The organism is Streptomyces sp. NPDC037054 (assembly GCF_055606745.1).
In genome coordinates this window covers 165,853-222,831 of record NZ_JBVJSJ010000014.1, presented here as the reverse complement: position 1 = coordinate 222,831, position 56,979 = coordinate 165,853, and the positions used below count along the sequence as shown (strand labels likewise).

Genomic DNA, 56,979 nt, shown 5'->3' with positions numbered 1-56,979 from the left:
GCCGAATGCGTCCGCGCGGCCGGCATCGACGGGCCCGCCTTCGCCGCCAACGACGTCAACCTCGCCGCGCTCGCCGAGCACCGGCACGGCGCCGGACGCGGCGCCCGCGACCTGCTGTGCGTGGCCACCGGACACCGCGGCGTCGGCGGCGCCCTCGTCCTCGACGGGCGCCTGCACAGCGGCAGTTCGGGCCTGGCCCTGGAGGTCGGCCACCTCACCGTCAACCCCGAGGGCGGGCGGCCCTGCCACTGCGGCGGGCGCGGCTGCCTCGACGTGGAGGCCGACCCGCTCGCCCTGCTCACCGCGGCCGGCCGGGAGCCCGGCCCCGAGGTGTCCCTGCTCAAGCAGGCCCAGGACCTGATCCGCGGCCACTACGACGACCCGGCCGTCCGCACCGCCACCGAGACCCTGATCGACCGCCTCGGCCTCGGCCTCGCGGGCCTGGTGAACATCCTCAACCCCGACCGGATCATCCTCGGAGGCCTGCACCGCACCCTCCTCGACGCCGACCCGGAGCGGCTGCGCGCCGTCGTCGCCGACCGCAGCCTGTGGGGCCGCAGCGGCGGCGTCCCGATCCTGCCCTGCACCCTCGACCACAACAGCCTCGTCGGCGCCGCCGAGCTGGCCTGGCAGCCCGTCCTGGACGACCCGCTGGGCGCGCTGACGCGTCCGGCGTAATCCCGGAGCAGTACGAAAAGGCGACGGCGGGCACCCGGACCGCAGGAACCCCGAGCGACCCGCAGCCCACAACGGAACAGGAAGCGACGTCATGACCGACAAGCTCACCGTGAGCGTCCTGGGCACCGGCATCATGGGCGCCGCGATGGCCCGCAACATCGCCCGCGCCGGACACACCGTCCGCGTCTGGAACCGCACCCGCGCCAAGGCCGAACCCCTCACCGCCGACGGAGCCCACGTCACCGGCACCCCCGCCGAGGCGGTCCAGGGCGCCGACGTCGTCCTCACCATGCTCCACGACGGCCCCGCCGCCCTGGAGGTGATGCGCGAGGCCGCCCCCGCCCTGCGCCCCGGCACCGCCTGGATCCAGTCCACCACCGCGGGACTCGACGGCGTCACCACCCTGGCCGGCTTCGCCGCCGACCACGAACTCGTCTTCTACGACGCCCCGGTGCTCGGCACCCGGCAGCCGGCCGAGGCCGGACAGCTCACCATCCTCGCGGCCGGCCCCGCCGCACACCGGGGGAGGGTCACGCCCGTCTTCGGCGCCGTCGGCGCACGCACCGTGTGGACCGGCGAGGACGGCGCGGAGGGCAGCGCGACCCGCCTCAAGCTGGTCGCCAACAGCTGGGTCCTCGCCGCCACCGCCGCCACCGGCGAGGTCCTCGCCCTGGCCAAGGCGCTCGACGTGACGCCGGACAGCTTCTTCGCGCTCATCGACGGCGGCCCGCTCGACATGGGCTACCTGCGCGCCAAGGCCGCGCTCGTCCTGGAGGACCGGCTGTCCCCGGCCCAGTTCGCGGTGCACACGGCGGCCAAGGACGCCCGGCTGATCGTCCGGGCCGGCGCCGACCACGGCGTCCGCCTCGACGTCGCCGCCGCGAGCGCCGAACGCCTGGAACGCGCCGCCGCCCGGGGCCACGCCGACGAGGACATGGTCGCCGCGTACTTCGCCAGCTTCGGCGAGAAGCCGCCCGCCTGACCCACCCGGCCGCAGCCGGGAAGCCCACACCGCCGCCCGCCGACCCGGGAAGCCCTCCGCCGCCCGCGGGAAGCAGCCCCGCGCGCGCCGCCTACTCCCCGCGGGGTACGCACACTGCCGCCGGCCGTACGACGACCCGAACCCCCCTCCGGGACGAACCTCGAAAGCGACGACGCAACGACGACATCGCTCGACGAGGAGCTGACCGGCCATGCACACCCTGGCGCACTTCACCGACGGCGGGCCCGGCCCGTGGATCCTGCTGTTCCCTCTCATCTGGGCCGCCGTCATCGGCGGCGGCATCGTGCTGCTGCGCCGCACCGTGTGGCGCGGCCGCCGCGCCCCCTGGCAGCCCACCGGCGGCGACAACTCGCCGCTCGCCGTCCTCGGCCGCCGCTTCGCCTCCGGCGAGATCGACGAGGACGAGTACTGGCGCCGGCTGTCCGTCCTGGAGGAGCACTTCGGACGCAAGGGCGGTGCGGCATGACCACCACCACGACCACCACCCGCACCGCGGCCCGCGTCGTGGACGCCGCGAAGGTGTACGGCGGCGGCGACACCGCCGTGCGCGCCCTGGACGGCGTCACCGTTTCCTTCCCGGCCGGCCGCTTCACCGCGATCATGGGCCCCTCGGGGTCCGGGAAGTCCACGCTGATGCACTGCGCGGCCGGCCTGGACACCCTCACCTCGGGCAGCGCCTTCATCGGCGACACCGAACTCGCCGGCCTCGACGACCGTCGGCTCACCCTGCTGCGCCGCGACCGCGTCGGCTTCGTGTTCCAGGCGTACAACCTGGTGCCGACGCTCACCGTCGCCGAGAACATCACCCTGCCCCTGGACCTCGCGGGCGGCACCGGCGACCCGGAGTGGATCGACGCGCTGATCGACGTCGTCGGACTGCGCGGCCGGCTCCACCACCGGCCCGCCGAACTCTCCGGCGGACAGCAGCAACGCGTCGCCGTGGCACGGGCGTTCGCGAACCGCCCCGAGGTCGTGTTCGCCGACGAACCGACCGGCAACCTCGACTCCCGCTCCGGCGAGGAGGTGCTCGGGCTGCTCGGCCGCACGGTGCGCACCACCGGCCGCACCGTCGTCATGGTCACCCACGACCCGGTCGCCGCCGCCCACGCCGACGAGGTCGTCTTCCTGGCCGACGGACGGCTCGTCGACCGCATGGCGGACCCGACCGCCGACCGGGTCCTGGACCGCATGAAAGCCTTCGAGGTGCCGTCATGAACGCCTCCCTGCGCCTGAGCGCCTCCTCGCTGCGCGCCCACAAGCGCCGCTTCGCCGGCACGTTCCTCGCCGTGTTCCTCGGCGTCGCCTTCCTCGCCGGCACGCTCGTCATGGGCGACACGCTGCGGGCGAGCTTCGACTCCATGTTCTCGAGCGCGAGCAGTGGCACCGACGCCGTCGTGCGCAGCGCCGACGCCATCACCACGCCGGGGGAGAGCCAGGGCGTGCGGCAGCCCGTCGACACCGCTCTCGCCGAGCGCGTCGAGGACGTCCCGGGCGTCGCCGCCGCCGTCCCCGACATCCAGGGCGCGGGCCAGCTCGTCGGCTCGGACGGCGAGCCCGTGGGCGGACAGGGCCCGCCGACTCTCGCGGGCAACTGGATCGCCGACCCGGAGCTCAACTCCTACCGGCTCGCCGAGGGCCGTGCCCCGCAGCGGTCCGGCGAGGTCGTCGTCAACCGCGGCACCGCCGAGCGGGGCGGCCTGGAGATCGGCGACACCACGACGCTGCGCACCCCCGACCCGGTGCGGGTCACGATCGTCGGCCTGGCGACCTTCGGCGGCGAGGACGGCATGGCGCAGGTCACCTACACCGGCATGACGCGGTCCGACGCCGAGCGGTACCTCACGGCCCGGCCCGGGCAGGCCGCGAGCATCCTTGTGCGGGCCGAACCGGGCGTGGGCCAGGCCGAGTTGACGGACCGGCTGGCGGCCTCGCTGCCCGCGGGCGTGGAGGCGATCACCGGCGAGGAGTCGGCCGCGGAGAACACCGACATGATCTCCAGCCAGTTCCTCGGCATCTTCACCACCTTCCTGCTGGTGTTCTCCGGCGTCGCCCTGCTGGTCGCGACGTTCTCCATCCACAACACCTTCGCGATCGTGGTCACCCAACGCACCCGTGAGAACGCCCTGTTGAGAGCCCTCGGCGCCTCGCGCCGGCAGGTCACCGCGGCCACCCTCGTGGAGGCGAGCGCCGTCGCGCTGACCGCCTCGGCCGCGGGCCTCGCGGGCGGCATCGCCATCGCCGCCGGACTCCAGGCGCTGTTCCCGGCGATCGGCTTCCCCTTCCCGGACGGCGACCTGGTCGTCAGGGGCCTGTCCCTGGCCCTGCCCCTCGTGGTCGGCGTCGTGGTCTGCCTCGGCTCCGCCCTGATGCCCGCCGTGCGGGCCGGGCGCACCGCACCCCTCGCCGCGCTGCGCGAGACGGCCGTCGACACCTCCGGCGCCTCCCGGGCGCGCGCCGTCACCGGAGCGGGCCTGGCCGCCCTCGCCCTCGCCGTCACCCTCACCGGCGTCCTCGTGGAGCCGTCGGTCTGGATGGCCGGCAGCGGCGCCGTCCTGGCCCTGGTCGCCTTCGTGGTCCTCGGCCCGGTCGCCTCCGGCACCGCCGTGCGCGTCCTCGGCAGCCCGCTGCCCCGGCTGCGCGGTGTCACCGGGTCCCTCGCCCGGCGCAACGCCCTGCGCAGCCCGAAGCGTACGGCCGCGACGGCCGGCGCGCTGATGATCGGCGTCGCCGTGGTCTCGCTGTTCACCGTGTTCGGCGCCTCCCTGAAGGCCACCATGGACCAGACCGTGTCCCGGTCCTTCGCCGGCGACGTCGCCGTGAGCGCACCGTCGTTCGGCGCGGGCGGCAGCGGGCTGAGCCCCCGGCTGGCCGGCGCCGTCCAGGAACTCCCCGAGGTGGACACCGCCGTCGGCCTCGGCCGGGGCGTCGCCGAAGTCGACGGCAGAGGAAGGGCGTTGACCGTCACCGACCCGGTCGCCCTGGAACGCGCCTTCGACCTCGGCGAGGTGCGGGGCTCGCTGAGCGGCCTCGGCGCCGACGGCATCGCCCTCACCGCGCAGGAGGCCGACCGGCTGGGCCTCACCACCGGCGACACGACCCGCCTGACGTTCACCGACGGCGAGCGGGAGACCTTCACCGTCCGCGCGGTCTACGACCGTTCCGAACTCGCCGGCGACTACGTCATCACCCGCGAGGCGTGGGCGCCGCACCGCGCCCAGGACTCCGACACCCTCGTCGCCGTCACCTTCGAGGACGGCGTGAGCGCGGCCGACGGCAGGGCGGCGGTCGAGAAGGCGACGGCCCCGTACGGCAATCCGGAGGTGCAGACCCGCGAGGAGTACGCGGAGTCCTCGGCGGGCGGCATCGACATGATGCTCACGCTCGTCTACGCGCTGCTCGCCCTCGCGGTCCTCATCGCCCTGCTCGGCATCGCCAACACGCTCACACTGGCGGTCCACGAGCGCACCCGCGAACTCGGCCTGCTCAGGGCAGTCGGCCAGACCCGCGCCCAGCTGCGGGCCATGGTCCGCTGGGAGTCGGTCCTGGTGGCGGCGTTCGGCACGGTGGGCGGACTCGCCCTCGGCGCCTTCCTCGGCTGGGTCCTGGTCGAGGCGTCCGACGGCGCGAGCGACAGCGCGTTCGCCTTCGCGGTGCCGCCCGTGCAGCTGGCGCTGGTCGCCCTGGTGGGGCTGGCCGCCGGAGCCCTCGCCGGCCTGCGCCCGGCGCGCCGCGCGGCCCGCCTGGACGTGCTGCGGGCGATCGCCACGGAGTGAGACCGCCCCGGTGCGAGGAGGGGAACCGGGGGTGCCGGCCGCGCGCCGGCACCCCCGGACGGGGTCACCGCCCGGTCAGCCGGCAACGGCCGACCGGGCGGGAGCACGTCGCGGTCCGCGGGCGTCGAGGGCGGCTTCCAGGGCCGGCTCGGCGGTCTTGACGTCGAGGACCGGTTCGAGGACCGGTTCGAGGACCGGCTCGACGGTCTGGACGTCGCGGACCGGTGGGGCGGTCGTGACCTCGGCGAGCACACGTCCCGCCCGGTCCCCGGCGTACAGCGAGGAAGCGGAGGCACCGGTCCCGGGCGTGGGCAGGGTGAACCACACGACCTTGCCGGACTCGCCGTCCGGCCGCACGCCCCAGCTCTCGCTGACCGCGGCCACCATGGCGAGCCCGCGTCCGCAGGTCGCGAGCGGCTGCGCGTCGCCCACCTCGGGCAGCCTCGGGTCGTGGTCGTGCACCGAGACCGTCAACCGGTCGAGCAGCAGCTCGATCTCCACGGTGCACGTCTTGTCGGGCCGGGCATGCCGGTGGACGTTGGACAACAGCTCCGTCACGCCGAGCATCGCCCGGTCGATCAGGGAATCCATGTGCCAGTAGCGCAACTGCGCAGATACGATTCTGCGGACCTGGCCGATCCGCGACGGCAGAGCTTGCAGCTCCACCGTGCACTGTCTGCTTGGGTGACTGATCACGGCTGCGACTCCCCGATGTCAGGTCCGGAACGAGCTCCGGAAGAACACGGAGTACGGATCCAGCAGGGCGCCTGCGTGACACTGCCGCCTGCTGTCGTGGCCGGCGGGCTGGTTCGCAGCGTTATCGCCGGTAAACCCAGAGTGACGTGAGACCAGCGTGACCCAGGGCATGAGGTACCGCAACTCGCGGGCACGTCAGCGGCCGCGTCCCGCCGCCCGGCGCACCGCCTCGACGAACCTGCGGGCGGCCGGCGGCCCCGACTCGCCCGGCGCCGGGTCGCTCTCGCCCAGAGTCAGCAGGTACCGCTTGCCGTTGAGGTCGGCGAGCGCCCGGTCCTCCGGCACGAACCACGGCTTGGACGCGCGCACCGCCTGCACCGGTGCGCTGTCGATCTCACTGCCGTAGCTGGTGAGCAACTCCAGCCTGCCGTCGTTGATCCGGACCTGTCCGGCCCGGGTGAGCGAGCGCAGTCCGTTGCCGATCCGCACGCCCCTGGCCGTGAACTCCGGCTCCGCCATGCCGTTCCGCCCCCTCGCGCGTCTCCCGGCCGCCCGGGCCCCGCTCCCGCCCGGGCCCGTCCGGCTGTCGTCGTCCAGTGTGCTCCGGTGCGGGTTCTCGGCCCGCCCGGGTGCAGTGTGCCCCCGCCGCGCGCCGAGCACCAGTGCGCGCGACCCCTTCGCCCCGAGTGCCCGGAGCATTGCCGCCAATGCGCCCCCGCCCCGGCGCGCACACCGTGCCCCAGGGGACCCTTTGACCGGCTCAAAGAAGCGTTTATGCAGGTGGGAAGCCGGACGAACGGTGCTTATGATCGGTGTGTCGGCCGCGCGACCCGCCGTCGGCGCGCACCCCAAGGAGCACCGCCGTGAGCACCCCACAGCAGATCAGACCCGGCGCAACCCTCGACATCGACCGCACGGACCCCGCCTACCGTGCCTGGCTGAAAGAAGCCGTCCGCAGGGTCCAGGCCGACGCGAACCGCTCGGCCGACACCCACCTGCTCCGCTTCCCGCTGCCGGAGCACTGGAACATCGACCTCTACCTGAAGGACGAGTCGACCCACCCCACCGGCAGCCTCAAGCACCGCCTCGCCCGCTCGCTGTTCCTCTACGGCCTGTGCAACGGCTGGATCCGCCCCGGACGCCCGGTGATCGAGGCCTCCAGCGGCTCGACGGCCGTCTCCGAGGCCTACTTCGCGAAGCTGATCGGCGTGCCCTTCATCGCCGTCGTGCCGCGCACCACGAGCCGCGAGAAGTGCCGCCTCATCGAGTTCCACGGCGGCCAGTGCCACTTCGTGGACGACCCCCGCACGATGTACGAGGCGTCGGCCGCCCTCGCGGCGGAGACCGGCGGCCACTACATGGACCAGTTCACCTACGCCGAGCGCGCCACGGACTGGCGCGGCAACAACAACATCGCCGAGTCGGTCTTCCGCCAACTCCGCCTGGAGCGCTACCCGGAGCCGTCCTGGATCGTCGCCACGGCCGGCACCGGCGGCACCTCGGCGACCATCGCGCGCTACGTCCACTACATGCAGCACGACACCCGCATCTGCGTGGCCGACCCGGAGAACTCCTGCTTCTTCGAGGGCTGGACGACGGGCGACCCGGACGTCACGTGCGACTGCGGCTCCCGCATCGAGGGCATCGGCAGGCCCCGTATGGAACCGAGCTTCGTGCCCGGTGCCGTCGACCGCATGATGAAGGTGCCGGACGCCGCGAGCGTCGCCGCCGTCCGCGCACTGGAGTCGGCCATCGGCCGCAAGGCGGGCGGCTCGACCGGCACCGGGCTGTGGAGCGCGCTGAAGATCGTCGCCGAGATGGTGTCCGAGGGACGGCAGGGCAGCGTGGTGACGCTGCTGTGCGACCACGGGGACCGGTACCTCGACAAGTACTACTCGGACGCCTGGCTCGCCGAACAGGGCCTGGACATCGCGCCGTACACCCACGCGATCGCGACCCTGCTGAAGACGGGCGTCTGGCCGGACTGACCCGGCTACGACGTCAGGCGCCGGTCCAGAGCCGTCACCGAGTCGCGGAACGACCGGTCCAGGCCGGCCCGGGCCAGGTTGAGCGCGACGCGGAACGCCGTCGTGCCGTCGGCGGCCAGGGTCCACTGCACGCGCGTGCCCGTCCCGATCGGCACGAGCCGCCACTCCTCGGCCAGGGCGCGGGCGCCCGGCACGTTGGTCACGTCCACGCGATGGGCGTACACCTCGGGCGCCTCCGCCACGAGGACGGTCTCCAGGAACCGGCCCCCGCCCCTGAGCCGGATGTCGCGCCCCGCGCCGTCGCGCACCGGCCGCGCCACCGTCACCGCCGAGAACCACTCCGCCCAGCCCACCACGTCGTCGGCCAGCGCGCGGAACACGGCCGCGGGCGGCGCGGTGATGCCCCGCGCGAACACCAGCCGGACCGGCGCGGTCCGGACGAAGTCGTGCTCGACGGGGCGCAGTCGGTGAGCCATGGGATCAACTCCCTCGCACGGGGCCGGGGTTCGGTCGGGGGACTGGAACGGTATTCGGCGGCGCCGGGCGGCGCCCGGGGTCAGTCGTCGGTGCCGTCGTCCTCGGGTTCGCCCGCGACGACGAGCCGGCGCAGGTGCTCCGACACCTCGGCACGCGCGTCGCCCGGCAGACCCGCGTCCGTCACCAGCGTGTCCACCTGCTCCAGCGTCGCGAACGAACTCAGTCCCACCACACCCCACTTGGTGTGGTCGGCGACCACCACGACCCGCCGCGCCGACTGCACGAGCCGCCGGTTGGTCTCGGCCTCCGCCAGGTTCGGCGTCGACAGGCCGGCCTCCACCGATATGCCGTGCACACCGAGGAACAGCAGGTCGAAATGGAGCGCCGCGATGGCCTGGTCGGCGACCGGACCCACCAGCGAGTCCGACGGGGTGCGCACACCACCGGTCAGCACGACCGTCGCCGCGCCCTGCCGCGGCCCCGAGGTCCGCTGCGCGGCGTGGAACACGTCGGCGACCCGCACCGAGTTGGTGACCACCGTCAGATCCGGCACGTCCAGCAGCTGGTGCGCCAGCGCGAACGTCGTCGTACCGCCCGACAGCGCGATCGCCGCGCCCGGCGCGACCAGCCCGGCCGCCGCCCGCGCGATGTCCTCCTTGGCCGTCAGCTCCAGGCTCGACTTGGCCTCGAAACCCGGCTCGTGCGTGCTCGCCTCGGCCACCGGCACCGCGCCGCCGTGCACCTTCTCCAGCACACCCTGCCGGGCCAGCGCGTCCAGGTCGCGGCGGACCGTCATGTCCGACACACCGAGCTTCCGCGTCAGCTCGTTGACCCGCACGCCGCCACGGCGCCGGACCTCGTCCAGGATCAGGGCGCGGCGCTGCTCCGCGAGGAGGTTCTGATTCTCACTCACGTACGCTCCGGTCCTTTCGCCTCAAGCCGCCGTCCGACCCGCTCGGCACCCGCTCCGACAAGGACATTCTTACCGGTCCCGGTGCGCGGACGTCCCATCCTCGCACGCCCCCGCACACGCCGCGTCACCGACGGGTGCGATGTGCGCATGTCACGTTGGCATCGGAAGGGTCACACCTGCCGCACGGATCGGGGAGATTCGGTGTCGAGGGGTGCGCACCCGCCCGGAACGGGAGATCCTGATCCCGCACACAGACAGCCGACGGCGCGTCACGGGGGAAGTGCCAACAGTGGAACGTGCGCAGGAACGCGCGACGACGGGCGACACCGAAAGCCCGGCACAGCGGCCCGCGGGAGCCGCTCTGGAACTCCTCGTCCACGGAGTGGGCGGGACGACACCCGGCGAGATGCTCAACGATCCGCGCACCGTGCGGATCACCGGCGACGACACCGCCGCCGTCTTCCGGCGCGCCGACGACGTCGACGCCGAGAACGACCCCGCCACCGACACCCGCCGCGACGGCCCGGTGCCCGAGGCCTACGTCTGGTGCAACCTCACCTCCGGCAACGGCTCCCGCGCCCTGTGGCTGCTGCTGCTGCCGTTCATGGTGGCGAACCTCGCCCACTGGATGCGCCCGAACACCCGCGGCCGCGGCCGCACCGTGCGCCTGTACGGACTGCTGGTGCGGCTCGCCGGACTGTCCCTCACCGTGCTGCTCGTGGCCGCCGCCTGCGAGGTCGCCCTCGACCTGACGGCCTGGCAGTGCGCGGGCACCACCGCCTGCGCCGAACGGCACTCCTGGCTCGGCTTCCTGTCGCCCGAGGCCTCCGACGGCGGCTGGTGGAGCATGCCCGGACGCCGCCTCGCGCTCGCCGCCCTCGTGCCCACCGCCCTCACCGGCCTGCTCTGGTACCTGTCCCGGCGCACCTGGAGCGAGTACGAGTCCCAGCAGCCGATGGCCCGCGCCGCCGACTCCGAGGAGGACCTCGCCGACTCCGTGCCCACCGCGCTCGGCCGGCCCGGATTCTGGTACGGCCGCCGCCTGGTCGCCCGGCTGCGCGCCGCCCACACCGCCGCCGCCCTGCTCACCGTCGCCGCCGCCGTCGGCACCTCCGCCGCCCGCTTCGACCGCGAGTCCGGCGGCTCCGCGCTCCTCGACACGGCCGGACGACTGCTGGAGGCGGCACTCGTCGCCGGCGGCGCGGTCGTGCTGTGGGTGGTGTGCCGCCGGGGCCGCAGCGAACGGCGCCTGGACTCCGGCCTCGACCGGAACGTCGTACGGGGCCTCCCGCTCGGCGCCCTCGCCCTGCTCCTGCTCGCCCTGGTCTACGCCGCCTGGGAGCGCCCCGGCTGGGAGTCCTCCGGCCGGCTGCCCGGCGACGCGACCTTCGGCGGCATCGCTCTCGGCCAGGGCCTGCTGGTGATCGCCCTCGCGGTCGTCGCCCACCTGCTGCACCGCACCCGGCCCGACCCGCGCGCCGCGATGCGCGGCCTCGGCGGGCCCGCCGTCGCCATGCTGGCCTGCGCCCTCGGCGGCGTCATGTCCGGCGGCGTGGCCCAGCGCGTCGCCGACTGGCTGGACGGCACCGGCGCCTCCATCCCCGGCCCGCCCGTCATGCTGACCTGGCAGGCCTCCGCGATCCCGCCGCTGCTCGTACTGCTGCTGGTGCTGTGCGCCGAACTCGCCCGGCGCACCTGGCTGCGCGCCCGCGCCGAACGCGCCGCCGTGGAACGCGACCACCCGCACGAGGTCCGCGACCCGGCCCGCACCCGCCGCATCGCCACCGTGCGCGCCATGGCCCGGCTCACCGACCGCGCACCCCTCATCGTCGCCGTCACCTCGGCGGCGACCCTGCTGCTCGGCGCGGGCGCCCTCGTCGGCGCCCTCACCACCGACCGGACACCCGGCGAGGCGGCGAGCGGCTCGTACGCGTTCGTGCACGGCGCCGCCCAGACCGCCGAGGCACTGGGCTCCTGGCTCATCGGCTTCGGCTTCATACTGTTCGTCACCTGGGGCCGACGCGCCTACAAGGACCCCTCCGCGCGGCGCACCATCGGCATCCTGTGGGACGTCGGCACCTTCTGGCCGCGCGCCGCCCACCCCTTCGCGCCGCCCTGCTACGCCGAGCGCGCCGTGCCCGACCTGACCTGGCGGATCGCGACCTGGACCCGCGTCACCGGCGGCCGCCTCGTCATCTCCGGCCACTCGCAGGGCAGCGTCCTCGCCGCCGCGGCCGCCTGGCAGCTCGCTCCGTCCGCCCGCAGGCGCGTCGCGCTGCTGACCTACGGCTCACCGCTGGAGCGGCTGTACGGCAGGTGGTTCCCCGCCCACTTCGGCCCTGAGGCGCTCCGGTCGCTGCACCGGGAGGTGGACTGCTGGCGCAACCTGTACCGGGTCACCGACCCCATCGGCGGCCCCGTCCGGCTGTGCGACGACCACGGTGACCCCGAGGTGGACCGCGAGGCCCTCAAGGACCCCCTCGCGCTCGGCCGTACCGACCTGCACCCGCTGCCCGCGCCGATCCTCGGCCACTCCGACTACCAGGCCGACCCGGCGTTCGCCGAGGAACGCCGGCGGCTGCTGGCCCGGCTGCGCCCGGACGTGCCCGCACCCCGTCACGCGACGCGGGAGGGGGCCGGGCCCGGGCCGGAGGGGGAGCCTCAGAGCAACTCGGGCAGGTCCTCGGCGTAGAGCAGGGTCAGATCGTCCGTGCTGGGGTCGGCCACCTGGGCGACCCGGCTCGCGTGCCGCTCCACCATCGCCTCGAACGTCTGCCGCGCGGTACGGCCGTTGCCGAACGCCGGGCCCTTCGGGAGCGCCGTGAAGTACTTCAGCAGGGCCTCCGCGGCGCCCGGCGCGAGCCGGTACTCGTGCTCCTCGGCCTGCTGCTCGACGATCCGCAGCAACTCGTCCGGGCCGTAGTCGCCGAAGGTGATGGTGCGTGAGAAGCGGGACGCCACACCCGGGTTGACCGACAGGAACCGCTCCATCTCGGCCGTGTACCCGGCGACGATGACCACGACGGCGTCGCGGTGGTCCTCCATCAGCTTCACGAGCGTGTCTATGGCCTCCCGCCCGAAGTCGCGGCCCGAGTCCTCCGGGGACAGCGCGTACGCCTCGTCGATGAACAGCACGCCGCCGCGCGCTTTCTCGAAGGCCTCCTGGGTGCGGATCGCCGTGGAGCCGATGTGCTCGCCGACCAGGTCGACCCGGGACACCTCCACGAGGTGGCCCTTCTCCAGCACGCCGAGGGAGGCGAGGATCTCGCCGTACAGCCGGGCCACCGTCGTCTTGCCGGTGCCGGGGGAGCCCGTGAAGACCAGGTGCCGTTTGACGGACGCCGCCTTCAGGCCCGCCTGCTGCCGGCGCCGGCCCACCTCGATCATGTCGGTGAGGGCCCGCACCTCGCGCTTGACGCTCTCCAGGCCCACCAGCGCGTCCAGTTCACCCATCACGTCCTTCGCGGACCGCGCCGGCCGCTCCTCGGGTTGCGCGGCCGCGACGAGGGCCTCCTGCTCGGTGGTGCGCTGACCGGGGATCGCGCCGAGCAGGCCGGTGGAGGGCGCCGAGGTCTGCACGGCCGTCTCCCGCGCCGCGGGCGGCTTCAGCCCGCCGCTCTCGTCGCTGGTGCAGTCCTCCACGACCGGGCCGGCACCGGCGGCGTCGGTCCCGCCGTCCGCGAACTCGTAACCCCCGCGCGCGCAGCGCTCCGTACGGCACTTCTTCAGCGTTGTGCGGCAGCCGTCGATCACATGGAAGCCGTAACCGCCGCTGCCCGTCACCCGGCAGCCCAGGAAGCTGCCCCGGCCGCCCGCCGAGACGTAGAACCCCGCCTCCGAGGGGGAGTCGACGGTGCAGCGCTCGATGGTCGGGTCGGCGCCCTTGGTGACGATCACGCCGGTCTGCGTGCCGGTCAGCGAGCAGTTGTTGAGCGTGCCGCCGCTGCCGTGGTCGCGGAACCACGCGCCCGTGGCGGCGTCGCGGATGCGGCAGTCGTCGAGCTGCGCCGTCGCGCCGTCGCTCACCGACACCGCCGTGTTGCGCACCTGCGTGAGGTCGCTGTCGACGACGTCCGCGCGGGAGCCGCGGTCGAGGACGAACAGCGCGTCCGGCACGTCGTGCACCCGGCAGGAGTCCAGCACGGCCGTCGCGCCGTCGCTGACCCACACCGCCGGGTAGTCGCCGGTGCTGTCGAAGATCTCGCACTGGTTGGCGTCCACGCGCGTGCCCGGGTCCCACACCGACAGGCCGTTGCGGCCGAACTGCCGCACGGTGGTGCGCGTCAGCGTCAGGACGGAGCGGGACCGCAGGTCGACCGCGTTCTCCGGGATGTCGTGGATGCGGCAGTCCGCCAGCGTCAGCACGGCGTCGGTGTCGAGCGTGACACCGTCCCCGGTGGTGCGGTGCACGTCGCAGTCGGTGAGGTGGGCGGTGGCCCGGCCGGTGACCTGGACGCCGCTGCCCCGCACCTCGTAGACCTCGCAACCCACCGCTTCCAGCGCGGAGTTCTCACCGGTCGCCGTCAGGCCCGAGCCCGAGGCGTGGTGCACGCGGCAGCGGTCGAGGCGCGGATGGGCGCCGCCGCGCACCGCGACGCCGGCCTGGCCGGCCGCGACGACCTCGCACTCCTCGAACACCCCGCCGCCGCCGTCCAGTACGGCGATGCCGATGCCCGCCGGATTGTCGACCGTGCAGCGCCGCACCGTGGGCCGGGCGCTGCCGCGCACCTCGATGCCCGCAGCCGACCGGGTCACGACCCGGACGTCCAGCAGTTCCGGGGTGCCCTCCTCCACGAGCAGCGCGGGCGCCGCCGCGTCCTGTCCCTCCACGTGCAGGTCCTGGATCACCGCCGAGGCCCGCACCGTCAGCGGCACGCCCTCGCTCGGCGCGATCCGGACCGAACCGGGGGAGCCCTCCGGGCCGCGCAGGGTCACCGCCCGCTGGACGACGAGGTTCTCCCGGTAGGTGCCGGGAGCGACGGTGAGCACGTCACCGTCCGTCGCGGCCTCCAGGGCGGCGGCGAGCGTCGTGTACTCACCCGTGCGGCGCCGCCACCGCGATGTGCCGGTGTGCGTCACCTGGACCGTGCCCTGTGCCATGGCGCTGCTGTGCCCCCACCTCGTCGTACGCGGGTATCGCCGATCGGTTCGGCCGGTCCACCGTAGCGTGTGCGCAGGCGGTGGGTTGACCGGAGGCGGAAGCCGTCAGCTGCCGGTGCCGGTCCTGCCCCAGTCCGGGCCCGCCCGGTCCCATGCCTGGTCCCAACGCGCGTATCTCCGCAGGGTCATGCGCCACACGATCAGCCGCCGCCCGGCCTCGACCAGTCCGGCGGTCAGCAGCGCGGCGCCGAACCCGGCGAGGACCGCGTGCGTCGACGCCGTGGCGGAGTCGAGCGGCCGGGCCACCACGCGGCCCTGACGGTCGGTCCACATCGTGAAGCGGTCGCCCGGGCGCGGGTCCTTGAGTCCGGCCAGGACCGTGCCGCGGTGCGTGCCGCCGTCCGGGGCGGTCCACCGGGCGAGGACACGGCTGCGCAGGTCCCGTCCCGAACTCGTCTCCGAGTCGGTGTCCAGGAGGGTCCCGTCGAGCCTGCGTATCACGGAGGCCCTGATCAGGTGCCGGGTCTCGTGCTGCTCGCGCACGGAACGCTGCAGGGCGTCCCCGGCCGCGCCGCCCACCAGCGCGCCGGCCGAGGGTGCCGCGAACACGACGAGCAGCAGGGCGAGCAGAGCGAGCCAGGCCTCGGCCAGGTCGGTCGCGCGGCACAGCGGATTGTGCCGCCAGCGCCAGAGTCCGGTGATCGCGCGCATGGTCCGCACCCCCTTCCCCGCTCCGTGATAACCCCCGGCTGAGCCGCTCGTCCGGGACCCGGGCGAAAGGAGAGCGACGTCACCCCCGCACGCGCCGGGACCGGAGTCCTCACGAACTCCTCACACAACGCCAAACGTGCCTGGTCCGGCCCGTGTTCCCGGCCCCACGCACCCGGTCGCCGCGCCGGGCGCACCCGCCTCAGCCGACGACGCGGACCGGGTCGCCCACCCTGATCGTGCCGGCGGACAGGGGCACCAGGTTCTGTCCGAAGGCGAGCCTGCCGTCGATGTGGCGGTGTCTGCCGAGGGTGTGCAGCGGCTCCTTGCCGCGCTCGGCCGTGTTCTGGTCGGTGGTGGTCACGACGCAGCGCCCGCTCATCTTGGCGACGCGGAAGTCGACCTCGCCGATGGAGACGCGCGACCAGCCGTCCTCGGCCCAGGCGTCGGTGCCGCTCACGACCACGTTGGGCCGGAAGCGGTTCATGGGCAGCGGGCCCTCGTGCGCGTGCCGGCCCTGCGCGATCAGGGAGTTGAGGGCGTCGAGGGAGGCGGTCGTGGTGACCAGCAGCGGATAGCCGTCGGCGAACGAGACGGTCTCACCGGGCAGCGCGAACCGCGGGTCGACGGGCCGGCACGCGCCGGGGTCGGCCATGTGCACCAGGGTCACGTCGGCGCCGAGGAACGCGCTGCACCACGCGTGCACCGCGGCGTCCTCGGCCGGGACCGCCTCGACCTTGTCCCGGAAGATCTCCACCCGCACCGCGCCGACCGGACGCGGAACGGCGACCGTCAGCGGCTCCGTGCCCGGCGCGGACAGCCGGACGCCGCCGCCGGGCAACGGCTCGGCGGCGGCCGTCGCGAGGCGCGGCTGCTGGCGCTGGGTGACGACCCTTCCCCCGTCGTCGACCAGCATCCAGCGCCGGTCCCCGGCCAGTCCCCAGGGCTCCACGCCGGCCTGCCGGGGCGAGACGCCCCGGAACGCCTTGACCGGGTGGATGTGTATCGACTGCAACTGAGCGTTCCCCATGGGGCCATCGTGCCAGCCGGCACCGACAGCCCGGGGAACGTCTCAGTAACCGCGGTACTGCTGGTTGTTGTACGGGTCCTGGTAGGGAGCCGGGGCCGGAGCGGGCCGGGGCGCCGCCGGGCGCATCGCCTCGTAACCGGTGGGCGCCGCGGGCCGCGGCTGCTGCGCGTGCGGATGCGGGCCAGGGTAGCCGCGGGGCGCGGTGGCCTGCTGCGGGATGTAGGCGGCGGGCGCCTGCTGCAGCGGGGCCGGCTGCGGTGCCTGCGGGTAGCCGTAGGAGGGCTGGGACGGGGCCGCCGGGAGGGCGGGCAGCGCCGAGGGCAGCGCGGGCAGCTGGCTGCCCGGCATGTCGTAGGCGGCGGGGACCCGGATCGGCGCGATCTGCGGGGTGCCCCGCTCGGCCACGAGCGAGTCGTAGATCGGAGTGTCCGGGAAGGAGGCGGAGTAGTAGCCGCCGCCATAAGTGGAGCGGGGGGAGGTCATGGCACATAAGTTAAGCCCACGATGTGCTGGTTGGGGAGACCGATAAGAGGGTTGTTTTCCGTGCCCGGCGTGACGCGGGATCCCCAATGCAAGCGAAGTTGGCAAAAAGGGGCAGCGAATCGGTCCTTGATCGTGTAAAGGCCGAGTTCCGGGCGGGTTACCGGCGGTTGGACAGCTGTCTTTCCCCCGCTCATCGTGGTTCCTCGTGACAGCCCGGGAACGTGGAATAGGTTGTGCGGGCAGACATCGAGAAGAGCAGCCGGAACCGGCCGGCGCGGTGACACGTGATGGGGGCGGACATGTCAATGTCGAAAGGATCAAACACGCCGGTGCCGACCGCGGCACTGCGGGTGGAGGTGGGGTGGCGTTCCGGGCCGGGCGTGCCCGACGCGGACGCCTCCGCGCTGCTGCTCGTCGGCGGAAAGGTCCGCTCCGACGGCGACTTCGTCTTCTACAACCAGCCCGTGCACTCCTCCGGCGCGATCCGCCACGAGGGCAAGCAGAACGCGGGCGGCCGGGTCACCGACACCCTCCTCGTCGACCTCGCGCGCGTGGAGCCCGCGATCGAGACCGTGATCCTGGCGGCCTCCACGGACGGCGGCTCCTTCGGCCAGGTCCCCGACCTGTACGTCGAGGTCCGCGACGCCGCGCAGGGGACCGTCGCGGCCCGCTTCGACAGCACGGGCGCGAGCGTCGAAACGGCCTTCGTGCTGGGCGAGTTCTACCGCCGCCAGGGCGCCTGGAAGTTCCGCGCCGTCGGCCAGGGCTACGGCAGCGGGCTCGAGGGCCTGGCCACGGACTACGGCATCTCCGTGGACGAGCCGCAGCAGGCCGCGCCCCCGGTGCCGACGCCCGCGCCGCCCGCCCCGTCCGTCACCGTCGCACCCCCGGCCGCCCCGCCCGTGGCCGCGCCCCCGCCGCCCACGGCACCGCCGGCCGCCGCGCCGGTCCGGCTGACCAAGGTCACGCTCACCAAGGCAGCCCCCTCGGTGTCCCTGACCAAGCAGGGCGGAACCTCGGGGCACCTGCGCGTCAACCTCAACTGGCAGGTGCGCAAGCAGTTCTCCGGCTGGGCGAGCAAACTGGGCCGCGCCGTCGCCATGCACGACGACCTCGACCTCGACCTGTGCGCCCTGTTCGAGCTCAGCGACGGCCGCAAGGGCGTCGTCCAGGCCCTCGGCAACGCCTTCGGCTCCCTGCACCAGCCGCCGTACATCCACCTCGACGGCGACGACCGCACCGGCGCCGTCGCCACCGGCGAGAACCTCACCGTCAACCTCGACCACAAGAACGACTTCCGGCGGATCCTCGTCTTCGTGACCATCTACGAGGGCGCCCGCTCCTTCGCCGACCTCAACGCCACGGTCACCCTCCAGCCGCAGCACGGCGCCGCGATCGACTTCTCGCTCGACGAGTGCACGGTCCCCTCGCCGGTCTGCGCCCTCGCCCTGATCACCAACAACGGCGGCGACCTCGTCGTCCAGCGCGAGTCCCGCTTCCTCGTGCCCGAGCGCGGCGTCAGCCCGCAGCGCACCGTCGACTACGCCTACGGCTGGGGCATGAACTGGACACCGGGCCGCAAGTGACCCGGCGCGCGCTCAGCCCTCGTCGGGCACGGCGTCCGGACGCGCGTAGGTGCGGCCCTTCCAGGCCGCGCCGCGCCCCCGGTGGTGCAGCACCGCGGAGTCGACCGTCATCAGCAGGTACAGGAACGCCGTGAACGGCAGCAGGGGAGCGAGCCACAGGGGCTGCCGGTAGTAGCGGAGCATCGGCATGTACGTCCCTGCCATCACGAGCCACGCGAGCGCCCCGCACAGCGCCGCCGTCCCGTCCCCCGTGACGGCGCCGGCGGTCACCGCCACCGGCGGCACCAGGTACACCAGCGCGAGCCCGGCGACCGTACCGGCCAGCAGCAGCGGACTGTGCCGCAGTTGCGCGTACGCGCTGCGCGACACCATCCGCCACAGATCGCGCAGCGCCGGGTACGGGCGCACGCTCTCCACACGGTCCGCAAGCCCCAGCCAGACGCGGCCACCGCTGTTCTTCACCGCCCGCGCGAGCGCCACGTCGTCGATGACGGCGTGCCGGATGGCGTCCGGGATCCGCGCCCGCTCGGCGGCCCCGGTGCGCAGCAGCACACAGCCCCCCGCCGCCGCGGCCGTCCGCGTCGCCTTCGCCCCGCGCCCCGTCCTCCCGATGCGCCGGAACGGATACAGCTGCGCGAAGAAGTAGACGAACGCCGGCACGACGAACCGCTCCCAGACGCTCTCCACCCGCAGCCGGGCCATCTGCGAGACCACGTCGAAACCGCCCGTGCCGGCCGCCGCCACCAGCTCCCGCAGACTGTCCGGCGCGTGCGCGATGTCGGCGTCCGTCAGCAGCAGGTACTCGGGCGCACGCGCGCGTGCCAGCGCGATGCCGTGCCGCACCGCCCACAGCTTGCCGGTCCAGCCCGCCGGCGGTTCGCCCGGCGAGCCCACGGTGAGCGGCAGACCCCCGTGCCGACGGGACAGCTCCCGCGCCAGCTCCCCGGTGCCGTCCGTGCTGCCGTCGTCGACGAGGAAGACCTCCGCCCGGCCCGGATAGTCCTGGCCGAGCAGCGTCGGCAGGCTCGCGGGCAGCACCGCCGCCTCGTCGCGCGCGGGGACGACCACGCACACCGACGGCCACGCGTGCGGCTCCCGGCGCGGCGGAAGCCGCACGTCCGTGCGCCAGAAGAAGCCCTGGCAGAGCAGCAGCCACAGCCAGGCGGCGAGTGATCCGGCGGCGGTCCACGCGATGGCGCTCACGCCCGCAGTCTGCCCCACGGCACGGGCCGCGGACGGCTCATCGTCTATCGTGGCCGGGTGAAGATCGCGCTCATGGACTCCGGAATCGGTCTGCTCGCGGCCACCGCCGCGGTACGGCGTCTCCGCCCCGACGCCGATCTCGTCCTCTCCCTCGACCCCGACGGCATGCCCTGGGGACCGAGGACCCCGCAGGACCTCACCGAGCGCGCGCTCGCCGTCGCCGAGGCCGCCGCCGCGCACCGCCCCGACGCCCTCGTCGTCGGCTGCAACACCGCCACCGTGCACGCCCTGACCGCGCTGCGCGCCCGGCTGGAACCGGGCATCCCGGTCGTCGGCACCGTCCCCGCGATCAAGCCGGCCGCCGCGAGCGGCGGACCCGTCGCCATCTGGGCCACCCCCGCCACCACCGGCAGCCCCTACCAGAAGGGCCTCATCCGGGACTTCGCCGACGGCGTGAGCGTCACCGAGGTGCCCTGCTGGGGGCTCGCCGAGGCCGTCGAGCACGCGGACGAGGCGGCCATCGACGCCGCCGTGGCCGCCGCCGCGGAACTGACACCGGACGACGTGACGACCGTCGTCCTGGGCTGCACCCACTACGAACTCGTCGCCGAGCGCATCCGGACCGCCGTCCAGCGCCCCGGCCTCCCACCGCTCGTCCTGCTCGGGTCCGCCGGGGCGGTCGCCGCCCAGGTGCTGCGCCGCATCGGCGAACAGGCGGCGCCGCGAGCCGCCGCCTCCGGCACGCTGACGGTGCTGCTCAGCGGACGCGAGGGCCCGCTGCCCGCCGCCGCGCTGACCTACGCGGAGGGGCGGATGCTGCGGACCGTGGCGCCGACGGGGTGACGGGCGTTCGGAGCATGCCGGATTCCCGCGCGGCGAATCCTGAGTAACCTCGGAGCCATGAGGGACCACCTCCACGACAAGGGCCACGGCGCGGGCAGCCGCCCCGACGTGTGGACGGGACGCGCCACCAACCGGGCCCAGTGGCTGGCGGCCGTCGCCGGCGCCGCCTGCATGGCCCTCGGCATCGCCCTCGCCGTGGACTCCGCGTGGACCAACGGCATCGCCCCGCTGGTCATGGCGGTCGTCGGCTGCATCGCGGCCGGTCTGCTCGTCCTCTTCGGCACCCTCGCCTTCGTGCACGTGGCGCTGCGCGTCGACGAGGACTCCCTCGAAGTGCGCTGCGGCCACATCGGCCTGCCGCGCCGCCGCATCCCGCTCTCCCACGTCGTGGGAGCCGACTTCGCCCCGCACGTCACGCCGCGTCACTGGGGCGGCTGGGGATACCGCTGGCGACCCCACCAGGGCACGGCCGTCGTCGTACGCCGTGGTGAGGGCATCGTCCTGCGCCTGTGGGACGGGCACACGTTCACCGTCACCGTCGACGACGCCGAGGCGGCCGTACGCGTCATCCGGGACCGGCTCCGGCCGAGGACACCCGGGTCGGCCCACTGAGGCCACGCGCCCCGGGACGGCCCACTGAGGCCACGCGCGCCGCGGGGCGTTTCACCCGGCCAGCCGGTCGTGCCGTCGATGCGTGCTCTCCGTGGGCTCGGTGTGCTCGTCGGTGAAGGGCCGTGCCGTGGCCAGGCCCGCCAGCACTCCGGCGCCCGCCGTGACCGCCGTGAAGCTCAGCGCGTTGCCGACCGACGCGATCGCCGCCACCACCGTCAGGGCGGCGCCGGCCGTGAGCGCGATGGGCGTCGGACGCGGGGTGCGCCAGAGCGCGTAGAGCACCCAGCCGAAGGCGGCCGCCAGCAGGGCCACCCCGACGACGCCCTGCTCGGCAGCCTGCTGGAGCGGCGCCGAGTGCGGCTTGCCGTCGGACAGCAGCGAGCCGGTCGCCGTCGCGCTCAGCTCGCCGAAACGACCCGGGCCGACGCCCAGAGCGGGCTCCTGCCCGGCCATGCCGAGCGCGTCCTGCCACAGCCCCACGCGGTGCGGCGTCACCTGCTCGTCCAGGGCGGACGAGAGCCCGCCCGGCAGGCGCCGTGCCGCTACGGCCCAGGTCAGCCCGGCCACCAGGGCCGCCACCGACGCCAGCCCCGCGAGGCCCGCCGCACGGTGCCGCACGCGGCCGGCCGCCAGCGAGCACAGCAGCACCGCGCCACAGGCCAGCGACCCGGCGGTGGAGCCGAGGAAAGCAGCCGTCACACCGGTCCCGACGGCGGGCACGCACAGCGCGATCCGGACGGCCCGGATCCGGCAGGCCCGGACCGCGCAGCACGCGGCGCCCGCCGACAGGGCCAGCACGGCGGCGGTCCCTCCCGCGTGCCCGAGCGGCGCGACGATCTGCGGCCCCGGCACGAGATGCGGCACGGCGACCGTGAGAGCGGCCCCGGCCAGCGCCCACGCGCAGGGCGCGGCGACCGGCAGTAGCGCACCGGAGATCCGGCCCGCGGCGTAACCGGCGGCCACCGCAAGCACCGCCAGCAGCACGCCCTCGGGCCGGCCGCCGTGTGCGGCGGCCGTGATCAGCGACCAGACGGCGCAGGCCCCGAGGATCCCGGCCCCCACCACAGCGGAAACGTCGTGTCTTCCGTCGTCCGCCCGCTCCGCGGACGTCGTCCCCGTGAGCCCCACCCCGCCCCCCGAACCAAGTCGCCCCCGACCCCGTGACCGTCCGGGCCGGGGCGCCCGCGACGGGGGCCGGGACCAGGACGTGGTCACCGTAACCGCTGGTGGACGGTTTGTGGATGAGTTGCGGACGAGATATGCGGGAACGGCGGGGATCGCTTGGTCCGGGGTCGACCGGAACGCCCTTCCCGGAGAGCGGGCACTGCCGGCCGCCTCGTCGTCCCGGCCGTCCGAGCGGAACACCGGCGCGGCGGGCGGGACGGGCGCGGGCCGGCGCCCCGGACCGCGCTGTCGGCGCCCAGGTCAACCGCCGTACACTCCCCGAGTGACCGTCACCGCAACCTCCGTCGGCGAGTCGGACCGGCTCCGGCCCCAGGCGGCGTCCGCGTCCCGCGGCGCACGCCTCCCGTGGCTCGCGCGTCTCGCGCCGTCCGCCGCGGCCGTGCTCTCCGGAGTGCTGCTCTACGTCAGTTTCCCGCCGCGCACTCTGTGGTGGCTGGCCCTGCCGGCCTTCGCCGTCCTCGGCGGGCTGCTGCGCGGCCGGAGCTGGAAGGCGGGCCTCGGCCTCGGCTACCTCTTCGGCCTCGGCTTCCTGCTGCCGCTGCTGGTGTGGACGGGTGTCGAGGTGGGCCCCGGGCCCTGGCTGGCGCTCGTCGTCGTGGAGGCGGTGTTCGTCGCGCTGGTCGGCGCCGGCATCGCCGCGGTCGCGAAGCTGCCCGCCTGGCCGGTGTGGGCCGCGGCGCTGTGGATCGCGGGAGAGGCGGCACGCGCGCGTGCGCCGTTCAACGGCTTCCCCTGGGGCAAGATCGCCTTCGGGCAGGCGGACGGCTTCTTCCTGCCGCTGGCCGCCCTCGGCGGCACCCCCGTGCTCGGCTTCGCGGTCGTCCTGTGCGGCTTCGCCCTGTACGAGGCCGTCCGCGTCGCCGTCGAGACGCGCCGCACGCGCGCGGTACGGCGGGGTGCCGCGGCGGCGGCCCTGGTCGGCCTGGCCGTGCCCGTCGTCGCGGCCCTCGCCGCCCGGCCGCTGGTCAGCGACGCGGCCGAGGCAGGCACCGTGACCGTCGCCGTCGTCCAGGGCAATGTGCCCCGCGCGGGCCTCGACTTCAACGCCCAGCGGCGCGCCGTACTCGACCACCACGCGCGCGAGACGGAACGCCTGGCCGCCGAGGTCCGGGCCGGGAAGGCCGACAGGCCCGACTTCGTGCTGTGGCCCGAGAACTCCTCCGACATCGACCCGTTCGCGAACGCCGACGCGCGTGCCGTGATCGACGGTGCCGCCCGGTCGATCGGCGTGCCCATCTCCGTCGGCGGCGTCGTGGAGAGGGACGGCAGGCTGCTCAACGAGCAGATCCTGTGGGAGCCGGAGAAGGGCCCCGTCGACACCTACGACAAGCGGCAGATCCAGCCGTTCGGCGAGTACCTGCCGCTGCGCTCGCTCCTCGGTGTGATCAACGACGAGTGGACCTCGATGGTCCGCCAGGACTTCAGCCGGGGCGCCGAGCCGGGTGTCTTCGGCATCGGCGGCACGCGTGTGGGACTCGCCACCTGCTACGAGGCCGCCTTCGACTGGGCCGTGCGCGACACCGTCACCGGCGGGGCGCAGATGATCTCCGTGCCGAGCAACAACGCGACCTTCGGCCGCAGCGAGATGACCTACCAGCAGCTCGCCATGTCCCGCGTCCGCGCCGTCGAGCACAGCAGGACCGTGACCGTGCCGGTGACCAGCGGGGTCAGCGCGGTCATCATGCCGGACGGGACCATCACGCGGAAGACCGGCATGTTCGTCGCCGACTCGCTGGTCCAGGAGGTGCCGCTGCGCACGTCGCGGACGCCCGCCACCCGGCTGGGCATCCTGCCGGAGATGGCTCTCGTGCTGGTCGCGGCCGGTGGCCTGGGCTGGGCGGTCGCCGCCGGCGTGCGCGGTCGACGCGCGGGTGACGTGTAGCCGTACGACCGCCGTACGCCCCCGGAACGCGTCCGGGGGCGCGGAATCCGGCCGTTAGGGTCGCCCCATGGCAACTCCTGACTTCATCCGCTCCCTGCGCGCAACGGCCGGCCCGCAACTGCTGTGGCTTCCCGGAGTCACCGCGGTCGTCTTCGACGACGAGGGCAGAGTGCTGCTGGGGCGGCGCACGGACAACGGCAAGTGGTCGCTGATCGGCGGCATCCCTGAGCCGGGCGAGCAGCCGGCGGCCTGTGCCGTCCGGGAGGTCCACGAGGAGACGGCCGTGCACTGCGTCGCGGAGCGCGTCGTCCTCGTGCAGGCCCTGGAACCCGTCACCTACCCGAACGGCGACGTCTGCCAGTACATGGACATCACCTTCCGCTGCCGCGCGGTCGGCGGCGAGGCCCGGGTCAACGACGACGAGTCGCTCGACGTCGGCTGGTTCGACGTGGACGCGCTGCCGGATCTGAACGAGTTCGGAACGCACCGGATCAAGCAGGCGCAGTCGGACACGCCGACGTGGTTCGACCCCACCACTTCACTGTGAAGTGTGGGTGGTGAGCACATGGGGCGGTGGGGGGCCGCTGCCTAGGGTCGAGCCATGACCGCGTCCAGTCCCTTCCTGGGTCCCCACGCCCCCTCGCTCGACCTCGGCGGCCGCACCGCCCTCGTCACCGGCGCCGCCGGCGGCATCGGCCGCGCCTGCGTGTTGCGGCTGGCCGCCGCCGGGGCGAAGGTCAGAGCGGTCGACCGTGACGCCGCCGGTCTGGAGGCGCTCGCCGAACCGGCCGCCGACCTGCCGGGCACCGTCGAACCGCACGTCCTCGACCTCACCGACCTGGACGCCGCCGAGCACGCCGCGGCGGGCACCGACATCCTCGTCAACAACGCCGGACTCCAACTGGTCAGCCCCATCGAGGACTTCCCGCCCGACGTCTTCCACACCGTGCTCACCGTCATGCTGGAGGCGCCGTTCCGGCTCGTCCGCGGCGCGCTGCCGCACATGTACGGGCAGGGCTGGGGCCGCATCGTCAACATCTCGTCCGTGCACGGCCTGCGCGCCTCGCCGTTCAAGGCGGCCTACGTGTCCGCCAAGCACGGCCTGGAGGGCCTGTCCAAGACGGCCGCGCTGGAAGGCGCCCCGCACGGCGTCACCTCCAACTGCGTGAACCCCGGCTACGTCCGCACCCCGCTCGTCGAGAAGCAGCTCGCCGACCAGGCCCGGGCGCACGGCATCCCGGAGGAGCGGGTGCTGACCGAGGTGCTGCTGCGGGACAGCGCCCTCAAGCGGCTCATCGAGCCGGACGAGGTCGCCGAGGCCGTGGCGTACCTGTGCGGCCCCGCGGCGTCCTTCGTGACCGGCGCCTCGCTCGTCCTCGACGGGGGCTGGACCGCGCACTGACCGTCTCGTCGGTCCGGAGAGTTTTCCACAGGCCTGCCGGACGGACGGGGCGATGGTGAATCCTGTGAGCATGTCCCGCGATCACGTGCAGTCGGCCGAGCGCCCCACCACCGGCACCGAAGCCCCGGTGGAGCGCTCGGCCACCCATGCCGCAGGCACCGCGACAGGCGCCGCGGCCGGAGCCGGAGCGGATGCCGCGGCCGCGGGCCGAGCCGCCTCCGCGTCCGGCGCGGCCGAGGCGCCGTTCCTCGACCTGCTGGCCAGAGGCGCGGCGGCCGACGCCTACGAGCAGCCGGTGCTGCTGGCCCGCGCCCAGGGTGCCCCGGCCGAGCGGGTCGCCGCGCTGGAGCATGCGAAGCTGCTCGCGCTGCGGGTCCGCGCCGAGCTGGAGGGAAGGCGCCGACGGGAGGCCGAGCTGTCGGCGCTCTTCGAGACCGCGCACGACCTGGCGGGCCTCAGAGACCTGGACGCCGTCCTCCAGGCGATCGTGCAGCGCGCCCGCTCCCTGCTGGGCACGGACGTCGCCTACCTCAGCCTGAACGACCCGCGGCGCGGCGACACCTACATGCGCGTCACCGAGGGCTCGGTCGCCGCCCGCTTCCAGCAGCTCCGCCTCGGCATGGGCGAGGGCCTCGGCGGACTCGTCGCCCAGACCGCGCGCCCGTACGTCACCGACGACTACTTCAAGGACGCCCGCTTCCAGCACACCGACACCATCGACGCGGGCGTGCGGGACGAAGGCCTGGTCGCGATCCTCGGAGTGCCCCTGATGCTCGGGTCGAGCGTCATCGGCGTGCTGTTCGCCGCGGACCGCCGCGCCCGTGTCTTCGAGCGCGAGCAGATCGCCCTGCTCGGCTCCTTCGCCGCGCTGGCCGCGGCCGCCATCGACACGGCGAACCTGCTGACCGAGACCCGCGCCGCCCTCGCCGGCCTGGAGCGGGCCAACGAGATCATCCAGGACCGCAGCGCCGTCATCGAGCGCGCCTCCGACGTCCACGACCGGCTCGCCGAGCTCGTCCTGCGCGGCGGCGGTGTGCACAACGTGGCCGCCGCCGTCTCCCAGGTCCTCGACGGCACCGTCGAGTTCACCGAGGCGGCCGACACCCCCGCCGGAGCCCTGGAAGCCTCCCGCGCCGAAGGACACGCGGTGCGGCACGGCGACGCGTGGATCGCCGCAGTCACCGCGGGCGGTGAACTGCTCGGCGCGCTCGTGCTGCGCGGCCACCCCGGACTCGACCCCGTCGACCAGCGCACCCTGGAGCGCGCCGCGATGGTCACCTCGCTGCTGCTGCTCGCCCGCAGATCCGCGGCCGAGGCCGAGCAGCGCGTCCGCGGTGAGCTCCTCGACGACCTGCTCGACGCCCGCGACCGCGACCCGCGTCTGCTGCGCGAGCGCGCCACCCGGCTCAGTGCCGACCTCGACGCCACGCACGTGGTGCTCGCGGCCCGCCTCGACAGCGCGGCGGAGGACGCCGAACAGGAGGCGGACGCCCGCCGTCGCCTGTGGGCCGCGGCCTCCCACCTCGCCGCGACCCGGCAGGGCCTGGCCGCCGCACGCGACGGCGGCACCGTCCTGCTGCTGCCGCTGGGCACCGGGGACACCGCCACCGACGTCGCCCGCCGCACCGCCCGCCACCTCGGCACGGCCGTCCACGAAGCCGTCACCGTCGGAGCCTCGGCCCCCGTTGAGGACCTCGCCGCCGCCCCGGACGCCGTCGCAGCGGGCTACGCGGAGGCCAGACGCTGCCTCGACGCGCTGCGCCTCCTCGGCCGCGCGGGGGACGGTGCCGCCGCCGAGGACTTCGGGTTCCTCGGACTGCTCCTCGCCGGTGACCGGGACGTCGCGGGCTTCGTCGAGCGCACCATCGGCCAGGTCGTCGCGTACGACGAGCGGCGCGGCACCGACCTGCTGCGCACCATCGACGCCTACTTCGCCTGCGGCATGAGCCCGGCCCGCACCAAGGAAGAACTGCACGTCCACGTCAACACGGTCGCCCAGCGCCTGGAGCGCGTGGGCCGGCTCCTCGGCGACGACTGGCAGAGCCCGGCCCGTGCCCTGGAGATACAGCTCGCCCTGCGCCTGCACCGGCTGTCGGCACCGGCCCCCGGACAGCAGTGACCCCCGTACGCGTGGGCGTACGGGGGCCGGGACGGGGCTCGGTCAGACCCGGTGCGGGTCGGCCGCCGGGGTCTTCGCCGGTGAACGGTCGCCGTCGGGCGTGACGTCGGACAGGTCGCGGTTGCGGGTCTCCTTCGCGGCGAGTACGGCGATCACCGTCAGGAGAGCGGCGGCGATCACGTACAGGGAGATCGGCGTGGAGCTGTCGTAGTCCGCGAGCAGCGCGGTCGCGATCAGCGGGGCGGGCGCGCCGGCGGCGACCGAGGCGAACTGCGCGCCGATCGAGGCACCGGAGTAGCGCATCCGGGTCGCGAACATCTCGGAGAAGAACGCCGCCTGGGGCGCGTACATCGCACCGTGCAGCACCAGGCCGACGGTCACCGCGAGGAGCAGGGCGCCGAACCCGCCGGTGTCGATGAGGGCGAAGAACGGGAACATCCACAGGCCGATGCCGACCGCGCCCATCAGATAGACCGGCCGGCGGCCGATCCGGTCGGACAGCGCGCCCCAGAGCGGGATGACTCCGAAGTGGACGGCCGAGGCGATCAGCACCGCGTTCAGCGCGGTCTGCTTGGACAGACCGGCGGACGTGGTGGCGTAGACGAGGATGAAGGCGGTGATCACGTAGTAGCTGATGTTCTCGGCCATGCGCGCGCCCATCGCGACGAGCACGTCGCGCCAGTGGTGGCGCAGGACGGCGACGAGGGGCATCTTCTCGGTGACCGCGTCCACCTCGGCCTTGCGGGCCTCGGCCTGGGCCAGCGCCTCCTTGAAGACGGGCGATTCGTCGACGGACAGACGAATCCACAAACCGACGATCACCAGTACGCCGGACAGCAGGAACGGGATGCGCCAGCCCCAGCTCTCGAACGCGGCGTCCGACAGCACGGCGGTCAGCAGCGACAGCACGCCGGTGGCCAGCAGCTGGCCGGCGGGTGCGCCGGTCTGCGGCCACGAGGCCCAGAAGCCGCGCCGCCGCGCGTCGCCGTGCTCGGAGACGAGCAGCACGGCCCCGCCCCACTCGCCGCCGAGCGCGAAGCCCTGCACGAGACGCAGCACGGTCAGCAGCACGGGCGCGGCGGACCCGATGGTGGCGTGGGTCGGCAGCAGGCCGATGGCGAAGGTCGCCCCGCCCATCAGCAGCAGGCTCAGCACCAGCAGCTTCTTGCGCCCGAGCCGGTCGCCGTAGTGCCCGAACACGAGTGCGCCCAGCGGACGGGCGGCGAATCCGACCGCGTACGTCAGGAAGGACAGGAGCGTGCCGACGAGCGGGTCGGAGTCCGGGAAGAACAGTTTGTTGAAGACGAGGGCGGCGGCGGAGCCGTAGAGGAAGAAGTCGTACCACTCGATGGTGGTACCGATGAGGCTGGCGGCGACGATGCGCTTGAGGTTCGAAGGAGCGGGTGGGGCGCTTGAGGGCGACGACATCGGCACCACTTCCTGGCATTTGGCGGGGACGTTTGCGTGTCGCCACACCGTAGGAACATGCAGGTCGGCGTCGTATGTGGCGGGACACCATAGTTTCCGTTGTAGGAGTGCGCGCATCCACCATGCGAGCGGTGTCCGTCACGGTCTCACGGCCGCCCCGGCACGTCCGTGGAAACAGGACCGCCCGGCGCCCCACCCCGCGGGGTGTCATGGCGCCGGACGGTCCAGGTGTCGGGCGGGCGAACATCACCCGCCCGCCCTCATGCCGCGGGCCCGGTCAGTTGAACGGGTCCAGGGTGAGGAAGGCCTGGCGGGGGTTGCCGTCGTGGACGAGGGACTCGTGGTGGCCCACGTCGTCGAAGGCGAAGGCGTACGCCTTGCCGTCGGCCATCTGTGCGTGGATGTGGCGGGCGTAGTGGTTGGTGACGCCGTCCTGGTAGAAGCCGGACGGGCTCGTGTCGGGCTGGTTCGGGTTCGTGAGGAGGGTGGAGCGGTTGAAGCCGGCGCAGAGTGTGCGGGAGATCGGGCCGCGGACCTGGTCGTTGGGGGCGTCCAGGCGCTTGTGGCAGCCGAAGATCGAGTCCGCGTCGGGCTTCTGGAAGCTGGTGACCACGGCCCCCGAGCTGTTGGTGAAGTTCATGACGTCACCGGAGACCCTGCCGTAGTACTTGGTGCCCGGCTGGTCGGCGAACGGCGTGACGGTCAGCGTGGAGGTCGCGTACTTGCTCCAGACGCGGTTGACGTAGTCGTCCATGACGGAGGCGGACAGCGCGCCGGTCTCCAGGCCGTACAGCGGCGCCAGGGCGCGCAGCACGGTGCCGTCGGAACGGGTATGGACCAGGTTGGCCCAGCCGCCGGACTGCGCCCTGAGGGCGTTGAAGAAGCCGTTGTACCCGCCGGGCTTGAGCCGGCCCGCCGTGGCCGTGCTCCCGTCGGCGCGCTCCACGCCGACCGAGTAGGGCACGGAGAACATGTCGACCTGGGAGCTGTTGAACCACAGGCCGGAGTCGTTGAGCGTGTACTCCGCCCAGTGGAAGAGGATGTCGCGGTTGGGGTCCGACGCGTTCTGCACGGCGGGCTGCACCAGGCCGCCGGTGGCCAGCTTGAACACGAGCTTCTGGCCGAAGGACATGTAGACCCGGCCGGAGAACTTCGGCATCTGGATGGTCATCGACTGACCCGCGGCCGGACCCGGTATCGCGGCGTCGGGGGCGGGGACCGGCGGGTTGCCGCCGGCGGGCCACGGGTGGAACGTGCCGCTCGCGTCGGCCCAGCCCTGGCGGCCGGTCGAGAGTTCGGTGCCGACGTTGTACAGGTACACCTGCTCGCCGCGGGCCGAGTTGTTGGTGATCTTCAGGGGGATCGTCGCGGGGACGGCCGCGTGGGCGGGCGCGGTCGCGCCCACGGCGAGCAGGGAGCCCGCCAGGGCGAGGACCAGGGCCACCACGGCCAGGGCCCGACATCTGATGGTGCGGAGCATGCTGTGCCTCCGTTCGGCTGTTGCCGGTGGGGGAAGGGAAGCTGTGGTTCTGAGAGCGCTCTCAGAACGCCTTCAGAGCGTGGCGCTGTGGCGCGAACCTGTCAACCACCTGACCTGTCAATCCGTCAACGGGCAGAGCCTGGGGCCCGTTGGCGCACCGCACCGCACCTTGCGCGGGGGCATCCGCGTCGCCGTCCCGGGCGGCCGGGTGGAATGCCGCGTGCGCACGGGGCGTGGCGTGGTGGAGACTGGGCTCGGGGACTGGTGTTCGACGCTCGCCGGTGCCCACCGGCAGGCTCACCAGGGAAGGACCACCACGTGATCATCTTCGGGACCAAGGGGTATCTGTACCAGCTCGCGATACTGACGCTGGTGTGCGGCCAGTGCGGCAACCCCGCCGCGCACACGCTCAGGAAGCGCGTCACGAAGTTCACGCTGTTCTTCGTGCCGCTGTTCCCGTTCTCGACCAAGTACCAGACGCAGTGCACCTTCTGCGGTGCCGAGCAGCAGGTGACCAAGGAGCAGGCCGAGCAGCTCGAGGCGCAGGCCGCGAGCGGCCAGGGTCAGCAGGCGTACGGGCAGCCGTACCAGCAGCCCCACCAGTACTGAGCGGACGGTGCGCCGCGCGGCCCTCGTGGTGCCCGTGAGCGCGCCCGCCCGTGGCGGAGCCGCGTCACATCGGCCCTACGGCCGTCGGCCCACGCCACGCCGGCCCGTGTCGGGCGCCGGCGTGGCGCGCTGTTTCCTGGAAACCCGGCCGGCATGAACGACGACGAGCAGGACCGCACCTCTTCGCCCGACGACGCCCGGGTCGTGGAACGGCTCGTGCCGATCTGGCTCGACGAGGCGCGGCGCCACGACGCCGACGCCGCGCGCCGGGCCCGTGAGGGCTGGGAGCAGGGCTCTCTGTCCCCGGACAGCGCGCGGGACCTCGCGAACTGGGTCACGGCCCGGATCACGGACACGGCCTTCAACGAGGACGAGGGGCCGGACGTGGAGGGGCCCGCCCGGATCACCCCGGCGGACAAGAGCGCCGTGTTCCGGTGGCTGGGCGCTCATGGGCACGCGGTGTGAGGGCGGCCGGGCCGTCGGGCCGTCAGGTCGCCGGAGGTGAAGCCGTCCACCGGGAGCGGCTCGGCGGCTGATTGAACCTCGAGGGAGTTCCATGCCTACGGCGGGGACCCCGCGTCCCCCGTCGGCGGCACCGGCAAGGTCGAGGGTTCGCAGGGCAGTTGGCGACTGACGGTCGACGGTCGGCCCTGCACCGTCAAGGAGCTCACCTGAGGCCCGGCCCTCGCGGACGCCCCCACCGTGGCAGCGCACAGCACCGCACAGCACAGCACCGCGCAGCACAGCACCGCGCAGCGACCCTCCCTTCCGCCCCGGTCGCCCGGGCGCGCGTCACCGCACCCGGCGCCCGGTCGGCGGGCGGGGCCGCGCCCCGTCGGCGGACGGGGCGGGGGACTCCGGCGGCGCGAGACGCGCGGCGGTCGGGGCGGCGGCGGTCGGGGCGGCGGACGGATCGGCGTCACCGAGGTCGCCGCGCAGGGCGGCCAGGGCGAAGGCCACCGCGGACAGCAGGATCATCAGTGCGAGGGGGCCCCAGATCGCCGGGATCGCCCACATCGGCCAGTCGTTGGCCCCCTGCGCCCAGAGCGTCAGGATGGCGGTGGCGCCCAGGCCCACGCCGTGCCACCGCACCACGGACGCCGCCGCACGATGACGCCGGTTCCGTCGCGCGACGAGCGACCACAGCGCTCCCACGAGGGCCGCCAGGCCGGACGACACACAGGCGATGGCACCTCCGAGGCGGTCCGCGGGCCAGCCGAGGGGCCCGGAGGACGTCTGCTGCCGTCGTCCGTCGGCGTCCCGCACCTCGACCACCTCCCCGTGCCAGATCAGGCCGACGACCTCTTCGGCCGGCTCCAACTCCGACACCACGGGGTCGGCCTGCCTGAAGGTCACTTCCCACGGCTTGCCGGAAGGCAGCAACAGCACCGCTTCCGGCGACCGGCCCTTCTCACCGCGGTGCGTGTCGGCCTCCCGGACGGTGAATTCCTGTTCCCACAGGCACCCCGACGCGCGTACCGGGACGGAGGCGCATTCCGGTGCCGTACGGAACTCCCGCTCCCGCTCCAGAGCCCCGCCGATCTGGGAGGCGCTCGCGCCGCCGACACCCAGGAGTACGACCGCGACCAGCAGCCACACCACCGACCCCAGCGTCTTGTGCTCCGCAGTCGTCGTCACCGCGCCCCCGTCCTTCTTCCGGTCACCGCGCCCCGTCCTCCTTCCGGTCACCGCGCCCCGTCCCTCCTCCGGTCACCGCGCCCCGTCCCTCTCCCGGCGTCTCGGCCGGAGGTATTCGACCACGTGGGCCGGATGCTCGTCCTGGGCGATCACCGGCAGCCTCGGGCGGGGACACTTGCCGCAAGCGGGCAACGAGGGCGGCGCGGGGTCCGGCGGCAGTGGCATGGCGGTACCGCGGGGCCGAGCGCGTCGCGCCGTCTCCCGACCCGGGCCCGACCCCGGGCGAGTGTTCCGCGACTCCGTCCGTGTCATCATCGGCCGCACGCCCGGAGCCGGGAACCGCCACCGCCGACGGCCTCGCGGGAGGCGGTCGAGGTGAGGCGGCCGGGGGAGGGGCGAGGTGGGGAGGGGTGAGGGACATGGACCCGAGCGTCCGCATGGTCAAGATCAACGCGGTGCTGCTCGCGCTGCTGCTCCTGTTCGCCTCCGTCGCGGCCGTACGTCACGTCGTCGGCCCCGACATGACCTGGAAGTACGAGAAGGTGCTCCAGGGGGCGGGTGCGCTGCACGACGTGATCGCCACCGCCCGCGACGACGTCTGGGCGGCGGGCGACGGCTTCCTCCTGCACGACGACGGCACCGGCTGGCGGCGTCTTCCCATGCCGGCGGCGTTGGGCGACAGCGTGCACGGGGCGCGCCTCGACGCCGCGGACGCCGGCGGTTTCCTGATGACGGCCGGCCTGAGGAACGGGCACGCGCAGCGCATGGCCCACTGGGACGGCACCCGCTGGACGGCGCTGCCCGAACTCCCCGGCGGCGGTCGCGTCACGGATGTGCGCGCCTTCGCCGTGGACGACGTGTGGGCCCTCACGGGTGGGACGGGCGCGCACCACTGGGACGGGGGCCGGTGGACCACCGCGGACCTGCCAGCCGCCGTCACCGCCCTCGACGGCGTCGCGCCCGACGACCTGTGGGCGGTCGGCCACCGCTATCCCGGCGGACCCGACGCGGACCTGGGCGCGCCGGGTGCCCAGCCCGCCGTCGTGCACTGGGACGGCGCCCGGTGGAAGCCCGTGCGGACGCCCGAGTACCGCCACACGGTCCCGGCCCCCGAGCAACTGGCCCATCTCACCGAGGTCGTCGCCCTCGCGAAGGACGACGTGCGTGCGTACGGCAGGCACACCTCCGTCTCCGAGGACGACGAGGCCGACCCTCCCGAGGAGCACATCCGGCTGCGCTGGGACGGTACGGCCTGGCGGAAACTGCCGAACGCGGACGGTGCGTGCGCGGATCGCGGGCCCTGGGTCCGCGACGGCGACCGCGGCGTGGTCCTGAACGCCGGCCGCTACCTCACCGCGGACGGCAACTGCGTGGGCATCGGAACGTCCGAGCCGCCGAGCACCGGCAGGTCCACGGCCGGCCCCGGACGGGCGGCGCTCCGCCTGAACGCCGTGGCGGCCGTCCCGGGCACCGGCAGGATCCTCGGCGTCGGTGCCCTCGGGGACCTCTCGGTGATCGTCGCCCTGCGGCACTGAGGCCCGGCACGCGGCGGAACGGGCACCGCGAGCGCAGTCGGCGGACGCCGGTCAGCCGATCCTGAGTCCGTACCGTGCCAGGATCTCCACCACCGGCTGGAAGTACGTCACGCCGCCCGTCGTGCAACTGCCCTGGCCGCCGATCGCGATGCCGAGAGCGGCGGTGCCGCTGAAGCCGGGGCCGCCCATGTCACCAGGCTCCGCACACACGTTGGCCGAGAAGACGCCGTACACGGTGTAACCCGGGTAGCTGACCGTGAGGTTGGCCGCGGTGACGCGTCCGCAGCGCAGGCCCGCTGAGAGGCTCGGCGTGCAGATCTGCTCGCCGACGACCGGGTTGCGGGCCGACGTGATGGAGAAGACGGAGGTGCCGGAGGCGACTTGGCTCGGCGCGGACACCGTGTCGAAGTAGCGCAGGATGCCGAAGTCGTCGCCGGGGAAGCTGGTGCCGGCGGTGGTGCCCACGGGCGTCGTGCCGCGGTACCAGGTGGTGCCCGAGGAGAGACAGTGGCCCGCCATCAGGCCGTAACTCACGCCGTTCTGGTGGGCGTTGAAGCCCACCCGGCAGCGGATGCCGCCGCTGTTCAGGACGTCACCGCCCCGCACGGTCACCGTCGCCTCGGCGGCGTTGGCCGGTGCGGTGAGGAAGGTGGCGAGCGCGGCGAACGCGGCGAGGACGAGCGACAGGCGTCTGAGCACGGGGCCCTCCAGGAAGTCGGTGGGCACCATGGTCGTGGCCGCCGCGCCGTCCATGAAGAGCGTGTGCGCCCGCTCCGTCCGGGGTGGGTCGATTTTCGGCCGAGCGGGCAATGGTCGCCAATTCAAATGTCACTTGGTCAAACATTACGGCCCGTCAATGCCCCGGAACTCCGCATGCATACGGTGAGAAAGACGCTTAGCATAAACGCATGGAAAGAGAAAATGAATACTACACGGTCCAGACGGGTGACAACCTGTACGAGCTCGCCCAGAGATTCGGCACCACGGTCGAGCAACTGCAGGCGTGGAACAACATCCCGAACCCGAACAAGATCCGGATCGGACAGAGGCTGATCGTCAGGCAGCAGTCGCCGCCTCAGCAATCCCGCTACGTTCCTTTCCCGGGAACCGCGTGGTTCAAGAGTCAACCGAATAGTCCCATCATCAGCGTGATGGGTGTCCGCCTGATCGAAGAGGGATGCTCGGCGTACGGTCCGAGCGGCCCCTCGTCGCAATGGAACACACAGCACCGCGACTCCTATGCCATGTGGCAGCGGAAGCTCGGGTACAGCGGCGCCGACGCGGACGGCTGGCCGGGGGAGACCTCCTGGACCAGGCTCCGGGTGCCCTACCAGGTCTTCGCCTAGCCGCCGCACCGTGGAGAACGGGCAAGAGCAAGGGTCACGGGCATGGCAGTGACGGTCGACGCACGTGAGGAACGGCTGAAGCAGGCCGAGGCCGCGGCCGAGCGCTATCGGGCGACCAGCGGCGAGCGCCGGAACGTGGAGCGGCAACTGGACGCCGGCGTACGGTTCCCGGACTCCCCGGAAGCCATCGCGGTACGCGCCGCCCGACTGCTCGACCGGCAGGCCGTGCCCGCCGCGGCGGCGGTGGAAAGCATCCGGGAGGACCACCTGACCGCCCCCGCCGCGCACGAACGCATTCTCGGACTCTCCAAAGAACTCCAGGCCTGGAGTTTCCTGCCGCGCGGCGCACGCGCGGCCCGTACCGTCGGCCGGATATCCGCCCGGGAGAACGGCCGCGAGATTCCCCTCGGCACCGGCTTCCTCGTCTCGCCGCGCCTGCTGATGACCAACCACCACGTCCTTTCGGACGCGGACGCCGCGCGGCAGTGCCTCGTCGAATTCGACGCACAGGTCACCATCGACAACACCCCAGGCGCCTCGATCCGGCTGGAATTCGACCCGGACACGTTCTTCGTCGCGGACGAGCGCCTCGACTTCGCCCTGCTGCTGGTGCGCCCGGCGCAGGACGGCAGGCCGCCGGGAGACGTCTTCGGCTGGAACAGGCTCAGCGTCCAGCTGGGCAAGCTGGTCATCGGCGAACCGGTGAACATCATCGGCCACCCCATGGGCCGCCTCAAGGAGATCGCGGTCCGCGACAACGCCTTCCAGGTCCGGCTGGACGACTTCCTGCACTACCGGACCGACACCGAGCCAGGGAACTCCGGCTCACCGGTCTTCAACGACCAGTGGGAAGTGGTGGCCCTGCACCACAGCGGCGTACCGGAGAAGGACGACCAGGGCCGCATCCTGCGCAAGGACGGCAAGGTGTGGCAGCCGGGCGACGGCGACGACGCCATCGCCTGGGTGGCGAACGAGGGCGTCCGCATCAGCCGCGTCCTCAAACACCTCGCCGCGCTGCCGCTCGACACGGCACGGCGCGCCCTGCTGGCCGAACTCGGCCCCGACTCCGGCCTCCGGGAGAGCGGCACAGGACCGGCTGCGGTGCTCACGGCCCCGGAGGACTCCGCCCCCGCGACCGCCGTACCCCGCCCCGCGACCGCCGTGTCCCGCCCCGCGCGGGAGGCGACCGCCGCACGGGTCGGGCTGCGCCCGCGACCCACCGCCTTCGGCGGCCACCGGCACCTGGTCTTCCTGCACGGCAGGAGCCAGCAGGACAAGGACCCGCAGAAACTGCGGAGGGACTGGACGGCCGGACTCAACCACGGACTCACCCGCGCCGGAATGGCCACGGTCGACCCGGCGGACGTCTGGTTCCCGTACTACGGCGACACCCTCGCCGGGGCGGTGCGGCGGCACGAAGCCGCACCCCGGCCCTTCGTCGAGACGGCGCCCGGCCTGGTGGCGGAGGCGTACGCGCCCGCCGGACCGGCCCGTGGCACCTACGAGCAGCTGATCGCCGAGGCGGCGGCCAAGGCGCAGATGCCGCTGGACGGCGAGTCGGCCGAGGAGGGGTTCGGCGGCTCGGTGGTCGGGGCGCTCCAGCGGCAACTGAGCTGGCTGGCCGCCAAGACCGACGTGGACGAGTGGCTCATCGCCACGGTCCTGCGAGACGTCGCCGCATACCTCGACGACCCGGAGGTGCGGGACGCGGTCCTGGACGTCGTGCTCGACGCGGCACCCACCTCCGGGCAACTCGTCCTCGTCACGCACAGCCTGGGCACGGTCGTCGGTATGGACCTCGTCACGCGGCTCGGCCCGGAGGTGGACCTGGTCCTGCTCGTCACCGCCGGCAGCCCACTCGGGCTGGACACCGTGCACGGCAGACTGCTGCTCGGCGGTCCCGGACCGTTCCAGCGGGAGTTCCCCTGGCTCAACGCCTGGTGCCCCACGGACGCGGTGGCCATCGGCTGTCCGCTGAACGCTGTCTGGAAGGCGGGCCACCTGACGGACCTCGCCGTCGTCAACTCCCGTGACCGGGTGCACCACATCGAGGAGTACCTCGCCCACCCCGAGGTCGCCGCCGGCATCGGGCGCGGCGTCGCGGCAGGAGTCTGACGCCACCGCGCCCGGCCTTGCCCGTCAGGCGCCGCACCGCCTTGCCCGTCAGGCGCCGCACCCGGCTTTGCCGGTCACCCGTTCAGGCGCCGCACCCCGCCTTGCCGGTCGGGCGCCCGGCCTTGTCCGTCGGGCGCCCGGCCACTTCCGTCGGGCGCCCGACGCGTTCCATCGGGGTCGTCGCCTCGTCCGTCACGGTCGTTCCGCCGGGACCCGGGTCGGGACGGTCGGGAGGACCACATGCTCCGCCACCGCCGCCGGTACGCGGCCCGAGGTCGCGATCTCCAGCAGGTCCGGCAGGTCGTAGGGCTGGGCGGCGTCCAGGTCGACCGTGTAGCCGAGGTCTCCCAGGCTCGCCACCGTCAGCCGGCTCAGCGGATTGTGGCTGCCGTCGATGGACGGTGACATCAGCTCGTTCTCGAACACGCTCTCCCGCCAGTGGCCGCCCGCGCTTCCGGGTCCGCCGACGTTGGCCACCGGCACCGGGGCGGGACCTCGGCCCGTGAGCCTGCCGAACTCCTTCATGGCGCCGGGCCCGACGAAGGTCGGATCGGGGCCGGGGAAGCCCTTGAGGAGGCCGAAGTCGGACCAGATGGTGCCGATGCCGAGCACGTGCCCCATCTCGTGCGTGATGACGTCGAGCAGCGTGCCCTCCTCCTCCTCCATCTGCGCCAGGTCGGCGCTGTCGAACCGCATGAGTCCCTTCACGGGCAGCCCGGCGCCGGAGACAGCGGCGTCGCTGCGGAAGCGGGTCGGCCCGGCCTGACCGAGGACGTTGGGGACGTTGTTGACGCCGTCGATGGGCACGCCCTCCGCGTCGATCAGGAGGTCGTCGATCACGACCTCGCCGGTGAAGTCGCGGATGATCGCCGTCTCCAGGTCCCCGACGACCACACGCGCCCACCGGTCGGCCGCCTCGGCGAACACGGCCCGCTGGCTGTCCGTCAGCCCGCCGATGAACCGCACCTCGATCTGGAACGGGGAGGTGGTCGCGGCCAGTTCCGCGGCACGGAGGCCGTCGGCGACGGCCCGATACGTTTCGAAGGCATAGGGATGTGATCGGCTGCCCATGGCCATCACTTCCATCACGAGTTAGGGAACGAGTAGGGAAGTGAAAAAAGAACGAGTGAGGGAACTCGTCTCTCCCGGACCACATTACTCGCCCTTTTTCGTCACCACTCGTCCATTTCGTCACCCATTCAATCAAGTGCCGCCGGACATCGGCCTCTTGATGCGGGGCACCGGGCCGTCTCGACGCGCCGGGACGGTGTCCGCGCCGTAGTCTGGAAGTGCAGGCCTGCGTGAAGGAGTCCGCCATGGCTGCCGGACAGGACGAGCTGATCAACCATCTCAAGCGATTCATTCGCACCCGGGGTTCACGATTCCTCGGCGACCCGAACATCTCCTCCATAGGCATCGGATACAAGGAGCGGAACGGGCGGCGAACGAAGGAACTGGCCCTCCAATTCACGGTCGACAGAAAAGTACGGCCGGAGGAAATGGAAGGCCTCAACACCACCGGGATACCCCCGGTCATCGACATTGGCGGCGGCGTGGAGGTGCCCACCGACGTCGTCCAGCGCGCCTACCAGCCGCACTTCCTCGTGGTGGCGGAAGGCGAGACACCGCAGCGGCAGAAACGCCTCACCCCGGTCCGCCCCGGCACCAGCGTCGGGAACGTCAAGGTGTCGGCCGGCACCTTCGGCTGCGTCGTCTTCGACCGCAACGACGGTTCCCCCTCCGTGCTGAGCAACTGGCACGTGCTCAACGGCCGCAGGGGCGAACTGGGTGACGCCGTCGTGCAGCCCGCGAAGGCGGACGACAGCCGCCTCGCGCTGAACCGTCTCGGCGTCCTGAAACGCGCCCACCTCGGCCGCATCGGCGACTGCGCCGTCTCGACGATCACGGACCGCGAATTCGTCACGGACATCCTCGATCTCGACGTCACACCGCGAAACTGGGCGAACCGCAGATCGACGACAAGGTCGTCAAGAGCGGCCGCACCACCGGCGTCACCCACGGCGTCGTGACCCGGCCCTTCGTGAAGGTGAGCATCAACTACGGGGTGCCGGTCGGAGTGCGCGAGATCGAGTGCTTCGAGATAGGCCCCGACCCGAAGCACCCGGCGGACGGCGACGAGATCAGCCTGCCCGGCGACTCCGGCTCGGTGTGGCTGTTCACGACGCGTTCCGGACGGCCCACGGACGTGCTGGCCGGACTGCACTTCGGCGGCGAGGCCGACGAGGACCCCGAGGACCGTGCGCTGGCCTGCTTCCCGCAGGCTGTCTTCGACGAACTGAAGATCACCCTGGAGCAGCCGGCCCCCGAATCGCTGGAGGCCGTCAGCGGATACGACCCCGGCTTCCTCGCCGTACCGATCCCCACGCCCCGGCTCAACCCGTCGATCAAGGACGACGCCGTCCGGCTCGACGGATCCGAGGTCGTCCCCTACACGCACTTCTCGCTGGCCCAGAGCGCCTCGCGGCGGTTCGCCATCTGGGTGGCCTGGAACGTCGACGGCGGGCTGCTCAAGAAACTCGCCCGCACAGGCATCGAGTTCGTCAAGGACCCGCGCCTGCCGGCCGACGCACAGGTCAGCAACGAGCTCTACAAGGGCCGCACCAACCGGCTCGACCGGGGCCACATAGCGCGCCGCGCCGACCTCGTCTGGGGCACCCTGACCGAGGCCACGAAGGCCAACAAGGACTCGTTCTTCTACACCGACATCACGCCGCAGATGGACGACTTCAACCAGAGCTCGCGCGACGGCATCTGGGGTCACCTGGAGGACGCCGTCTTCGAGGACGTCCGGGTCGACGAACTGAAGGTGAGCGTCTTCGGCGGACCCGTCTTCCACGACGACGACCGCGTCTTCAGGGGCGTCATGATCCCGCGCGAGTTCTGGAAGGTGATCGTCTACACCGAGGACGGCACCCTCAAATGCAAGGCGTTCCTCCTGACGCAGAACCTGGAGGTGACCGAGGCACTCGAACTCGACGAGTTCCGGGTGTTCCAGGTCAAGCTGTCCGAGATCCAGAAGCGGACCCACCTGCGCTTCCCCACCGCCATGACCAGGGCGGACACACTCGTGGTACCGGAAGCAGCGGAGGAACGGACCCCACTGGAGCGCCAGTCCGACATCGACTGGAGCTAACGGGGGCGCACCGGGCCGGTGAGCCGATGAGCCAGTGGGCCGGTGAGCCGGTGGGCCGGTTCCCGCTCGCGAGAGGAGTGCGGCGACCGCGAAGCCGCGTCGACATGACCGAGAGACCGAAGATCTGGCACCGCCGCAGGGCGAGTGCGTACGAGAAAGGGCTGTGGGAGCTCCGGGAGGGACTCGCGTCGCGCATCAGCGAACTCGAGGCGCTGCTCCGGTCCAAGACGGTGCGCACCGACGTACCGGCCGAGGAACAGGCGCTGGCCGCCGAGGCGTTCAAGGAGCTGGAGCAGGCCAGGGACACCCTGCACCACGATCACCCCCGCCGCATCCCCGCGGCACATCTCGCCGTCGCCCAGACGCACTTCGACGTGGCGCACAGCCTCATGCTCAGACTGTCGTCCCCGGACGAGGTCACGGCCATGATGCCGGGCCTGGTCGCCTACGTCCGCGAGCACCTGCCCCTCGACGACGAACGCCGCGTGCAGGTCGAGGAGATCGGCCTGGCCGTCCGGAGCGGCGCCGTCCTGAGTGCCGCACAGCGCGAGGTCGTCGTGGACGCGGTGTCCGTCGCCCGCCAGTCCCACCTGCGCGAGAACCTCCGCGTCAGGAGCTTCACCTACGTGCTGTACGGCATGACCGTGGCGCTCACCGTGCTCGTGATCCTGGTGGGTGTCTTCGGCGCCGTCGCCCCGCACACCGTTCCCCTGTGCTTCCACCCCAAGGGGATCGGAGTGGTCTGCCCCACGGCCGGCGACACGTCCGAGGCGAGCAAGGCACCCGACGGCGACGTCGACGAGCTGTTCGCGGACGTCGCCTCCCGCTGGGACTACCCGGTCGTCGCCTTCGTCGGGATCGTGGCAGCCGCCGTCGCGGCGGCGACCTCCCTGCGCCGCATCAGGGGAACGTCCACCCCCTACAACCTCCCCGTGGCCCTGGCCCTGCTGAAACTCCCGACCGGCGCCCTGACCGCCGTACTCGGACTGCTGCTCATGCGCGGCGAGTTCATCCCCGGCCTCACCGCGCTCGACTCCTCCGCGCAGATCATCGCGTGGGCCGTGATCTTCGGGTACGCCCAGCAGCTGTTCACCAAGCTCGTCGACAACCAGGCCCAGACCGTCCTCAACTCCGTCGGCGGTCCGCACAACAACCCCGGCAAACCGGTGCGCGACGCACAGGCGCCCGCGGCCTGACGCCGACGCCACGAACGGGGTTCCGCGCTGCCCTCTCCGGTGCCTTCCCGCCCTGTACCTCCTGCTCCGTCCCTCCCGCCCCGCCCCCAGACCCATCCGGTTCCGCCCCGTTCCCTGGACGACGGGAGTGTTTCAGGGGCGTGAAGCGGGGCCGGGAAGCCTTGACCGGCCGTGCGGTGCCTGGTCAAGCTCGTGGACATGACCGCGACGACCCTCCTCGTGACGCGGCTCCACATCGACCTGGAGCGCATGGCCTCGGCCGCCTGTCGGCGCCGCTGAGGGACACGGGACGTCCGGGACACGGGACGTCCGGGGCATCCGCGGCGCTCCCGGCACTCCCGCCGGGTCCGCGATGCCGTCCGCCCGTCCGGTGGCGGCTCCTCCCAGTGCTCGCCGGCCCTCGCGTCCTCGCCCACCTCGTGGGCCACGCCGACCGCCACGCACCGGTGGCCCTCCCACGCACCGCAGGACACCCCACCGCGCACACGCGGCCTCAGTCGCGCGCCCTGCCCCACCCCACCCCGCCCCACCCTGGCCCGCCATCCCCCATCCGCCATTCGCCGCCCGTTCCCTTCGCCGAAGGACCCTCATGACCACCTCCGTCCCCGCCCTCACCGACACCCCCGTCCCCGCCCCCACCGACACCCCCACACCCCCGACCGTCGAGCGGATCGGCGGCCGTATCGGCGCCGTGCTGCACGGTGTCCGGCTCGGCGGCGACCTGTCCGGGCCCACCGTGGACGCCGTCCGCGCCGCCGTCCTCGCGCACAAGGTGGTCTTCCTCCGCGACCAGCACCACCTCGACGCCGACAGCCACGAGGCGTTCGCCAGGCTCCTCGGCACCCCGGTGGCGCACCCCACCGTGCCCTCCGTGGACGGGCGTTACGCCTTCGCCGTCGACAACGACCACGGCGGCCGCGCCAACCAGTGGCACACCGACGTCACCTTCGTGCCCGCTTACCCGGCGTTCTCCGTCCTGCGCGCCGAGATCGTCCCGCCGTACGGCGGCAACACCCTGTGGGCCAACACGGCCGCCGCCTACGCCGGACTGCCCGAGCCACTGCGGGTGCTGGCCGACGGTCTGCGCGCCGTGCACACCAACGACTACGACTACGCGGAGGCCCGCCCGCACGCCTCCGCCGCGGAACTGGCCCAGCACCGGGAGGTGTTCACGTCCACCCGCTTCCGGACCGAGCACCCGGTGGTGCGAGTGCACCCGGAGACGGGGGAGCGCACCCTCGTCCTCGGCAGCTTCGTGCAGCGGCTCGCCGGTTTCAACGGGCGGGACTCCCGGGCCCTCATCGGTGTCCTGCAGTCGCACGTCGAGCGCCCCGAGAACACCGTCCGCTGGCAGTGGCGCGCCGGTGACGTGGCCATCTGGGACAACCGCGCCACCCAGCACTACGGCGTGGACGACTCCGACGACCACGAGCGCACCCTGCGCCGCGTCACGATCGACGGGGACGTCCCGGTGGGCGTGGACGGCCGCCGCTCGGTGCTGCTGGAGCCCGAGTCGGTGCCGGAGCCCGCGCACGGCATCGCCTCCGGAGCCTCCACCGACGGGGCGGTGGCGCAGGCGAGAGCACCCCGTTGATCCAGTTGATCCAAACGATCAACGGGGGAGCGGCGGCCGACCCCCGCACCGGCCGCCGCGTCTGATTTTCGAACGTTTTTCGACCCGTCCCCCGCTGCGCGACGGGTTGACGTGGTGCTGGCCGAATGGCTTCATGGGAGCGCTCCCACACCTGACCGATGTTCAGTTTCTTGGCGCTCACCCCCATGGAGGCGCAGTGAGAACGACGACAAGCACGACCCCACCGGCCGGTGCCGAGACCCCGCCGACCCGTGCCACTACCCCGCCGACCACGCCCGTCCTGGCCGCGCTGCTCGCCCTGGCCCTCCTGCTCGGGATCACCGCCCTGAGCGCGGGCCCGGCCGGTGCCGCCGAAGTGCGCGACACGGAACCGCCCCGCACCCGGGCCGTCGGCCTGCACATCAGCGACGGCCGGCTGATCGAGGCGAACGGCAACGACTTCGTCATGCGCGGCGTCAACCACGCGCACACCTGGTACACCAGCCAGACCCAGTCATGGGCGGACATCAAGGCACTCGGAGCCAACACCGTCCGCGTCGTCCTGTCCGACGGCCACCGCTGGACGAAGAACGACGCCGCGGACGTGGCCGCCGTCGTCGACCGGTGCAAGGCCAACCGGCTGATCTGCGTGCTGGAGGTGCACGACACCACCGGATACGGCGAGGAGGCCGCCGCCGGAACGCTTGACCACGCGGCCGACTACTGGATCGGCCTCAAGGATGTACTGGCCGGTCAAGAGGACTATGTCGTCATCAACATCGGCAACGAGCCTTGGGGCAACACGAACCCCGCCGGCTGGACCGAACCCACCGTCGCCGCCGTCAAGAAACTGCGGGCCGCCGGCTTCCAGCACACGATCATGGTGGACGCCCCCAACTGGGGCCAGGACTGGCAGGGCGTCATGCGCGCCAACGCCCGGACGGTGTACGACGCCGACCCCACGGGCAACTTGATCTTCTCGATCCACATGTACAGCGTCTTCGACACGGCCCAGGAGATCACGGACTACCTCAACGCGTTCGTCACCGCCCGACTGCCGATCGTCATCGGCGAGTTCGGCGGCCCCGCCGACCAGTGGGGCGACCCGGACGAGGACACCATGCTGGCCGCGGCCGAGCAGCTCGACCTCGGCTACCTTGCCTGGTCCTGGAGCGGCAACACCGACCCGGTCCTCGACCTCGCCATCGGCTTCGACGCCAAGCGGCTCAGCTCCTGGGGGCAGCGCATCTTCCACGGCGTCAACGGCATCGCCGCGACCTCGCGCGAGGCCGAGATCTTCGCCGGCGGCCAACCCGACACCCAGGCCCCGACCGCACCCGGCACCCCGACCGCGTCGTCCGTGACGGCCACCTCCGTCACGCTCACCTGGCCCGCCGCCACCGACAACGTCGGCGTCACCGGCTACGACGTCGTCCGTGTCGCCGCCGGCGCGGAGACCGAGGTCGCCGCGTCCACCACCACCTCGGCCGGCGTGTCCGGCCTCTCGGCGGGAACGGCGTACACCTTCGCCGTCTACGCCCGGGACGCGGCCGGGAACCGCTCGGCCCGTTCGGCGACCGTCGGTGTCACCACCGACAGGGACGGCGGTGGCACCCCGGGCGCCTGCTCCGTCGGCTACCGCGTCGTCGGGGAGTGGCCCGGCGGCTTCCAGGGCGAGATCACCCTGCGCAACACCGGAACCACCCCGCTCCGCGACTGGACGCTCTCCTTCGCCTTCCCCGACGGGCAGAAGATCACCAACATGTGGGGCGGCACCCCCGCCCAGTCAGGCGGCACGGTGACCGTCACCCCCGCCTCCTACACCACCACCATCGCGGCCGGGGGTTCGGTCACCCTCGGCTTCACGGCGGCCAAGGGCAGTACGAACGCAAACCCGACCGCCTTCACCCTGAGCGGCAGCACCTGCGCCACGACCTGACCGACCCGCCCGCGTGCCGGCCGGTGAACAGGCCGTCCCGGCCGGCACGCCAGGCCTGAAACCCACCGGACAGCGAGCGCTTTCGGACAAGGATCGCCCCACGGGCAACAGCCGCCCGGGACACCCTGTCCCGTCCGACGGATGATCAATAACCTTGTGGGGCAAGCCCGTTACTCACTTCAGGGAGCCCCATGTCCACCGCGCAGCAGGTCCCCGACATCCTCTCGCCCGAGTTCGCTGCGAACCCCTACCCGGCCTATCGCGCGATGCGCGAGAGCGCTCCCCTGATCTGGCACGAGGCCACGCGGAGTTACATCGTCTCGCGGTACGAGGACGTGGAACGCGTCTTCAAGGACAAGGCGGGCGAGTTCACCACCGAGAACTACGACTGGCAGCTGGAGCCCGTGCACGGCAAGACGATCGTCCAGCTCGACGGCAGGGAACACGCCGTGCGCCGTGCCCTCGTCGCGCCCGCCTTCCGGGGCAACGATTTGCAGGAGAAGTTCCTGCCGGTGATCGAGCGCAACTCCCGGGAACTCATCGACGCCTTCCGGCACACCGGCTCCGCCGACCTCGTCGCCGACTACGCCACGCACTTCCCGGTCAGTGTCATCGCGGACATGCTCGGCCTGGCCAAGGCCGACCACGACCGCTTCCACCGCTGGTACACCGCGGTCGTCGCCTACCTCGGCAACCTCGCGGGCGACCCCGAGGTGGCTGCCGCGGGGGAGCGCACCCGCGAGGAGTTCGCCGCGTACATGCTGCCGATCATCCGCGAACGCCGGGACAACCTCGGCGACGACCTGCTGTCCACGCTGTGCGCCGCCGAGGTCGACGGCGTGAAGATGAGCGACGAGGACATCAAGGCGTTCTGCAGCCTGCTGCTCGCCGCCGGCGGGGAGACCACGGACAAGGCGATCGCGAGCATCTTCGCGAACCTGCTGACGCACCCCGACCAGCTCGCGGCCGTCCGCGAGGACCGCACCCTGATCGCCCGCGCGTTCGCCGAGACACTGCGCTACACGCCGCCGGTCCACATGATCATGCGGCAGTCCGCGACCGAGGTGACGCTCAGCGGCGGCACGATACCCGCGGGCGCCACCGTCACCTGCCTGATAGGCGCCGCCAACCGGGACGAGGAGCGCTACCGGAACCCGGACAGCTTCGACATCTTCCGCGACGACCTCACCACGACCACCGCCTTCTCCGCCGCCGCCGACCACGTCGCGTTCGCCCTCGGACGGCACTTCTGCGTCGGCGCCCTCCTCGCCAAGGCCGAGGTCGAGATCGGCGTCGGCCAACTCCTCGACGCCATGCCCGACGTACGGCTCGCCGACGGCTTCGACCCGGTCGAACGAGGCGTGTTCACCCGCGGACCGCACTCCCTGCCGGTGCGCTTCACCCCCGTCGCCGACTGACGCACGCCGCCTCGCGGGCGCGGGCCCCGCGCCGGGGCCCGCCCACGAAGGTCACTGCACCACGGGAGTGAACTCCACCGGCAGCGCCGTCAGTCCGCGCATCCAGATCGACGGACGCCACGTCAACTCCTCGGGGTCCACCGCCAGTACGAGGTCCGGCAGCCGCTCCAGCAGCGTCTCCACGGCCGTCCGCGCGATGACGTCGGCCAGCAGCGGCGCCGGATACGGGCAGCGGTGCTCGCCGTTGCTGAACGACAGGTGGGCGGAGTTCTCCGCGCCGACGTGCGCCTCCGGCCAGATCTGCGGATCCGTGTTGGCCGCGGCGAGCCCCAGCACCAGGCAGTCACCGGCCCGGATCTGCCGCCCGCCGAGCTGGGTGTCGCGCACCGCCCAGCGGCCGATGAAGTTCTGCGTCGGAGTGTCCAGCCACAGCACCTCGTTCAGTGCCTCGCCCACACTCAGCCGGCCGCCCGACACGTTCAGCGCGAACCGCTCGTCGGTCAGCAGCAGACGCAGCGTGTTGCAGATCCAGTTCGCCGTCGGCTGCTGCGCCGCCGCGATGATCGAGACGAGGTCCTGGACGATCTCCTCGTCGGTCAGCCCCGCCGGGTGCAGCAGCATCCGCGAGGTCACGTCCGGGCCGGGCCGCTCCCGCTTCTCCTTCACCAACTGCGTGAGCCGCGCGCCGACCCTCCCGTACGCGGCCACCGGGTCGTCGCCCTCCGCCGCGTCCAGCGAGATCCGCAGGTCGTCCACGAGCTGCTGGGTGTCCGTGCCGGAGTGCGGCATCCCGCACATCTGGACCGCGGCACGCATCGGCAGGGCGTGCGCGTACGCGCTCATCAACTCCGCCTGGCCGCTGCCCGCGAAGGCCGCGATGAGCTGGTCGGCGATGTTCTGGCAGTCCCGGCCCAGCTCGAACTGGTCGATGCCCTCCAGCGCCTCGGTGATCACCCCGGCCCGCCGCCGGTGCTCCTCGCCCTCGGTGAACAGCACCGACGGCTGGTATCCGACGAACGGCAGCAGCGGCCAGTCCGGGGGGATGTTCGGCCACTGGTTCCAGCGGCGCGAGTCCCGCGCGAACAGCTCGTCGTGGCTGGTCACGTAACTGACCTCGGAGTAGCCGAGCACCAGCCAGGCGGGGATGTCGCCGTCGAGCAGCACGGGGGCGACCGCGCCGTGCTCCCGGCGCAGCGCCCGGTACAGCTGCGACGGCGTCTGCTGGTACTCGAGGCCGCCCAGGCGCACCGCGCCCGCATGGGCGGGGCAGCCAGGGGCAGCCGCGTCGGCGGAAGGGGATCCGGTGTCGGTCACGGTGTCGTCTCCTGGGCCAGGGCCAGTTCGTAGAGGTGGTCCACGAGCGTGATCAGCACGTCCTTCCCGGACTGCCTGACCCGCGCGTCGCAGTCGATGAGCGGCACGTGCTCGGGCAGGGCGAGCGCGTGCCGGATCTCGTCCAGGGAGTACCTGCTGGTGTCGTCGTCGAAGCGGTTCACGGCGACGACGAACGGCGTCCGGTGGTGCTCCAGCCTGTCTATCGCGTACCAGGAGTCGTCCATGCGGCGCGTGTCGACGAGGACCACCGCGCCGAGGGTGCCGGAGAACAGCCGGTCCCACAGGAACCAGAACCGCTCCTGGCCGGGCGCGCCGAACAAGTACAGCACCATGCGCTCGTTGAGGCTGATCCGGCCGAAGTCGAACGCCACCGTGGTGGTCGTCTTCCCCGCCACCCCGCTCGTCTCGTCCACACCGACACCCGCCTGCGTCATCACCTCCTCGGTGTTGAGCGGCCGGATCTCGCTGACCGAGCGGACCAGCGTCGTCTTGCCGACTCCGAAGCCGCCCACGACGACGATCTTCAGACCGGTCTCCGCGGCGTCGTCCAGGGGCGTGCGGTGGGAGGGGAGCTCAGAGGTTGCGGAGCCCATGGAGCACCTCCTTGAGAAGGGCGGTATCGGGGAGCGAGGCGACGGACTGCGCCGCGCGCGGGTGGCGGGCGGTGATACGGCCCGTGGCGAGCAGGTCGCCGAGCAGGATGCGCACCACCGTGATCGGCAGCTTCAGCTCCGCGGCGATCTCCACCACGGCCGCCGGATGCCGGCACAGCTCGAGGATCCGGGCGTGCTCCGACTGCATGCCGGCCGTGGGTTCGCACTCGCTGACGACGAGGGTGACCAGGTCGAACGCGTCGTCGGCACGGCTGCGTCCGCCCGTGACCGTGTAGAGCCGGTCGGGATCACCGGTGTCCACGGGCCTGCGCGTCACGAGGCGGCACTCCCCGGGACGGGCTGGCGTGGCTCCGCCCGCAGATGCTCCCCGATCTGCTCGACCAGCTCGGTCATCTGATGGCCGACGACGCCGGGGTCGGCGTCCTCCTCGGCGACGACGGCGAGGTGCGCGCCCTGACCGGCCTCCACGATGAACAGCAGGCCGCCGTGGAATTCGGTCATGGAGTGCCGCACGCCGCCGGTCCCGTCGCCGAACTCGACGGAGGCGCCCTGCGCGAGGGCCTGGATACCGGAGCAGATCGCCGCCAGCTGGTCGGCCTGGTCGAGCGACAGGTGTTCGGTCCAGCACAGCTTCAGGCCGTCCCGGGACAGGACCAGGGCGTGCCGCGTGCCGGGGGTGCGCTCCAGAAGGCTCTGCAGAAGCCAGGTGAGGCTGTTGTCGGTGGTCTGCATGGTGGGTGATGGGACGGTGGTGCCCGGCTGACCGGTCACCGGCCCGTTCCTCCAATCTCACGTGCTCAAGCGGGGGGAGTGGGCGCCAGGACCCCGGGCGCCGTGCGGGAAGGACGTGGCCTACGGCGCTGCCGGCGGCTCGGGGTCGGATGCGGGCCGGGCGTCCGGACCGGTGGCGCCGCCGGACCGGCGTCCGCGGTGGAAGGCGCCGAAGCGGGAGCCCGCGTCACGCGCCGGGGAACCGCCGGGGTCCGGCGTGGCGTCCCGCGCGGGACCGGCGTCCGTGTCCCGGCGCTGCTCGCGCTCGCGTTCGGCCTCGGCCATCGTGCGACCGGGCGTACGGACCGGCAGGCCGTTCGGGGTGGATCCGCGCGGGCGCCGGTGCGCTCCGCCCTGCTCGGGCAGTTCCACGCGGGCGGCGGGCCGTTCCACGGGAGCCGGACGCGAGGCCGGGGCGGGCACCGCCGGCGCAGCGGGCGGCTCGGGCGCGACGGCAGTGGCGGGGACGGCGGGCGCGGGCCCCGGCGCGGGCGCCGCCACGGCCGGCCGGCCCGCCGTCGGCGCCGGGTCGCGCTGCTGGGCCAGCAACTGCGGCGGTACGAGGACGACGACGCCCGTGCCACCCCGCGACGACGGCCGGTAGTTGACGCTGAGGCCGTACTTGACGGCGAGCCGCCCGACGACCGCCAGACCCAGCCGCGTGCCCTGGAGGGAGGCCAGGTCGGTCATGCGGCCCGACACCGCCTGCTCGGCGCGCCGCATGGCCGCGTCGGCCATCTTCAGGCCGCTGTCCTCGATGGTGATGACGATGCCGGCGCTGCGCTCCTCGACGTAGACGTGGACCTCGTCGATCGGCGGCGAGAAGTTGGCGGCGTTGTCCATCAGCTCGGCGAGCAGATGCATCAGGCCTTCCGCGGCGAAGCCGGAGATCGCGGCGCTCGTCGAACAGTGCAGCCGCACCCGCTGGTAGGCGGCGATCCGGCCGACCGCGCCGCGCAGGATGCTCTCCATCACGATCGGCTTGTTCCAGGCGCGGCTCGACCGGCCGCCCATGAGCAGCGCCAGCCGGTCCGTCATCAGGCCCAGCTGCGAGGTGCTGTGGTCCAGCTTGAGCAGATCACCGAAGACCTCCTCGCCGTGCCGTTCCTGCATCTCCCTGAGGTCGGCGAGCATGCTGACGGCCTTCGCCTGCACGCGGCTGAGCGCCTTCGCGGAGGCGGCCTGCGCCGCTGCCGCGCGCCGCTCGCTGAGGGCGATCTCACGCACGAACGATTCGGCAGGCACGCGCAGCAACGGCAGGCGGGGCCAGTCCAGTTCGGCGAGCACGGTGTCGGCCGACTGGCCGTCGCGGAGCTTGGCCACCCCGGCGGGCAGGGTCTCGTGCGTGAGCCGCTCCAGCTCCGCCGCCGCCTCGTTCAACTCCTCGCGGGCCTGGCGGCGTTCGGCGTCCAGCGCGGCCGCGTGCTGCACGGCCTCCTCGACGACGGAGGCGAAGGTGTGCACGACCTGCCGCAGCTGCGGGTCGGACGGCGGTGTCACTGTCGTCAGGGTGTCACTTGCGCCTGCGCCGTCCCGCAGCCGCTTGACGACGGCGGGCAGCGTGACGTTCACCAGGTGCGCGGTCTCCGCCGACAACTGCCCGGACTGGGCCTTGAACTGGCCGACCTCGGCGAACTGCCGCGCCGCGGACCGGCGGGCGCGCCGGATCAGCAGGGTGCTGACCACGACGGTGACGGCGAGGCAGAGCCAGCCGCCCAGGGCCGTGGCCGGTGCCCAGGGCCGGGTGTCGGCGGGCGCCGCCAGGGCCACCGCGCCGGCGGCCGCGGCACTCACCACCAGCACGGCCAGGGGTACGGCCGGTGAGGGCTTGTGAGCCTTCGCTGACCGGTGCTGACTGGGCGGTGCAGGCACTGACATTCCGCGGTCCCTCGGTCCTTGAGAGCAGGAGAATCGGGTCGACCGGCATACGGCGGTCGCAGGCCAGGAAGACCGCCGACAAAATGACGGCGGTCTTCCGGACCGGGTATGCGCTCATGCTAGTCATCCTGCTGCGCACCGAGTTCTGACCTGGAACATCGTCACGCCCAAACGCGATTTCGTCCCGAAGTCGCCGCCCCGAACGCCCCTCGTGGTAAGAGGTGCGCCGTGCATTCGCCGCGGCGCACAAAGGCCTGGTGACGGCAGTTCTGCGCGCGTTCGGTCAACTGCGCGAGGATTACCGTTTCTTCGGTGGGGCCAGTCCTCGAAGGAGTGAGTGGTTTTAAGTCAACTGCGAGTCCCGGAAAGGAAGTGAGAGCGTATTTTCACGCGATTCCGGGCCGCGTGCGCGGCCCGGAAAGGACGTGGTGACTGTTGTCGTGTCACTTCTTGCGGGGCTCGCCTCCTTCGTCGATCTCGGTGTCGATCCGCTCCTTGCGGACCCGGCCGCGTACGGTCTGCTGCTCGACGTGCTCCTCGGTCGTCAGGCGCACCCGCTCCACCGGAACGGTCTCGGTCTCGACGACCGGGCGCTCCTCGTGCAGCGTGACCTCGTGCTCGGCCTCGGAGATGGGCTCGCCGGACAGGGCGGCGTCACGGTTGGCCTCCGTGATCGGCTCGCGCTCGACGCGGACTTCCTCCCGGCGTATCGGAACGGTCTGCTCGACCTCCTCGGTGACCACGTACTTGCGCAGCCTGGCGCGTCCGGACTCGTGGCGCTCGACGCCGACCTTCATGCGCTCCTCGGAGCGCGTCATGGCGTTGTCCTCGCGCATGCCCTTGCGCTCGCCGGCCCCGGTGCGTTCACCCATGCCACCCCGGGCCCGCGTCTCGGCCCGGTCGCCCGCGGTCATGCCGGTGCCGGCCGCGGTGCGGTCGCCCGTGCCCGCGCGTCCGGTCATGCCCGTGCCCGTGCCCGTGCCCGTGCCGGCTGTCGTGCGGTCGCCCGTTCCGGTGCGTCCGGTCATGCCGGTGTCGGCCTTGGTGCGGTCGCCGGTCCTGCCGCGCGCGGCGTGTCCGGCCGCGCCCGCGGCTCCGGCGGCACCCGCGGCTCCTGCCGCGCCCGCCGTGCCCGTGCCCTCCCCGCCGGAGTGGGCCCAGCCGCCCTCGCCGGGCCGGTTGGCCCGCTGCCAGGCGTCGTCCCAGTCGATGCCGTAGTAGTCGTACAGGCGGTGCTCCTCGTCCTCGGACAGGTGGCCGCCCCCGTCGACGTCCACGTGCGGGGCGTCCTTGATCTTGTTCTTCGGGTAGGGCACCTCGAGGTGGTCCTGTACGAGGGCTGCCTCCCGGATCGGCACGAACGACTCGCTCGTCCCGAACAGGCCCGTTTTCACCGTCACCCACTCAGGACGGCCGGTCGCGTCGTCGAGGAAGACGTGCTTCGCCTCTCCGATCTTGTTGCCGTCGGCGTCGTACACCGGGTGATCGAGCACCGCGGGGATCTGTTCTCTGGTGATCATGGATCGTCGCTCCTTCCATGTCCGACACGTCCCGGGTGCACCAGGAGAAACAGGGCGAAACACGCAAAACATGACCCATTTTGTCCTCTGGTGGACGCGCGTAGAGCTCGGGCACCATCTCCCTGCACGACAGCACCACCTGCACAGCCACCCCACAGGTTTCATCGCAGGAAGGCTCCGCATGAAGGCTCAGAAGCCTCACACGGCCCTCGAGGCCTCGCCGTCTCCGAAGACCCGGAAGCGCGCGAGGATCCGCTCGGTCCTGACCGCCCTCGCCCTCGTCGTCGCACCCGGCGTCGTCGTGGTGGGCGGCGCCGGCGACGCGTTCGCCGTCACCAAGATCAGCCACTCCACCGCGACCTCCATGTTCCGCCAGGTCGGCATCACCTGGTCGTCCTCCGGCGGCTGCTCCGACCGCAACAACCCGACCTGTACGTCCTTCGAGCAGCTCAACCTCGCCTCCGCCCAGGGCGCCCAGACCCTGAAGCGGGCCAGCGGCTGCGCGCTGAACATCACCGGCGGCACCGAGACGGGCCACGCCGGCGGCACGTACTCGCACTGGAACGGCTACAAGCTCGACTACAGCAAGTACACCTGCATCGGGAACTACATCAAGAACACGTTCACCTACATCGGCGTGCGCGGCGACGGCGCCCCGCAGTGGCGGTCCGGCTCGGGCAACATCTACGCCGACGAGGGCAACCACTGGGACGTGACGTACTACAACTGCGGCGGCTGCTGACCCCGCAGCGCGTCCGCGGCACCCCGGCCGGACCCGACCGAACCGGGCACGGAAGGTCGGGTCCGGCCCCGCGGCCCCTCCGTAGCGTGAGGCGTCGTAAGGGAAGGAGACCGGGGTGCTGGACCGGCTGAACGAGGCCATGGCGTACATCGAGGAGCACCTCGACGGGACCGTCGACGCCGCCGAACTGGCGCGCATCGCCGTCACGTCGGAGTACCACTTCCGCCGGATGTTCTCGGCACTGGCGGGCATGCCGCTGTCCGAGTACGTCCGCCGCCGGCGGCTCACCGTCGCCGGCGCGGAGGTGCTCGACGGGCGGCGGACGCTGCTCGACATCGCCGTGCGCCACGGCTACGGCTCGGGGGAGGCCTTCGCGCGTGCCTTCCGTGCCATGCACGGGGTCGGCCCGGGCGAGGCCAGGCGCGGCGGAGCCACGCTGCACGCACAGCCCCGGATGTCCTTCCGGCTCGTCGTCGAAGGGAGTACCGGCATGCGGTACCGGGTCGTGGAGAAGGAAGAGTTCCGAGTCGTGGGCAGGAAGGCGCGGGTGCCGCTGGTCCACGAGGGCATGAACCCGGCGATCGTCGCGTTCGTGCGGAGCATCGGCAAGGAGACGCTGGAGCGGCTGGCGCGGCTCTCGGACCAGGAACCCGCCGGGCTGCTGAGCGCGAGCGTCAACCTGGACGAGAGCCGCGCGGAGGGCACCGAGCTCGACTACTACCACGGGGTCGTCACCGGCGCCGACGCCCCCGAGGGCATGGACGTCCTGACCGTACCGGCGGGCGCCTGGGCCGTGTTCGAGAGCTCGGGCCCCCTGCCGGAGGCCGTGCAGTACCTGTGGCGCGACGTGTTCACCCAGTGGTTCCCGTCGCACCCCTACCGCAGCAGGCCGGGACCGGAGATCATGCGCGCCGAGATCTCGCGGGACGGCGCGCACGCCGACGCGGAACTGTGGATCCCCGTGGAGCGCACCGCCTGATCCGGGTGCCGGGTGACCGTCCGGCGCGACCTGCCGTCCGGCGCGAGTGGGACGGGGCCAGGCGGTCACTCGGCACCCATGAGTCGACTTTCGAAACTGGGACACAGGCAACACACCCACGACGAGTCCGAGCCCCGCTACGGGCCGGACGACCGGGTGGAACGTGCGGCACCGGACACCCCGACGGACCTGCCGAAGCGGTCCTGGGGGGCGGTGCTCAAGGGCAGCCTGAGGGAGTTCAAGGACGACGAGCTCACCGACCGCGCCGCCGCCCTCACCTACTACGGCGTGCTGTCGCTGTTCCCGGCGCTGCTGGTGCTCGTGTCGCTGCTCGGCATCGTCGGCAGGTCCGCCACCGACAAGGTGCTGGAGAACGTCAACAAGCTCGCCCCCGGCGCGGCCCGCGACATCATCACCCGGGCCGTCGAACAGCTCCAGGGCAGCAGCGGCACCGGCTCGATCATGGCGATCGTCGGCCTGGTGCTGGCGATCTGGTCGGCGTCCGGCTACGTCGCCGCGTTCATCCGCACGGCCAACGCGGTGTACGACGTGCCGGAGGGCCGCCCCGTGTGGAAGGTCCTTCCCGTGCGGGTCGCCGTCACCGTCGTGCTGATGGTCCTCGCGGTCGTCAGCGCGCTGATCGTCGTCTTCACCGGCTCCCTGGCCCGCCAGGTCGGCACGACGCTCGGCATCGGGGACTCGGCGCTGACGGTCTGGTCGATCGCCAAGTGGCCCGTCCTCGTGATTCTCGTGACGATCATGATCGCGATCCTGTACTGGGCGACGCCCAACGCCAAGGTGCGCGGCTTCCGCTGGATCACACCGGGCAGCTTCCTGGCCCTGGTGATCTGGCTGATCGCCTCCGCGGGATTCGCCTTCTACGTCGCCAACTTCGCCTCGTACAACAAGACGTACGGGACGATGGCAGGCGTGATCGTCTTCCTGGTCTGGCTGTGGATCAGCAACCTGGCCATCCTGCTGGGCCTGGAGTTCGACGCCGAGACCGCGCGGCAGCGGGCGATCGCCGGCGGGCACCCGCCCGAGGCCGAGCCCTACGCCGAGCCCCGCGACACGCGGAAGTGGGACGAGCAGGACCGGCGCCGCATGGACGGCCGGTGACGCCGGACCCGGGCACCCGGGCAGGTGATGCCGGACCGGGCGCGCCCGCCGCTGCCCGCGCGCTCGGCGGGGCTCAGCGGGCGGCGGCCGGGGGAGCGGTGCTGCGGCGCACGACGAGTTCGACCGGGACGAGCGACGACGTCGGCGCCGGCTCCCGCTCGGCGTCGATCCGGTGCAGCAGGAGCCGCAGGGAGCGCGTGCCGATCTCGGCGAAGTCGGTGCGCACGCTGGTCAGCGGCGGCAGCAGGTGGGCGGCCTCCGGGATGTCGTCGTAGCCGACGACACTGACGTCGTCGGGGACCGCCCGGCCCGCCTCGTGCAGGGCGTGCAGGACGCCGACGGCCATCTGGTCGTTGGACACGAACACCGCCGTCACGTCCGGGTCCGCGGCCAGGCGGCGGCCCAGCTCGTAGCCCGATTCGGCGCTCCAGTCCCCGACGAGCGGCTCCGGTACGGCAGCGCCCGCGGCCTCCAGCGTGGCCCGCCAGCTCGCCAGCCGCTGGTCGGCGGGGGTCCAGCCGCTCGGCCCCGCGAGGTGCCGGACGGTCGGGTGACCGAGGGACAGCAGGTGCTCGGTGGCCTTGCGGGCGCCCGTGCGGGAGTCACCCGTCACCAGCGGCGTGCCGTCGTCGAGCGGGCTCTCCAGGACGACCAGCGGAACGCCCAGCCCCGTCGCGGCCAGTGCCCGGCCCACCCACACCTGCGGGGCGATGGCGATCACGCCCTCCGCGCCCTCGGCCGACAGCCGCCCGACCGCCTCCACCACCGTGTCGTGGTCGACCGTGTCGAGGGCGATCGAGCTGATCAGGTAACCGGCTTGCTGCGCCGCCGTGTTGACGGCCGTGAGGATGGCGGCCGGACCGTAGCGGGCCGCGTCGAAGGAGAGGACGCCGAGCATCCGGGTCCGTC

The 56,979-nt window shown here is 72.9% G+C and carries 51 protein-coding genes (2 of these 51 cut by a window edge); 29 read left to right on the top strand and 22 right to left on the bottom strand.

Annotation, left to right across the window (positions count from 1 at the left end; all coding sequences use genetic code 11):
• The 5 genes from ACZ7D7_RS29305 to ACZ7D7_RS29285 form a co-directional block, all read left to right on the top strand.
• On the top strand, positions 1–678 hold the 3' portion of the coding sequence (locus tag ACZ7D7_RS29305) for an ROK family protein (RefSeq protein WP_470828178.1). The gene continues 573 nt to the left of window position 1, outside the view; 678 of the gene's 1,251 nt are visible here — the last part of the coding sequence; its start codon lies off the left edge, out of view; its stop codon occupies positions 676–678.
• A gap of 91 nt (positions 679–769) precedes the next feature.
• Entirely contained in the window at positions 770–1,660 is an 891-nt protein-coding gene (locus tag ACZ7D7_RS29300) for an NAD(P)-dependent oxidoreductase (RefSeq protein ID WP_470828177.1), read from the top strand.
• A 211-nt stretch (positions 1,661–1,871) separates the two neighbouring features.
• The gene (locus ACZ7D7_RS29295) at positions 1,872–2,147 is read left to right on the top strand and encodes an SHOCT domain-containing protein (protein ID WP_470828176.1); all 276 of its coding nucleotides are present in this window, start codon (positions 1,872–1,874) and stop codon (positions 2,145–2,147) included.
• Positions 2,144–2,896 carry an ABC transporter ATP-binding protein gene (locus tag ACZ7D7_RS29290; RefSeq protein ID WP_470828175.1) on the top strand — a complete coding sequence of 251 codons (753 nt, stop codon included), beginning with the start codon at positions 2,144–2,146 and terminating at the stop codon, positions 2,894–2,896. Before ACZ7D7_RS29295 ends, ACZ7D7_RS29290 begins: the two co-directional genes overlap by 4 nt.
• Positions 2,893–5,454 (top strand): ABC transporter permease, encoded by a 2,562-nt coding sequence (locus ACZ7D7_RS29285; protein WP_470828174.1) that lies wholly within the window; start codon positions 2,893–2,895, stop codon positions 5,452–5,454. The genes ACZ7D7_RS29290 and ACZ7D7_RS29285 overlap by 4 nt, the downstream gene beginning before the upstream one ends.
• Before the next feature lie 75 nt (positions 5,455–5,529).
• On the opposite strand, the gene ACZ7D7_RS29280 is transcribed toward ACZ7D7_RS29285, so the two are convergent.
• Both ACZ7D7_RS29280 and ACZ7D7_RS29275 read right to left on the bottom strand, forming a co-directional pair.
• Positions 5,530–6,150: an ATP-binding protein gene (locus tag ACZ7D7_RS29280; protein WP_470828172.1), complete on the bottom strand. Its 621-nt coding sequence runs from the start codon at positions 6,148–6,150 to the stop codon at positions 5,530–5,532.
• Between the two features lie 195 nt (positions 6,151–6,345).
• A complete protein-coding gene (locus ACZ7D7_RS29275) occupies positions 6,346–6,669 on the bottom strand; it encodes a hypothetical protein (protein ID WP_470828171.1) in 324 nt (107 codons plus the stop codon).
• 344 nt (positions 6,670–7,013) lie between these two features.
• Here ACZ7D7_RS29275 and cds1 point away from each other — a divergent pair, with 344 nt between their 5' ends.
• On the top strand, positions 7,014–8,138 hold the full coding sequence (gene cds1, locus ACZ7D7_RS29270; protein WP_470828169.1) for an L-cysteine desulfhydrase Cds1: 1,125 nt from the start codon (positions 7,014–7,016) through the stop codon (positions 8,136–8,138).
• A gap of 5 nt (positions 8,139–8,143) precedes the next feature.
• Here cds1 and ACZ7D7_RS29265 read toward each other — a convergent pair whose 3' ends face one another.
• Both ACZ7D7_RS29265 and ACZ7D7_RS29260 read right to left on the bottom strand, forming a co-directional pair.
• Positions 8,144–8,614 (bottom strand): SRPBCC family protein, encoded by a 471-nt coding sequence (locus ACZ7D7_RS29265; protein ID WP_470828168.1) that lies wholly within the window; start codon positions 8,612–8,614, stop codon positions 8,144–8,146.
• A gap of 80 nt (positions 8,615–8,694) precedes the next feature.
• A complete protein-coding gene (locus ACZ7D7_RS29260) occupies positions 8,695–9,528 on the bottom strand; it encodes a DeoR/GlpR family DNA-binding transcription regulator (RefSeq protein ID WP_470828167.1) in 834 nt (277 codons plus the stop codon).
• 289 nt (positions 9,529–9,817) lie between these two features.
• On the opposite strand from ACZ7D7_RS29260, the gene ACZ7D7_RS29255 reads away from it, so the two are divergent.
• Entirely contained in the window at positions 9,818–12,220 is a 2,403-nt protein-coding gene (locus ACZ7D7_RS29255; protein WP_470828165.1) for a hypothetical protein, read from the top strand.
• On the opposite strand, the gene ACZ7D7_RS29250 is transcribed toward ACZ7D7_RS29255, so the two are convergent.
• The 4 genes from ACZ7D7_RS29250 to ACZ7D7_RS29235 form a co-directional block, all read right to left on the bottom strand.
• Positions 12,190–14,628, bottom strand: a complete 2,439-nt coding sequence (locus tag ACZ7D7_RS29250; protein ID WP_470828164.1) for a right-handed parallel beta-helix repeat-containing protein — start codon at positions 14,626–14,628, stop codon at positions 12,190–12,192. The genes ACZ7D7_RS29255 and ACZ7D7_RS29250 overlap by 31 nt on opposite strands.
• 105 nt (positions 14,629–14,733) lie before the next feature.
• On the bottom strand, positions 14,734–15,339 hold the full coding sequence (locus ACZ7D7_RS29245) for an Rv1733c family protein (protein ID WP_470828162.1): 606 nt from the start codon (positions 15,337–15,339) through the stop codon (positions 14,734–14,736).
• Between the two features lie 199 nt (positions 15,340–15,538).
• Complete coding sequence (locus ACZ7D7_RS29240; RefSeq protein WP_470828161.1) at positions 15,539–16,366, bottom strand: MOSC domain-containing protein; 828 nt, start codon at positions 16,364–16,366, stop codon at positions 15,539–15,541.
• Between the two features lie 42 nt (positions 16,367–16,408).
• Entirely contained in the window at positions 16,409–16,849 is a 441-nt protein-coding gene (locus ACZ7D7_RS29235) for a DUF6643 family protein (RefSeq protein ID WP_470828160.1), read from the bottom strand.
• Between the two features lie 305 nt (positions 16,850–17,154).
• Here ACZ7D7_RS29235 and ACZ7D7_RS29230 point away from each other — a divergent pair, with 305 nt between their 5' ends.
• Positions 17,155–18,435 carry a TerD family protein gene (locus ACZ7D7_RS29230; RefSeq protein WP_470828159.1) on the top strand — a complete coding sequence of 427 codons (1,281 nt, stop codon included), beginning with the start codon at positions 17,155–17,157 and terminating at the stop codon, positions 18,433–18,435.
• A 12-nt stretch (positions 18,436–18,447) separates the two neighbouring features.
• Here the strand turns inward: ACZ7D7_RS29230 and ACZ7D7_RS29225 are convergent, their stop codons facing one another.
• A complete protein-coding gene (locus tag ACZ7D7_RS29225; RefSeq protein WP_470828158.1) occupies positions 18,448–19,656 on the bottom strand; it encodes a glycosyltransferase in 1,209 nt (402 codons plus the stop codon).
• A gap of 39 nt (positions 19,657–19,695) precedes the next feature.
• Between ACZ7D7_RS29225 and ACZ7D7_RS29220 the strand changes: the two genes are divergently transcribed.
• Entirely contained in the window at positions 19,696–20,481 is a 786-nt protein-coding gene (locus tag ACZ7D7_RS29220; protein ID WP_470828157.1) for a glutamate racemase, read from the top strand.
• A gap of 57 nt (positions 20,482–20,538) precedes the next feature.
• On the top strand, positions 20,539–21,093 hold the full coding sequence (locus ACZ7D7_RS29215) for a hypothetical protein (RefSeq protein ID WP_470828156.1): 555 nt from the start codon (positions 20,539–20,541) through the stop codon (positions 21,091–21,093).
• Between the two features lie 51 nt (positions 21,094–21,144).
• On the opposite strand, the gene ACZ7D7_RS29210 is transcribed toward ACZ7D7_RS29215, so the two are convergent.
• The gene (locus tag ACZ7D7_RS29210) at positions 21,145–22,155 is read right to left on the bottom strand and encodes an O-antigen ligase family protein (RefSeq protein ID WP_470828206.1); all 1,011 of its coding nucleotides are present in this window, start codon (positions 22,153–22,155) and stop codon (positions 21,145–21,147) included.
• A gap of 385 nt (positions 22,156–22,540) precedes the next feature.
• On the opposite strand from ACZ7D7_RS29210, the gene lnt reads away from it, so the two are divergent.
• The 4 genes from lnt to ACZ7D7_RS29190 all read left to right on the top strand — a co-directional run bounded on the left by lnt (position 22,541) and on the right by ACZ7D7_RS29190 (position 27,681).
• Positions 22,541–24,160 carry an apolipoprotein N-acyltransferase gene (gene lnt / locus ACZ7D7_RS29205; RefSeq protein ID WP_470828155.1) on the top strand — a complete coding sequence of 540 codons (1,620 nt, stop codon included), beginning with the start codon at positions 22,541–22,543 and terminating at the stop codon, positions 24,158–24,160.
• A 67-nt stretch (positions 24,161–24,227) separates the two neighbouring features.
• Positions 24,228–24,707, top strand: a complete 480-nt coding sequence (locus tag ACZ7D7_RS29200; RefSeq protein ID WP_470828154.1) for an NUDIX hydrolase — start codon at positions 24,228–24,230, stop codon at positions 24,705–24,707.
• A 54-nt stretch (positions 24,708–24,761) separates the two neighbouring features.
• A complete protein-coding gene (locus ACZ7D7_RS29195) occupies positions 24,762–25,562 on the top strand; it encodes a 3-hydroxybutyrate dehydrogenase (protein ID WP_470828152.1) in 801 nt (266 codons plus the stop codon).
• Positions 25,563–25,632: 70 nt separating this feature from the next.
• A complete protein-coding gene (locus ACZ7D7_RS29190; protein WP_470828150.1) occupies positions 25,633–27,681 on the top strand; it encodes a helix-turn-helix domain-containing protein in 2,049 nt (682 codons plus the stop codon).
• A 42-nt stretch (positions 27,682–27,723) separates the two neighbouring features.
• Here ACZ7D7_RS29190 and ACZ7D7_RS29185 read toward each other — a convergent pair whose 3' ends face one another.
• The gene (locus tag ACZ7D7_RS29185; RefSeq protein WP_470828149.1) at positions 27,724–29,109 is read right to left on the bottom strand and encodes an MFS transporter; all 1,386 of its coding nucleotides are present in this window, start codon (positions 29,107–29,109) and stop codon (positions 27,724–27,726) included.
• 277 nt (positions 29,110–29,386) lie between these two features.
• On the bottom strand, positions 29,387–30,589 hold the full coding sequence (locus ACZ7D7_RS29180; protein ID WP_470828148.1) for a glycoside hydrolase family 64 protein: 1,203 nt from the start codon (positions 30,587–30,589) through the stop codon (positions 29,387–29,389).
• Positions 30,590–30,907: 318 nt separating this feature from the next.
• Between ACZ7D7_RS29180 and ACZ7D7_RS29175 the strand changes: the two genes are divergently transcribed.
• Positions 30,908–31,198 (top strand): zinc-ribbon domain-containing protein, encoded by a 291-nt coding sequence (locus ACZ7D7_RS29175; RefSeq protein ID WP_470828147.1) that lies wholly within the window; start codon positions 30,908–30,910, stop codon positions 31,196–31,198.
• Positions 31,199–31,351: 153 nt separating this feature from the next.
• Positions 31,352–31,663: a hypothetical protein gene (locus ACZ7D7_RS29170; protein WP_470828145.1), complete on the top strand. Its 312-nt coding sequence runs from the start codon at positions 31,352–31,354 to the stop codon at positions 31,661–31,663.
• A gap of 327 nt (positions 31,664–31,990) precedes the next feature.
• Here the strand turns inward: ACZ7D7_RS29170 and ACZ7D7_RS29165 are convergent, their stop codons facing one another.
• Complete coding sequence (locus ACZ7D7_RS29165; protein ID WP_470828144.1) at positions 31,991–32,836, bottom strand: hypothetical protein; 846 nt, start codon at positions 32,834–32,836, stop codon at positions 31,991–31,993.
• A gap of 419 nt (positions 32,837–33,255) precedes the next feature.
• On the opposite strand from ACZ7D7_RS29165, the gene ACZ7D7_RS29160 reads away from it, so the two are divergent.
• A complete protein-coding gene (locus tag ACZ7D7_RS29160; protein WP_470828143.1) occupies positions 33,256–34,371 on the top strand; it encodes a beta propeller repeat protein in 1,116 nt (371 codons plus the stop codon).
• Positions 34,372–34,422: 51 nt separating this feature from the next.
• Here ACZ7D7_RS29160 and ACZ7D7_RS29155 read toward each other — a convergent pair whose 3' ends face one another.
• Complete coding sequence (locus tag ACZ7D7_RS29155; protein ID WP_470828142.1) at positions 34,423–35,124, bottom strand: S1 family peptidase; 702 nt, start codon at positions 35,122–35,124, stop codon at positions 34,423–34,425.
• A 155-nt stretch (positions 35,125–35,279) separates the two neighbouring features.
• Between ACZ7D7_RS29155 and ACZ7D7_RS29150 the strand changes: the two genes are divergently transcribed.
• Both ACZ7D7_RS29150 and ACZ7D7_RS29145 read left to right on the top strand, forming a co-directional pair.
• Complete coding sequence (locus tag ACZ7D7_RS29150) at positions 35,280–35,717, top strand: LysM peptidoglycan-binding domain-containing protein (protein WP_470828140.1); 438 nt, start codon at positions 35,280–35,282, stop codon at positions 35,715–35,717.
• A gap of 42 nt (positions 35,718–35,759) precedes the next feature.
• Positions 35,760–37,832, top strand: coding sequence for a trypsin-like peptidase domain-containing protein (locus tag ACZ7D7_RS29145; RefSeq protein ID WP_470828139.1), 2,073 nt, complete (start codon positions 35,760–35,762; stop codon positions 37,830–37,832).
• A gap of 192 nt (positions 37,833–38,024) precedes the next feature.
• Here the strand turns inward: ACZ7D7_RS29145 and ACZ7D7_RS29140 are convergent, their stop codons facing one another.
• Positions 38,025–38,903 carry a leishmanolysin-related zinc metalloendopeptidase gene (locus tag ACZ7D7_RS29140; protein ID WP_470828137.1) on the bottom strand — a complete coding sequence of 293 codons (879 nt, stop codon included), beginning with the start codon at positions 38,901–38,903 and terminating at the stop codon, positions 38,025–38,027.
• 245 nt (positions 38,904–39,148) lie between these two features.
• Between ACZ7D7_RS29140 and ACZ7D7_RS29135 the strand changes: the two genes are divergently transcribed.
• From ACZ7D7_RS29135 to ACZ7D7_RS29105, 7 genes are all read left to right on the top strand, one after another.
• Positions 39,149–39,862: a hypothetical protein gene (locus ACZ7D7_RS29135; protein WP_470828136.1), complete on the top strand. Its 714-nt coding sequence runs from the start codon at positions 39,149–39,151 to the stop codon at positions 39,860–39,862.
• Positions 39,859–40,986, top strand: coding sequence for a DNA/RNA non-specific endonuclease (locus ACZ7D7_RS29130; RefSeq protein WP_470828135.1), 1,128 nt, complete (start codon positions 39,859–39,861; stop codon positions 40,984–40,986). The genes ACZ7D7_RS29135 and ACZ7D7_RS29130 overlap by 4 nt, the downstream gene beginning before the upstream one ends.
• A gap of 104 nt (positions 40,987–41,090) precedes the next feature.
• The gene (locus tag ACZ7D7_RS29125) at positions 41,091–42,182 is read left to right on the top strand and encodes a hypothetical protein (RefSeq protein WP_470828133.1); all 1,092 of its coding nucleotides are present in this window, start codon (positions 41,091–41,093) and stop codon (positions 42,180–42,182) included.
• A 171-nt stretch (positions 42,183–42,353) separates the two neighbouring features.
• Positions 42,354–42,461, top strand: a complete 108-nt coding sequence (locus ACZ7D7_RS29120) for a putative leader peptide (protein ID WP_470828132.1) — start codon at positions 42,354–42,356, stop codon at positions 42,459–42,461.
• A gap of 310 nt (positions 42,462–42,771) precedes the next feature.
• Complete coding sequence (locus ACZ7D7_RS29115; RefSeq protein WP_470828131.1) at positions 42,772–43,776, top strand: TauD/TfdA dioxygenase family protein; 1,005 nt, start codon at positions 42,772–42,774, stop codon at positions 43,774–43,776.
• A 196-nt stretch (positions 43,777–43,972) separates the two neighbouring features.
• A complete protein-coding gene (locus ACZ7D7_RS29110; RefSeq protein ID WP_470828130.1) occupies positions 43,973–45,694 on the top strand; it encodes a cellulase family glycosylhydrolase in 1,722 nt (573 codons plus the stop codon).
• A gap of 191 nt (positions 45,695–45,885) precedes the next feature.
• A complete protein-coding gene (locus ACZ7D7_RS29105) occupies positions 45,886–47,112 on the top strand; it encodes a cytochrome P450 (RefSeq protein ID WP_470828129.1) in 1,227 nt (408 codons plus the stop codon).
• Positions 47,113–47,163: 51 nt separating this feature from the next.
• On the opposite strand, the gene ACZ7D7_RS29100 is transcribed toward ACZ7D7_RS29105, so the two are convergent.
• The 6 genes from ACZ7D7_RS29100 to ACZ7D7_RS29075 form a co-directional block, all read right to left on the bottom strand.
• Positions 47,164–48,426: a cytochrome P450 gene (locus ACZ7D7_RS29100; RefSeq protein WP_470828127.1), complete on the bottom strand. Its 1,263-nt coding sequence runs from the start codon at positions 48,424–48,426 to the stop codon at positions 47,164–47,166.
• Entirely contained in the window at positions 48,423–49,040 is a 618-nt protein-coding gene (locus ACZ7D7_RS29095) for a GTP-binding protein (RefSeq protein ID WP_470828125.1), read from the bottom strand. Before ACZ7D7_RS29095 ends, ACZ7D7_RS29100 begins: the two co-directional genes overlap by 4 nt.
• Complete coding sequence (locus ACZ7D7_RS29090; protein WP_470828123.1) at positions 49,021–49,377, bottom strand: DUF742 domain-containing protein; 357 nt, start codon at positions 49,375–49,377, stop codon at positions 49,021–49,023. The genes ACZ7D7_RS29095 and ACZ7D7_RS29090 overlap by 20 nt, the downstream gene beginning before the upstream one ends.
• Entirely contained in the window at positions 49,374–49,832 is a 459-nt protein-coding gene (locus ACZ7D7_RS29085; protein ID WP_470828122.1) for a roadblock/LC7 domain-containing protein, read from the bottom strand. Before ACZ7D7_RS29085 ends, ACZ7D7_RS29090 begins: the two co-directional genes overlap by 4 nt.
• Before the next feature lie 81 nt (positions 49,833–49,913).
• Positions 49,914–51,710, bottom strand: a complete 1,797-nt coding sequence (locus ACZ7D7_RS29080) for a sensor histidine kinase (RefSeq protein ID WP_470828121.1) — start codon at positions 51,708–51,710, stop codon at positions 49,914–49,916.
• Between the two features lie 443 nt (positions 51,711–52,153).
• Positions 52,154–53,230 carry a PRC and DUF2382 domain-containing protein gene (locus ACZ7D7_RS29075; RefSeq protein ID WP_470828119.1) on the bottom strand — a complete coding sequence of 359 codons (1,077 nt, stop codon included), beginning with the start codon at positions 53,228–53,230 and terminating at the stop codon, positions 52,154–52,156.
• Between the two features lie 181 nt (positions 53,231–53,411).
• Between ACZ7D7_RS29075 and ACZ7D7_RS29070 the strand changes: the two genes are divergently transcribed.
• From ACZ7D7_RS29070 to ACZ7D7_RS29060, 3 genes are all read left to right on the top strand, one after another.
• A complete protein-coding gene (locus ACZ7D7_RS29070; RefSeq protein WP_470828118.1) occupies positions 53,412–53,972 on the top strand; it encodes a hypothetical protein in 561 nt (186 codons plus the stop codon).
• A gap of 115 nt (positions 53,973–54,087) precedes the next feature.
• Complete coding sequence (locus tag ACZ7D7_RS29065; protein WP_470828117.1) at positions 54,088–54,951, top strand: AraC family transcriptional regulator; 864 nt, start codon at positions 54,088–54,090, stop codon at positions 54,949–54,951.
• A 78-nt stretch (positions 54,952–55,029) separates the two neighbouring features.
• Positions 55,030–56,070 carry a YihY/virulence factor BrkB family protein gene (locus tag ACZ7D7_RS29060; RefSeq protein WP_470828115.1) on the top strand — a complete coding sequence of 347 codons (1,041 nt, stop codon included), beginning with the start codon at positions 55,030–55,032 and terminating at the stop codon, positions 56,068–56,070.
• 73 nt (positions 56,071–56,143) lie between these two features.
• Here the strand turns inward: ACZ7D7_RS29060 and ACZ7D7_RS29055 are convergent, their stop codons facing one another.
• Positions 56,144–56,979: the 3' portion of a LacI family DNA-binding transcriptional regulator gene (locus ACZ7D7_RS29055; protein WP_470828113.1), read on the bottom strand. The gene runs 235 nt beyond the window's last position; only the last 836 of its 1,071 coding nucleotides appear in the window; the start codon falls outside the window, past its right edge — the gene reads right to left on this strand; its stop codon occupies positions 56,144–56,146.

Bases quoted from the DNA above. Each gene is read 5' to 3' on its own strand.
- ACZ7D7_RS29300 (WP_470828177.1), top strand. From the start codon at position 770: ATGACCGACAAGCTCACCGTGAGCGTCCTGGGCACCGGCATCATGGGC.
- ACZ7D7_RS29295 (WP_470828176.1), top strand. From the start codon at position 1,872: ATGCACACCCTGGCGCACTTCACCGACGGCGGGCCCGGCCCGTGGATC.
- ACZ7D7_RS29290 (WP_470828175.1), top strand. From the start codon at position 2,144: ATGACCACCACCACGACCACCACCCGCACCGCGGCCCGCGTCGTGGAC.
- ACZ7D7_RS29285 (WP_470828174.1), top strand. From the start codon at position 2,893: ATGAACGCCTCCCTGCGCCTGAGCGCCTCCTCGCTGCGCGCCCACAAG.
- ACZ7D7_RS29275 (WP_470828171.1), bottom strand. From the start codon at position 6,669: ATGGCGGAGCCGGAGTTCACGGCCAGGGGCGTGCGGATCGGCAACGGA.
- ACZ7D7_RS29265 (WP_470828168.1), bottom strand. From the start codon at position 8,614: ATGGCTCACCGACTGCGCCCCGTCGAGCACGACTTCGTCCGGACCGCG.
- ACZ7D7_RS29250 (WP_470828164.1), bottom strand. From the start codon at position 14,628: ATGGCACAGGGCACGGTCCAGGTGACGCACACCGGCACATCGCGGTGG.
- ACZ7D7_RS29245 (WP_470828162.1), bottom strand. From the start codon at position 15,339: ATGCGCGCGATCACCGGACTCTGGCGCTGGCGGCACAATCCGCTGTGC.
- ACZ7D7_RS29240 (WP_470828161.1), bottom strand. From the start codon at position 16,366: ATGGGGAACGCTCAGTTGCAGTCGATACACATCCACCCGGTCAAGGCG.
- ACZ7D7_RS29235 (WP_470828160.1), bottom strand. From the start codon at position 16,849: ATGACCTCCCCCCGCTCCACTTATGGCGGCGGCTACTACTCCGCCTCC.
- ACZ7D7_RS29230 (WP_470828159.1), top strand. From the start codon at position 17,155: ATGTCGAAAGGATCAAACACGCCGGTGCCGACCGCGGCACTGCGGGTG.
- ACZ7D7_RS29215 (WP_470828156.1), top strand. From the start codon at position 20,539: ATGAGGGACCACCTCCACGACAAGGGCCACGGCGCGGGCAGCCGCCCC.
- ACZ7D7_RS29200 (WP_470828154.1), top strand. From the start codon at position 24,228: ATGGCAACTCCTGACTTCATCCGCTCCCTGCGCGCAACGGCCGGCCCG.
- ACZ7D7_RS29195 (WP_470828152.1), top strand. From the start codon at position 24,762: ATGACCGCGTCCAGTCCCTTCCTGGGTCCCCACGCCCCCTCGCTCGAC.
- ACZ7D7_RS29190 (WP_470828150.1), top strand. From the start codon at position 25,633: ATGTCCCGCGATCACGTGCAGTCGGCCGAGCGCCCCACCACCGGCACC.
- ACZ7D7_RS29185 (WP_470828149.1), bottom strand. From the start codon at position 29,109: ATGTCGTCGCCCTCAAGCGCCCCACCCGCTCCTTCGAACCTCAAGCGC.
- ACZ7D7_RS29180 (WP_470828148.1), bottom strand. From the start codon at position 30,589: ATGCTCCGCACCATCAGATGTCGGGCCCTGGCCGTGGTGGCCCTGGTC.
- ACZ7D7_RS29170 (WP_470828145.1), top strand. From the start codon at position 31,352: ATGAACGACGACGAGCAGGACCGCACCTCTTCGCCCGACGACGCCCGG.
- ACZ7D7_RS29160 (WP_470828143.1), top strand. From the start codon at position 33,256: ATGGACCCGAGCGTCCGCATGGTCAAGATCAACGCGGTGCTGCTCGCG.
- ACZ7D7_RS29155 (WP_470828142.1), bottom strand. From the start codon at position 35,124: ATGGACGGCGCGGCGGCCACGACCATGGTGCCCACCGACTTCCTGGAG.
- ACZ7D7_RS29150 (WP_470828140.1), top strand. From the start codon at position 35,280: ATGGAAAGAGAAAATGAATACTACACGGTCCAGACGGGTGACAACCTG.
- ACZ7D7_RS29145 (WP_470828139.1), top strand. From the start codon at position 35,760: ATGGCAGTGACGGTCGACGCACGTGAGGAACGGCTGAAGCAGGCCGAG.
- ACZ7D7_RS29140 (WP_470828137.1), bottom strand. From the start codon at position 38,903: ATGGGCAGCCGATCACATCCCTATGCCTTCGAAACGTATCGGGCCGTC.
- ACZ7D7_RS29135 (WP_470828136.1), top strand. From the start codon at position 39,149: ATGGCTGCCGGACAGGACGAGCTGATCAACCATCTCAAGCGATTCATT.
- ACZ7D7_RS29125 (WP_470828133.1), top strand. From the start codon at position 41,091: ATGACCGAGAGACCGAAGATCTGGCACCGCCGCAGGGCGAGTGCGTAC.
- ACZ7D7_RS29115 (WP_470828131.1), top strand. From the start codon at position 42,772: ATGACCACCTCCGTCCCCGCCCTCACCGACACCCCCGTCCCCGCCCCC.
- ACZ7D7_RS29105 (WP_470828129.1), top strand. From the start codon at position 45,886: ATGTCCACCGCGCAGCAGGTCCCCGACATCCTCTCGCCCGAGTTCGCT.
- ACZ7D7_RS29095 (WP_470828125.1), bottom strand. From the start codon at position 49,040: ATGGGCTCCGCAACCTCTGAGCTCCCCTCCCACCGCACGCCCCTGGAC.
- ACZ7D7_RS29080 (WP_470828121.1), bottom strand. From the start codon at position 51,710: ATGTCAGTGCCTGCACCGCCCAGTCAGCACCGGTCAGCGAAGGCTCAC.
- ACZ7D7_RS29075 (WP_470828119.1), bottom strand. From the start codon at position 53,230: ATGATCACCAGAGAACAGATCCCCGCGGTGCTCGATCACCCGGTGTAC.
- ACZ7D7_RS29070 (WP_470828118.1), top strand. From the start codon at position 53,412: ATGAAGGCTCAGAAGCCTCACACGGCCCTCGAGGCCTCGCCGTCTCCG.
- ACZ7D7_RS29060 (WP_470828115.1), top strand. From the start codon at position 55,030: ATGAGTCGACTTTCGAAACTGGGACACAGGCAACACACCCACGACGAG.